41 protein-coding genes (1 of these 41 running past the window's edge) are annotated in these 57,671 nt (G+C 71.6%); 23 read left to right on the top strand and 18 right to left on the bottom strand.

Annotation, left to right across the window (positions count from 1 at the left end; genetic code table 11):
* Positions 1 to 754: the start of a TonB-dependent receptor gene (locus R3E98_19545; GenBank protein ID MEZ4425599.1), read on the bottom strand. The gene continues 1,289 nt to the left of window position 1, outside the view; only the first 754 of its 2,043 coding nucleotides appear in the window; its start codon is at positions 752 to 754; the stop codon falls past the left edge of the window.
* Between the two features lie 213 nt (positions 755 to 967).
* Here R3E98_19545 and R3E98_19540 point away from each other — a divergent pair, with 213 nt between their 5' ends.
* From R3E98_19540 to R3E98_19520, 5 genes are all read left to right on the top strand, one after another.
* Positions 968 to 2,470 carry a bifunctional metallophosphatase/5'-nucleotidase gene (locus R3E98_19540; GenBank protein ID MEZ4425598.1) on the top strand — a complete coding sequence of 501 codons (1,503 nt, stop codon included), beginning with the start codon at positions 968 to 970 and terminating at the stop codon, positions 2,468 to 2,470.
* Positions 2,471 to 2,609: 139 nt separating this feature from the next.
* Positions 2,610 to 3,731, top strand: coding sequence for a substrate-binding domain-containing protein (locus R3E98_19535; protein ID MEZ4425597.1), 1,122 nt, complete (start codon positions 2,610 to 2,612; stop codon positions 3,729 to 3,731).
* Positions 3,728 to 4,498 (top strand): molybdate ABC transporter substrate-binding protein, encoded by a 771-nt coding sequence (modA, locus tag R3E98_19530; GenBank protein MEZ4425596.1) that lies wholly within the window; start codon positions 3,728 to 3,730, stop codon positions 4,496 to 4,498. Before R3E98_19535 ends, modA begins: the two co-directional genes overlap by 4 nt.
* Positions 4,495 to 5,352, top strand: coding sequence for an ABC transporter permease (locus tag R3E98_19525; protein ID MEZ4425595.1), 858 nt, complete (start codon positions 4,495 to 4,497; stop codon positions 5,350 to 5,352). Before modA ends, R3E98_19525 begins: the two co-directional genes overlap by 4 nt.
* Positions 5,349 to 6,113, top strand: a complete 765-nt coding sequence (locus tag R3E98_19520) for an ATP-binding cassette domain-containing protein (protein ID MEZ4425594.1) — start codon at positions 5,349 to 5,351, stop codon at positions 6,111 to 6,113. Before R3E98_19525 ends, R3E98_19520 begins: the two co-directional genes overlap by 4 nt.
* Before the next feature lie 68 nt (positions 6,114 to 6,181).
* Here R3E98_19520 and R3E98_19515 read toward each other — a convergent pair whose 3' ends face one another.
* From R3E98_19515 to R3E98_19500, 4 genes are all read right to left on the bottom strand, one after another.
* Complete coding sequence (locus R3E98_19515; protein MEZ4425593.1) at positions 6,182 to 7,222, bottom strand: SCO family protein; 1,041 nt, start codon at positions 7,220 to 7,222, stop codon at positions 6,182 to 6,184.
* Between the two features lie 45 nt (positions 7,223 to 7,267).
* The gene (locus R3E98_19510) at positions 7,268 to 8,530 is read right to left on the bottom strand and encodes an aminotransferase class V-fold PLP-dependent enzyme (protein ID MEZ4425592.1); all 1,263 of its coding nucleotides are present in this window, start codon (positions 8,528 to 8,530) and stop codon (positions 7,268 to 7,270) included.
* A 109-nt stretch (positions 8,531 to 8,639) separates the two neighbouring features.
* The gene (locus R3E98_19505; GenBank protein MEZ4425591.1) at positions 8,640 to 9,047 is read right to left on the bottom strand and encodes a secondary thiamine-phosphate synthase enzyme YjbQ; all 408 of its coding nucleotides are present in this window, start codon (positions 9,045 to 9,047) and stop codon (positions 8,640 to 8,642) included.
* A 112-nt stretch (positions 9,048 to 9,159) separates the two neighbouring features.
* Positions 9,160 to 10,617: a M48 family metalloprotease gene (locus tag R3E98_19500; protein MEZ4425590.1), complete on the bottom strand. Its 1,458-nt coding sequence runs from the start codon at positions 10,615 to 10,617 to the stop codon at positions 9,160 to 9,162.
* Positions 10,618 to 10,950: 333 nt separating this feature from the next.
* Here R3E98_19500 and R3E98_19495 point away from each other — a divergent pair, with 333 nt between their 5' ends.
* A complete protein-coding gene (locus R3E98_19495; protein ID MEZ4425589.1) occupies positions 10,951 to 12,714 on the top strand; it encodes a hypothetical protein in 1,764 nt (587 codons plus the stop codon).
* Between the two features lie 23 nt (positions 12,715 to 12,737).
* The gene (locus tag R3E98_19490) at positions 12,738 to 14,423 is read left to right on the top strand and encodes a M28 family metallopeptidase (protein ID MEZ4425588.1); all 1,686 of its coding nucleotides are present in this window, start codon (positions 12,738 to 12,740) and stop codon (positions 14,421 to 14,423) included.
* A 22-nt stretch (positions 14,424 to 14,445) separates the two neighbouring features.
* Here the strand turns inward: R3E98_19490 and R3E98_19485 are convergent, their stop codons facing one another.
* The 4 genes from R3E98_19485 to R3E98_19470 all read right to left on the bottom strand — a co-directional run bounded on the left by R3E98_19485 (position 14,446) and on the right by R3E98_19470 (position 21,513).
* Positions 14,446 to 17,136: a serine/threonine-protein kinase gene (locus R3E98_19485; protein MEZ4425587.1), complete on the bottom strand. Its 2,691-nt coding sequence runs from the start codon at positions 17,134 to 17,136 to the stop codon at positions 14,446 to 14,448.
* Positions 17,133 to 17,765, bottom strand: a complete 633-nt coding sequence (locus R3E98_19480; GenBank protein MEZ4425586.1) for a sigma-70 family RNA polymerase sigma factor — start codon at positions 17,763 to 17,765, stop codon at positions 17,133 to 17,135. The genes R3E98_19485 and R3E98_19480 overlap by 4 nt, the downstream gene beginning before the upstream one ends.
* A 124-nt stretch (positions 17,766 to 17,889) precedes the next feature.
* Positions 17,890 to 20,457, bottom strand: coding sequence for a TonB-dependent receptor plug domain-containing protein (locus R3E98_19475; GenBank protein MEZ4425585.1), 2,568 nt, complete (start codon positions 20,455 to 20,457; stop codon positions 17,890 to 17,892).
* 123 nt (positions 20,458 to 20,580) lie between these two features.
* Entirely contained in the window at positions 20,581 to 21,513 is a 933-nt protein-coding gene (locus R3E98_19470) for a hypothetical protein (GenBank protein MEZ4425584.1), read from the bottom strand.
* Between the two features lie 274 nt (positions 21,514 to 21,787).
* Here R3E98_19470 and R3E98_19465 point away from each other — a divergent pair, with 274 nt between their 5' ends.
* From R3E98_19465 to R3E98_19430, 8 genes are all read left to right on the top strand, one after another.
* Positions 21,788 to 23,122 carry a serine/threonine-protein kinase gene (locus R3E98_19465; GenBank protein MEZ4425583.1) on the top strand — a complete coding sequence of 445 codons (1,335 nt, stop codon included), beginning with the start codon at positions 21,788 to 21,790 and terminating at the stop codon, positions 23,120 to 23,122.
* A complete protein-coding gene (locus R3E98_19460; protein MEZ4425582.1) occupies positions 23,119 to 23,970 on the top strand; it encodes a protein phosphatase 2C domain-containing protein in 852 nt (283 codons plus the stop codon). Before R3E98_19465 ends, R3E98_19460 begins: the two co-directional genes overlap by 4 nt.
* Positions 23,971 to 24,097: 127 nt before the next feature.
* A complete protein-coding gene (locus tag R3E98_19455) occupies positions 24,098 to 24,970 on the top strand; it encodes a phosphate ABC transporter substrate-binding protein (GenBank protein ID MEZ4425581.1) in 873 nt (290 codons plus the stop codon).
* An 82-nt stretch (positions 24,971 to 25,052) separates the two neighbouring features.
* Positions 25,053 to 26,141: a PhoU domain-containing protein gene (locus R3E98_19450; GenBank protein ID MEZ4425580.1), complete on the top strand. Its 1,089-nt coding sequence runs from the start codon at positions 25,053 to 25,055 to the stop codon at positions 26,139 to 26,141.
* A complete protein-coding gene (gene pstC / locus R3E98_19445; GenBank protein MEZ4425579.1) occupies positions 26,138 to 27,067 on the top strand; it encodes a phosphate ABC transporter permease subunit PstC in 930 nt (309 codons plus the stop codon). Before R3E98_19450 ends, pstC begins: the two co-directional genes overlap by 4 nt.
* Before the next feature lie 6 nt (positions 27,068 to 27,073).
* Positions 27,074 to 27,943 (top strand): phosphate ABC transporter permease PstA, encoded by an 870-nt coding sequence (gene pstA / locus R3E98_19440; protein MEZ4425578.1) that lies wholly within the window; start codon positions 27,074 to 27,076, stop codon positions 27,941 to 27,943.
* Positions 27,940 to 28,713 carry a phosphate ABC transporter ATP-binding protein gene (locus R3E98_19435; protein ID MEZ4425577.1) on the top strand — a complete coding sequence of 258 codons (774 nt, stop codon included), beginning with the start codon at positions 27,940 to 27,942 and terminating at the stop codon, positions 28,711 to 28,713. Before pstA ends, R3E98_19435 begins: the two co-directional genes overlap by 4 nt.
* Positions 28,706 to 29,512, top strand: a complete 807-nt coding sequence (locus R3E98_19430) for a phosphate ABC transporter ATP-binding protein (GenBank protein ID MEZ4425576.1) — start codon at positions 28,706 to 28,708, stop codon at positions 29,510 to 29,512. The genes R3E98_19435 and R3E98_19430 overlap by 8 nt, the downstream gene beginning before the upstream one ends.
* An 81-nt stretch (positions 29,513 to 29,593) precedes the next feature.
* On the opposite strand, the gene R3E98_19425 is transcribed toward R3E98_19430, so the two are convergent.
* The 6 genes from R3E98_19425 to R3E98_19400 all read right to left on the bottom strand — a co-directional run bounded on the left by R3E98_19425 (position 29,594) and on the right by R3E98_19400 (position 37,262).
* A complete protein-coding gene (locus R3E98_19425) occupies positions 29,594 to 31,066 on the bottom strand; it encodes a carboxypeptidase regulatory-like domain-containing protein (protein ID MEZ4425575.1) in 1,473 nt (490 codons plus the stop codon).
* A 244-nt stretch (positions 31,067 to 31,310) separates the two neighbouring features.
* Positions 31,311 to 31,712: a hypothetical protein gene (locus R3E98_19420; GenBank protein MEZ4425574.1), complete on the bottom strand. Its 402-nt coding sequence runs from the start codon at positions 31,710 to 31,712 to the stop codon at positions 31,311 to 31,313.
* Positions 31,709 to 32,419: an SDR family NAD(P)-dependent oxidoreductase gene (locus R3E98_19415; protein MEZ4425573.1), complete on the bottom strand. Its 711-nt coding sequence runs from the start codon at positions 32,417 to 32,419 to the stop codon at positions 31,709 to 31,711. The genes R3E98_19420 and R3E98_19415 overlap by 4 nt, the downstream gene beginning before the upstream one ends.
* Positions 32,420 to 32,555: 136 nt before the next feature.
* A complete protein-coding gene (locus tag R3E98_19410) occupies positions 32,556 to 34,724 on the bottom strand; it encodes a TonB-dependent receptor (GenBank protein ID MEZ4425572.1) in 2,169 nt (722 codons plus the stop codon).
* 115 nt (positions 34,725 to 34,839) lie between these two features.
* Positions 34,840 to 35,529 (bottom strand): response regulator transcription factor, encoded by a 690-nt coding sequence (locus R3E98_19405; protein ID MEZ4425571.1) that lies wholly within the window; start codon positions 35,527 to 35,529, stop codon positions 34,840 to 34,842.
* Complete coding sequence (locus tag R3E98_19400) at positions 35,526 to 37,262, bottom strand: histidine kinase (protein MEZ4425570.1); 1,737 nt, start codon at positions 37,260 to 37,262, stop codon at positions 35,526 to 35,528. The genes R3E98_19405 and R3E98_19400 overlap by 4 nt, the downstream gene beginning before the upstream one ends.
* An 88-nt stretch (positions 37,263 to 37,350) precedes the next feature.
* Here R3E98_19400 and R3E98_19395 point away from each other — a divergent pair, with 88 nt between their 5' ends.
* Both R3E98_19395 and R3E98_19390 read left to right on the top strand, forming a co-directional pair.
* A complete protein-coding gene (locus R3E98_19395; protein ID MEZ4425569.1) occupies positions 37,351 to 38,451 on the top strand; it encodes a hypothetical protein in 1,101 nt (366 codons plus the stop codon).
* Complete coding sequence (locus R3E98_19390; GenBank protein MEZ4425568.1) at positions 38,448 to 39,062, top strand: GNAT family protein; 615 nt, start codon at positions 38,448 to 38,450, stop codon at positions 39,060 to 39,062. The genes R3E98_19395 and R3E98_19390 overlap by 4 nt, the downstream gene beginning before the upstream one ends.
* Here the strand turns inward: R3E98_19390 and R3E98_19385 are convergent.
* Positions 39,045 to 40,241, bottom strand: a complete 1,197-nt coding sequence (locus R3E98_19385; protein ID MEZ4425567.1) for an aminotransferase class V-fold PLP-dependent enzyme — start codon at positions 40,239 to 40,241, stop codon at positions 39,045 to 39,047. The two genes, R3E98_19390 and R3E98_19385, sit on opposite strands and share 18 nt — an antisense overlap.
* A 25-nt stretch (positions 40,242 to 40,266) precedes the next feature.
* Positions 40,267 to 41,991 carry a hypothetical protein gene (locus tag R3E98_19380; protein ID MEZ4425566.1) on the bottom strand — a complete coding sequence of 575 codons (1,725 nt, stop codon included), beginning with the start codon at positions 41,989 to 41,991 and terminating at the stop codon, positions 40,267 to 40,269.
* A 251-nt stretch (positions 41,992 to 42,242) separates the two neighbouring features.
* On the opposite strand from R3E98_19380, the gene R3E98_19375 reads away from it, so the two are divergent.
* From R3E98_19375 to R3E98_19355, 5 genes are all read left to right on the top strand, one after another.
* Positions 42,243 to 42,992, top strand: coding sequence for a methyltransferase domain-containing protein (locus R3E98_19375; GenBank protein ID MEZ4425565.1), 750 nt, complete (start codon positions 42,243 to 42,245; stop codon positions 42,990 to 42,992).
* A gap of 352 nt (positions 42,993 to 43,344) precedes the next feature.
* Entirely contained in the window at positions 43,345 to 44,730 is a 1,386-nt protein-coding gene (locus R3E98_19370; protein ID MEZ4425564.1) for an O-antigen ligase family protein, read from the top strand.
* Positions 44,727 to 45,851 (top strand): glycosyltransferase, encoded by a 1,125-nt coding sequence (locus R3E98_19365; protein ID MEZ4425563.1) that lies wholly within the window; start codon positions 44,727 to 44,729, stop codon positions 45,849 to 45,851. Before R3E98_19370 ends, R3E98_19365 begins: the two co-directional genes overlap by 4 nt.
* A complete protein-coding gene (gene asnB, locus R3E98_19360) occupies positions 45,851 to 47,728 on the top strand; it encodes an asparagine synthase (glutamine-hydrolyzing) (GenBank protein ID MEZ4425562.1) in 1,878 nt (625 codons plus the stop codon). Before R3E98_19365 ends, asnB begins: the two co-directional genes overlap by 1 nt.
* Before the next feature lie 347 nt (positions 47,729 to 48,075).
* Positions 48,076 to 51,948: an Ig-like domain-containing protein gene (locus R3E98_19355; protein MEZ4425561.1), complete on the top strand. Its 3,873-nt coding sequence runs from the start codon at positions 48,076 to 48,078 to the stop codon at positions 51,946 to 51,948.
* A 118-nt stretch (positions 51,949 to 52,066) separates the two neighbouring features.
* Here R3E98_19355 and R3E98_19350 read toward each other — a convergent pair whose 3' ends face one another.
* The gene (locus R3E98_19350) at positions 52,067 to 53,101 is read right to left on the bottom strand and encodes a polysaccharide deacetylase family protein (GenBank protein MEZ4425560.1); all 1,035 of its coding nucleotides are present in this window, start codon (positions 53,099 to 53,101) and stop codon (positions 52,067 to 52,069) included.
* Between the two features lie 529 nt (positions 53,102 to 53,630).
* On the opposite strand from R3E98_19350, the gene R3E98_19345 reads away from it, so the two are divergent.
* The gene (locus tag R3E98_19345; protein MEZ4425559.1) at positions 53,631 to 57,530 is read left to right on the top strand and encodes an Ig-like domain-containing protein; all 3,900 of its coding nucleotides are present in this window, start codon (positions 53,631 to 53,633) and stop codon (positions 57,528 to 57,530) included.
* Positions 57,531 to 57,671 lie beyond the last annotated feature (141 nt).

Genomic DNA, 57,671 nt, shown 5'->3' with positions numbered 1-57,671 from the left:
CCCCGTCTCCCTGGAAGCGCAGCGCGGCGAAGCCGCTCAGCTCGTTCACGTCGGTGTTCAGGCGGAGCGCGTCATTCGTGGATACGGGCTCGCTCACGCCGTCCGGGAGGGTGGCGCCCGGTGTGTCGCGCAGCCCCCCGCCCGCGCGGAACAGCCACTGCCCGCCGTCCGTCTCGAAGGGCTTGCTGCCATGGACGGACGTGCCGTATCCGCCCACCTCGTCGACGCCCGCGCTGAACTCGAGCGAGGAGCGGGTGGGGAAGCGGCTGCCCCGAGCCACGTTCATCTGCACCACGCCGCCCAGCACGTTGGGGCCGTAGAGCATGGAGGAGAGGCCGCGGATGAAGCTGATCTCCTGTGTGGCGCCCGCGGGCAGCACCGACACGTCCGTGCGTGCGTCCCAGCTCAGCGTGAGCGGGACGCCGTCCAGCAGCACCGCCACCTGCCGGGACTCCGAGCCCCGGACCGAGATCTCCGCTTCGCCCCGGGAGTTCGTGCGCACGTGCACGCTCGGCAGCTCGCGCAGCACGTCCTCCACCGTGGGCGCCACGGCCAGCGACATGGAATCCATCTCGATCTCGTAGGCGCTGGCCCCCCCGACCGTCGTGACCGGGCGCGTGGCGACCACGCGCAGCTCCCCCAGACGGTAGACCGTGGTGTCCGCCCGGGTGCTGTCGGGCCGGGCCTGGGCCGTCAGCACTGTGGGCCCGAACACGAGGGCCGCGGCGAGGAGCACGGGGCTGGAGCGGAGCAAGAGGACCTCCGGGAGCGGGTGCGGCGGGCAGCACTGACGATACACGGGCCCCCGCGGAGGGTGCCAGGGAGGCCCGAGGGAGCGCGGCGGTGCCCGAGCGCGGGCGGCTTCGGGCCCGCCGCCCCACCCCCGGGCCCCGCCGCCCGGGGGCGTGCGCCCCGGAGCGCGAGACGGCACCTTCCCCTCCGCACACGACCGGAACGCGGAGGAGCGATGGGTCGGAGCCGAGGGGGGTGGGCCGGCCTGCTGCGAACGGGGCTGGCCATGCTGGCGACCGGATGCGCCACGGCGCCGCCCGCTGCCGTGGCGCCTCGCGACGGGCGGGTGGACATCGTCTTCCTGCACCTGAACGACGTCTACGAGATCACACCGGTCGAAGGAGGACGCGCGGGAGGCCTGGGCCGGGTCGCCACGTTGCGCGAGAGATGGGCGGCCCAGGAGCCGGTGCTGGTCACCACCTTCGGCGGCGACCTGCTGAGCCCCTCCGCGATGGGGACGGCGCGGGTGGACGGGGAGCGGCTGGCCGGGGCCCAGATGGTGGCCGTGATGAACGCGGTGGGGCTCGACCTCGCGGTCCTCGGCAACCACGAGTTCGACGTGCCGGAGACGTCCTTCCGGGCCCGGCTCGCCGAGTCCCGCTTCCAGTGGCTCGCCGCCAACGTGACCGACTCGCTGGGGCGGCCGTTTCCCGGCGTCCGGCCCTGGGTGGTCCGCACGGTCGGGGACGCGCAGGGCGACACCGTGCGGATCGCGTTCGTGGGCGCGGTCCTCCCGGACGGGGCGCCGGATTGGGTGCGGGTGGGCCCGGCCCGGTCCACCCTGGAGGCCGCCGCGGCGCTGCTGGCCGACTCCGCCGACGCGGTCGTGGCGCTCACCCACCAGACCGTGGCCGAGGATCGGGCGCTCCTCGCCGCCGTGCCCGGCATCGCGCTGGTGCTGGGAGGGCACGACCACCATGCCATGCACGTCCAGGTGGACGGTCGGTCCGTGGTGAAGGCGGACGCCAACGCGGTCACCGTGGCGAGGGTGCCCTTCGCGGTGGGCCGGAGCGGGAGCCGGACCGGGCCCGTGGAGCACGTGCCGGTGACGGACGCCATCCCGGAGCAGCCGACCACCGCCGGGGTGGTCGGCGATTGGGTGGAGCGCGCGTTCGCCGGCTTCCGCGTCGCCGGCTTCGAGCCCGAGCGCCGGGTGGCGAGCGTGGCGGAGGACCTCGACGGCCTGGAGGCGTCCGTCCGGACGGGACCGACCGCGCTCACGGTGCTGATCGGAGAGGCGATGCGCGCCCAGGATCCGGACGCGGACGTGGCCCTCTACAATGCCGGGTCCATCCGCTTCGACGACGTCCTGCGCGCCGGGCCGGTGACCGAATACGACGTGATCCGCGTGCTGCCCTACGGGGGAACCACGTTCAGCGTGCGGATGCGCGGGGACGTCCTGCGGCGGACGCTGGAGCAGGGGGAGCGCAACCGGGCCACGCCGGCCTTCCTGCAGGGGGTGGGCGTGGCGCGCGCCGGCGAGGGATGGACCGTCGGAGGCGCGGCGCTGGCGGAGGACCGGTGGTACCGGGTGGTGCTGCCGGACTTCCTCCTGACCGGGCGCGAGCGCGGTCTCGCGTTCCTGCGGTCGGGCTCGGAGGGTCTGGAGGTCCTCGAGGAGCACGCGGACATCCGCCGGGCCGTGATCGCGGAGCTGGAACGGCGCCCGGAGCGCTGAACGTCGCTGTCCGCCACGCGCGATCGCTGGGCAGACGCTGTCACTTCTGCTTGTCTCGATGTAAAGTCAGGGTTACATGTTCGCGCCTCCCCACCGGGACCGCGACGAGCGCGCCCTTCGCCTCCCTCTCCGTCGCCCGATGACCGACGATCCCCTCCTCCAGGCCGACGTCCGCCGCCACCGGGAGGCGAGCGGCCTGTCGCAACAGGCCCTGGCCGAGCGGGCCGGGATCAGCCGTCAGGCCCTGGGCGCCATCGAGGCGGGCCGGCAGGTGCCGTCCACCGCCGTGGCCCTGCGATTGGCCCATGTCCTGGGGTGCGGGGTCGAGGACCTCTTCCGTCTGGCCGGAGCGGCCGGGCTGGTGGCGCGGCTGGCCGCCGGCCTGGCCCCCGAGCCCCGGCGGGTGACCCTCGGCCGCGTCGCGGACCGGTGGGTGGCCCACGCGCTCGAGCCCGACGGGGCCCGCGCGGCCGACGGCCTCGCCGTGGGCGCGCCCTCGCCGGACGGCACGCTCCGCGTCGAGCCGCTGATCGATCCGGAACGGGCTGCGGCCACCGTCCTGGTGGCGGGGTGCGCCCCCGTGCTGGGCGCACTGGCGGGCCGGGTCCAGGATCGCTACCCCGACACCCGCGTGGCGTGGATCCCCGCGAACAGCGAGCAGGCCCTGGCCCTGTTGCAGGACGACCTGGTGCACGTGGCGGGGGTGCACCTGGCCTCGGAGCCCGGGGCCGAGCACGCGGCGCTGGTGCGGGCCCGCTTCCCGGGCCGGGCGCTGCGCCTGGTGACGCTGGCCGAGTGGCGCCTGGGTCTCGTCGTCCCTCCGGGGAATCCGGAGCGGCTGCACGCCGTCGCGGATCTGCTCCGACCCGGTGTGCGTGTCGCGGTGCGGGAGCCGGGGGCCGGGGCGGCCCATCTGCTCGAGCGGGGCCTCGCCCGTACGGGCACCGCGGCCCGGCCGACCGCGTCCGTCCCGGCGGGCAGCCACGCCGACGTGGCGCAGGCGGTCGCGTCCGGGGCGGCCCACGCCGGGATCGCCATCGAGGCGGTGGCGCGGGCGCGCGGGCTCGGCTTCGTGCCCCTCCTGGAGGAGCGCTTCGACCTCGCCGTCCCCGCCGCGCTGGCCGCGGAAGGGCCGGTGGCGCGGTTCCTGGACGTGCTGACGGACCGCGCCTTCCGGCGGGAGCTGGAGGCGCTGGAGGGATACTCGTCCGCGCGCACGGGCGAGAGCGTGCTCGTGGCGCCGGAGGGGAGCGCCTGGTGAGCGGCCGGGCGCTGTTCGTGGCGGCGCTGCTGCTGGCGGCAGCCGGCTGCGGTCCCGGGGCCGAGGGGCCGCGGCGCACGCTCGTGGTCTTCGCGGCCTCCTCGCTCACCGAGGCGTTCAGCGATCTCGAGCACCGCTTCGAGGCTGCGCACCCCGGGGTGGACGTCGTGCCGAGCTTCGCCGGCAGCCAGGTCCTGCGCCTCCAGATCGAGCAGGGCGCTCCGGCGGATGTCTATGCGTCCGCGGATCCGGCCCACATGGAGGCCCTCGCGGCCGCGGGGCTCGTCCACGAGGCGCGCACCTTCGCGCGCAACCGGCTGGTCGTGGTCGTGCCCGTGGCGAATCCCGCGGGCATCGAGCGCTTCGAGGCGCTGCCGCGGGCGCGGAGGCTCGTCGTGGGCACGGCCGAGGTCCCGGTGGGGCGCTACACGCGCGCGCTCCTGGAGGACGCGGCGGTGCGCTTCGGGCGTGCGTTCGCCGACTCCGTGCGCGCGGCGGTGGTCTCGGAGGAGACGAACGTGCGTCTGGTGCTGGCGAAGGTGGTGCTGGGCGAGGCCGACGCCGCCTTCGTCTACGCCACGGACGCCGCTGCGTCCGGCGCGGTGCGCATCGTGCCCGTGCCCGAGGGGCTGGGTCCGCGGGCGGAGTACCGCATCGCGACGGTGACCGGAAGCGCCCAGCCCGACCTCGCCCGCGCCTTCCGCGCGCTGCTGGACTCCGACGAGGGCCGGCGCGTCCTGTCCGCCCACGGATTCGAGCCCCGGTGAGCGCGAGCCCGCGCACGCCCCGCGACGTCCGGTTCGGCAGGATCGGCGGCTCGGGCGGTCCGGTCGCGCATCTCCTCGCGGTCGCCCTGCTCGGGTGTCTGATCCTGCCCGTGGTGGCGCTCGTGCTGGCGGGCTCACCGGCCGCGCTCGGCGCCGGCTTGCGCGATCCGGCGCTGGGCGCGGCCCTGCTCCTGTCCCTGCGCACCACCCTCTTCAGCCTCACGGTGGTGCTCGTGACCGGCACGCCGCTGGCGTGGTGGCTGGCCCGTTCGTCGTCGCGCGCGCGGCGCCTGCTGGAGCCGTGGGTCGAGCTGCCCATCGTGCTGCCGCCTGCGGTGCTGGGTGTGGCGCTGCTCGACGCCTTCGGGCGGGGCGGCCTCTTCGGGCCCGCGCTCTCCGCCGCCGGCGTGCAGATCCCCTTCACCACGGCCGCGGTGGTGCTCGCCCAGGTGGTGGTGGCCGCGCCGTTCTACGTGCAGTCCGCGGCTGCGGCCTTCCGCGAGGTGGACGACGACCTGCTGATGGTGGCGCGCACCCTGGGCGCCTCTCCCGCGCGCGCGTTCCGCAGTGTGGCCGTGCCGGCCGCGCTGCCGGGGCTGGTGTCGGGCGCCGCGCTGTGCTGGGCGCGCGCCGTGGGGGAGTTCGGCGCCACGCTGCTGTTCGCGGGGAGCCTGCCCGGGCGCACGCGCACGCTGCCGCTCGCCATCTACACCGCCCTGGAGACCGACCTGGACGCCGCCCGCGCCACCGCGGTCGTGCTGGCCCTCGTCGCGGTCGGGGTGCTCCTGCTGCTGCGGCTGTCCATCCGGGTGTGGTCACGGCGGTTGGGGCGGGGGGGAGGGGCGGCGTCGTGAGCACGCGTGACCCCGGTGCGGACGGCGTGGAGGGACCCTCCGGGCCGGGCTGGGATCTTCGGCTGCACGGCCGGATCGGTTCGCTGACGCTGGACGTGGAGATGGTGCTGGGGTCGGCGCCCACGGCGCTGGTCGGCCCCAACGGCGCGGGGAAGACGACCCTGCTCCGGATCCTCTCCGGCGCCCGCATCCCCGTGTCGGGGCACGTGCGGGTCGGTGGGCATCCGCTGTTCGACTCCGCCGCCGGCATCGATCTGCCGCCCGAGCGGCGTCGCCTCGGCTACGTCCCGCAGGGCTACGCCCTGTTCCCCCACCTGTCGGCGTTGGACAACGTCGCGTTCGGTCTGCACGGCCTCGCGCGCTCCGAGCGGCGGATCCGCGCGCGCGCCGTGCTCGCGGAGCTCGACGCGGCCCACCTCGCGGAGCGGGCACCGGCGACGCTGTCGGGAGGGGAGCGCCAGCGGGTCGCGCTCGCGCGTGCGCTGGCGACCGCGCCCGACGCGCTGCTGCTGGACGAGCCGCTCTCCGCGCTCGACGCGCGCTCGCGCCGGGAGACGCGGCGCTTCCTGGCGGACTACCTGGCCGCCCGGGCCCGGCCGGCGCTCGTGGTCACGCACGACCTGCGCGATGTCGTGGCCCTCGGCGGTCCCGTCGTGGTGCTCCTCGACGGGCGGGTGGCACAGGCGGGGACCGTGGCCGAGCTGGCGGCGCGTCCCGCGGACGACTTCGTCGCGGAGTTCTTCCAGGCGCCTGTGATGTGAGATGGGCGGACGCCTCGGCGCTCCGGGGCGACGGCGCTGCCGACGCGGGGTGCTTCTGCAGTGACCGGCTAGTGCCCGCCGTGCGGGCCCTGCCCGTCTTCCGATCGACCGCGCGCGACATCGGCCGGGTGCAGGACCGGCACGCGCACCACCACCTCTCCCGCCCGCGCGAGTCGGAAGGAGACGTCCAGCGTGTCGCCTGCGATCGGGGGTGCGGACACGCCTTCGAGCATGCCGTGGAGCGCCCCCGGCGCGAGCGTGAGCCGGCCCCCTGCCGGGATCACCAGGGAGGGCACGGCCTGCATGCGCATCACACCCCCCTCGTGCACCATCTCGTGCAGGCTGCCCGCCCGGGCTCCAGGGGCCGAGAGCCCGAGTAGCGTATCCGCCACGGTGCCGCCGTTGACCAGCGTGGCGTACACGGACACCTGGGCCTGCCCGAGCGGATCGGCTGCGGCCGCGCCCTGCACGTCCACACCGGTCCGGGAGCGCCACTCCAGGTTGAGCAGGGCGCGGACGCCGGTGGCGATCACGTCGGCATCGAGCGCGTCGGGGGGGTAGCCGTAGCGTCCCAGGCGGTCGGGCGTGAAGACGAACAGCAGGCCCGGGTGCGCGACCTCGTAGGGCCCCTCCTCCGGGTACTCCTGCGGGGGGCGGCGGAAACCGAGCTGCGCGAGGATGGCGTCCAGCTCCTCGAACGTGGGGCTCAGCCCCACGAAGCTCGGGTCCAGGTTGGCCAGCCAGGGCGCCAGCACCTCCGGCGTGTCGCGCGGTGGGTCCATGCCCACGAAGACGGTGCGCACCTGCTCCCGCTCCGCGGGCTCCAGGCGCTCGAGCGCCCGGGCCAGCGTCGCCATGGTGATGGGGCAGATGTCCGGGCAGTGGACGTAGCCGAAGTACAGGAAGGTGATGTGGCCCCGCGCTTCGGTCCGGAGATCGAAGGGACGGCCGTGCTGGTCGGCCATCTGGACGCTGGGAAGCCGGTAGGGCTGCACGAACACCTCGCCTCCCAGCGAGTCGAGGAGGCGGGGGAGCGGGTCGCCCTCGGGCGCACCGCAGCCGAGGGCCACGAGCGCGAGCAGGGACAGGGAGCGGGCCGGAGTACGCATGATGCGCCGCCTACCCCCGACGGCCGGGTGGGCTCCCTCCGCCGGTCAGAGCCCCTGGCGGACGTGACGGCGGATGGCCTCCGCGGCGCGTTCCACGTCCTCCATGGAGTTGTAGAAGTGCGGCGAGAAGCGGATCCCGGGCCGGTCGGCGCCCGTCCGGTTCGCGCACACGATGCCCTCCGCCTCCAGCGCGTCCGTGAGGCGCCGTGGGTCGAGCCCGGCCGGCTCGAAGGTGAGCACCGCGGCCCGCCGATCGGCGTGCGGTGACGTCCACATGCGCACGCCGTCGATCGCAACGAGGGCATCGTGGAGCGCGGTCGCCAGCTCCCGGCTGCGCGCTTCGATCCGGGCCTGGCCGATCCCGGACAGGAACTCCATCTGCTCGCCGAACGCCTGCAGCGCCGGCTCGTCCCGTTGACCGAGCCCTTCGTGCGTGCGCGAGAGGCCGGTCTCGCCGGTGTAGGCGCTGTAGACGCTGGGCCAGAAGCGCTCCTGCACGCGCGGGTTGACGTAGAGGACCCCGGTCTCCTTCGGGCCGCACGGCCATTTGTGCGCGCTGCCGGAGTAGAAGTCGGGATCCAACGTCGACAGATCGACGTCCAGCAACCCGAAGGACTGTGCACCGTCCACCAGGCTCAGCACGCCGCGCTCGCGGGCCAGCGCGCACAGCTCGGCAGCGGGCATCAGGTCGCCGGCCGTATTGGTGAGATGCGTGAACGCCAGGACGCGCGTGCGCGGCCCCAGCGCGCGCGCGAAGGCTTCCACGTAGCGATCGGTGCCGGGGTGCGGATGGATCGGGTCCACGATGGTGACGGTGTAGCCGAAGCGCCGCGCCTTCTCGGTCCACGCCTGGTGGTTGCTGGGGTGGTTGTCCCCGAAGAGGACGACCTCGTCCCCCGGTCCCAGGTCCAGTCCGGTCGAGACCCAGTTGTTGGCCTCACTCGTGTTGCGGGTGAGGAGGACGCTCTCCGGCGCGACACGCAGGTGCGCCGCGACCCGGCGTCGCGTCTCGGCCTTCACGCCGTGCATCTCGGCGCGGAAGCTCGGCAGGGGTTCCCGGTCCAGCCGCTCCGTCAGCGCGTGCACGCGCTCGAGCGTCGAGCGCGGGGAGGGGCAGAGGTTGGCGGCGTTCAGCACCGTCAGATCGGGTGGCATCAGGAAGCGGGCGCGCACGTCCTCCCACAGGCCTGCTCCCGACGTCCGGACGGGCAGGGCGGCGTGCGCCAGGCCAGGGTGCCCGAGGAACGCGGCCGAGCCGCCGAGGGCGAAGAGACGGGCGAACTGCCGACGATCGAGCGAAGCGGTCATGGGGCCTCCGGGGCGGAGGGAGTGGAAGCGCCCAACATGCGCGGGAGCGCGCAGCGACGACAGGGGTGGCAGCGAGGATGCCGCGGGTGCCGCGCGGTCCCGCGGGCTGCTACGGCCCCACGTGCACGACCAACCGCCGTGCCGAGCCGCGACGCCGATGCTCCCAGACGTAGATCCCTTGCCAGGTGCCCAGCGCCAGCCGGCCGCCCAGGACCGGGATGGACAGGGTGGTGGACGTGAGGGCCGCGCGGATGTGGGAAGGCATGTCGTCCGGCCCCTCGGACGTGTGCGTGAACCACGCCTGTCCCTCCGGCACCATGCGCTCCATCCAGCGCTCCAGGTCGTGCCGCGCGGACGGATCCGCGTTCTCCTGGATCGTGAGGCTGGCCGAGGTGTGCCGGATGAGGACGGTGCAGAGGCCATCCGTGCAGCCGGCGTCGGTCACCACGCGCTGGATCGCAGGGGTGACCTCGTGCAGTCCCTGACCCGTCGTGCGGACCGAGATCTCTTCCACCATGGGTGGGAGCGTAACCCCCGACACGTGCAGGGGGCCATACGATGGCGTCGTGCCGCAGGCCGCCCGCCATCATCCGGATCGCCCGCGGGCCAGGGTGCGGAATGCGCGTCGCTCAGTTGCCGAAGCGCGCGTCGCCCACGATCCGCTTCCAGGTACCGGGTTCCAGCGTGCCGTCCGCGGGAACCCCGTTGATGAGCGAGAGCGTCTCCACGTCGGCGCCCGGGCTGTGCTGACGGGCAAAGGCCTGGAGATCCAGCGCCGTGCCGATCCGGACCAGGTCCAGGCGACGAGGCTCGACGTCCAGGGTGGAGGCGTCGCGTACCGCACCGAAGCTCCCCATCGTCTCGCGGAACGTCCCTTCCCAGCTCGCGAAGGCCGAAGCGCCCGTGTATCCGAGGATCTGGTAGACCCGACCCTCGTACTCGATGGCGGCGACGAGGCCCCGGAGCGTGCCCTGCTCCGCGTCGGCCTCGAAGCCGCCGACCGCCGCCGGGAGGCCGTCGATGCGGGTGGTGGAGGCCTGGCCCAGGCGAACGCCGTCCTGCCCACCGAACGCCTGCACGGCCGCGGAGGCGGAGGAGCCCTCCACCAGCGTCAGCTGCAGCGCCGCCTGCTGATCCGGGCTGGAGCCCACGACGGCCTGCGGCAGGTTGCGCGTCTGCCAGCCCTGTGGGAACTGGAGCCGGAACGCCAGCTCGGGGTGCAGGAAGACCTGATCGCGGAAGAAGCCGTTGCGCGGGTCCTGCCCGTAGACGAGACCGTCCACCTGCTGCAGGTAGGCTGCGCGCTCCACCACCGGATCGGCGAGGTCCACCGTGTCCTGGTCGATGCGCTCGGCGATCCGCTCCAGCCGGTCCGCGGGCGCGGGGTGGGTGGACAGCCACCCGGGTGTTCCGGATCCTCCCGCGCTCTCACCCACACGCTGGAGCGTGCGGAACACATCCAGCATCTCGCGCGGAGCGTAGCGCTCGCGCGTCATGTAGCGCAGTCCCAACTCGTCGGCCTCCCGCTCGTCGTCCCGGCTGTACTTGAGGAACAGCAGGTTCAAACCGGTTCCCAGGAGTCCCTGCGTGGTGGAGCCGAGATCGAAGACGGCGGCGCCGAGCCCGGCCAGCCCCCCGAGCACCTGTTGTTGGCTCAACTGATTGACGCTGTGGCGCGCGGTCACGTGCCCGATCTCGTGTCCGAGGACGGCCGCCAGCTCCGCTTCGGACATGAAGGTCGCCAGGATCCCGCGCGTGACGTAGATGAAGCCACCCGGGAGCGCGAAGGCGTTGACGCCTGGATCGTCCACCACCTGGAAGCTCCACGGCAGGTCGGGCCGTTCCGACTCGGCCGCGAGGGACTGCCCGATCCGGGAGACGTACTCCTGCAGCTCCGGATCCTCCACCAGCCCAATGGATGTCTCCACCTGTTGGGCGGCCTGCTGCCCCATCTGGATCTCCTGCTCCTCGGAGATGAGGGAGAGCTGCGTGTCGCCTGTCGCGGGATTGGTGGCGCAGCCGGCGGCCGCGAGGCCGAGCGACAGGCCGAGCAGCGCGGTCGGGACGAAGGAAGGCTCGATGCGCATCGTGTGTGGCTCCGGGGGGGACGAGGGTTCGGTGCTGCCCTCGAGGATTCCACATCCGTGCCTGGCGAGAGCCTACGGGATCGGGCGGACGGGCCCCGGATTCCACCGGGAGTTCGTGCACGGTGACGCGGACCGAAACACGCTCCACGTGCTGCGGGAGCAACCGGATCTCGTGTCCCCTCGCGTAGAGCGGTGGGTCCTTCGACCGGGATCGGCGGCGCTGGTCGGGACCGTCGCAGGGGATGCCGCGCGGTTCGCCGCACGCTAGGATCCATCCGGCCCGGCGCCCTCATGCTCGACGCTGGGCTGCGTCCCCTGAAGGAGTCGTCGACGATGTCCGCCCCGCGTCGGTTTCCGGCCCTGGCCGCCCGCCTGGTCCTCCTGCTTCCGCTCCTGGGCCCGCTCGCCTGCGGTGGGGGAGGGGGGCCGCCGGCCGCCGCGCCGCTGTCGTTCGACGTGCTGCTCCCCGAGGGCGCGGCGGAGGGCGCGGTGGACGGGCGGCTCCTCCTGCTCATCTCCGCGGATACCACCGGCGAGCCCCGCTTCCAGGTCAACGACAACGTCACCAGCGCACAGGTGTTCGGCGTGGACGTGGAGGGGTGGGCGCCGGGCACGACCCGCACGGTGGATGGCAGCGCGTTCGGCTATCCGGTTCCAGCGCTCGGGGGGCTCCCGGCCGGACCCTATCGCGTGCAGGCGCTGCTGAACCGCTACGAGACCTTCCGACGTTCGGACGGACACGTGGTGAAGCTGCCGCCGGACCGCGGCGAGGGGCAGGTGTGGAGTCGCAAACCCGGCAACCTGCATTCGGTGGCGGCGGCCCTCCAGGTGGACCCGGGCTCACGGACACCGCTGCGCCTGGAGCTCACCGAGACCATCCCCGCGATCCCCGATCCGCCGGAGACCCCGTTCGTGAAGCACGTCCGGATCCGGAGTGAACGGCTGTCCGAGTTCTGGGGAACGGACATGTACCTGGGCGCGCACGTCCTGCTGCCCGCCGGATTCGACACGCACCCGCAGGCGCGCTACCCGCTCGCCGTCTTCCACGGCCACTTCCCGTACGACTTCGGCGGCTGGCGCGAGACGCCGCCCGACCTCGACACGCCCTGCGAGTACAGCGCGCGCTTCGATCTGGACTGCTACAACCATGTGCAGGATTCCGCCGCCTGGGCCCTGCACCAGGAGTGGACGGGTCCGGACTTCCCCCGGATGCTGGTCATCGAGATCCAGCATGCCAACCCGTACTACGACGACTCCTATGCCGTGAACTCCGCCAACCTGGGGCCCTACGGCGATGCCATCACGTACGAGCTGATCCCCGAGATCGAGCGGCGCTTCCGCGGGCTGGGGGAGGGATGGGCGCGCTTCCTGTACGGCGGATCGACGGGCGGGTGGGAGGCCATGGCCGCCCAGGTGTTCTATCCCGACGAGTACAACGGCGCCTTCATCGCCTGTCCCGATCCCATCGACTTCCGGGCCTACACGGTCGTGAACCTGTACGAGGACCGGAACGCCTACTACACGGAGGGGCCGTTCCGCCGCACCCCGCGCCCGGGATTCCGGAACTACAAGGGGCACCTGACCGCCACGCTCGAGCAGATGAACCACCGCGAGATGGCGATCGCCAGCCGCGGGCGCTCCGGCGACCAGTGGGACATCTGGCAGGCGGTGTATTCGCCGGTCGGCGAGGACGGGTATCCCAAGCCCATCTGGGACAAGCGCACGGGGGAGATCGACCCCTCGGTGGCCGCCTACTGGCGGGACAACTACGACCTCACGCACATCCTGCAGCGGGACTGGACGACGCTGGGGCCGCGCGTGGCGGGCAAGCTGCACATCTACGTGGGCGACATGGACAACTACTACCTCAACAACGCCGTCTACCTGGCGGAGGAGTTCCTGGAGTCCACGACCGATCCCTACTACGCCGGAGAGGTCGACTACGGCGACCGTGCCGAGCATTGCTGGAACGGGGATCACACGCGCGGGAACGGGTACTCCCGGCTGCGCTACATCCAGATGTTCGCACCTCGCATCGTGGACCGGATCGAGCGCAGCGCACCGCGCGGCGCCGACCTCACGAGTTGGCGGTACTGACCCTCCCGACCCTGGAGATCCCGATGCCCCGTTCAAGATCGCGCCGCGTCCCGCGGGTCCCCGCCGCGCTCGTCGTCCTCACGGCCTGCGCGCCCGCGGACGACGGTCCGACCTCGGACGTCGCGCTCGATTCGCCCGCGGTGGACGCGGCGCTGGCCGCGGTGCGCCCCGCGGCGGTGGAAGGCCACATCCGCGCGCTGGCGGCCGACAGCCTGCTCGGGCGGGCGCCGGGTACGCCCGGCTACGAAGGGGCCTCGCGCTACGTGGAGACGCAGCTCCGGGACCTGGGACTGGCGCCGGCGGGGGAGGACGGGGGCTTCCGCCAGGCCGTGACGCTGCGTGAGAGCCTGGTGGACGCGTCCGCCAGCCGCATGACGCTGGAGCGCGAGGGCCGCTCGCTCCCGCTGGAGTATGGCACGGACTACTACCTGTCGCCCGACCCCAACCGCGAAGACGCCACCGTGACAGCGCCCGTCGTCTTCGCGGGCTATGGGGTCAGCGCCCCCGGGTTCGGCTATGACGACTACGAAGGGCTGGACGTGGAGGGGAGGATCGTCGCGGTCCTGAGCGGAGCGCCGCCGTCCCTGCCCTCGAATCCGCGCGCCTACTATTCCTCCGGCGGCGTCAAGCGGGACGAAGCCGCCGCACGCGGGGCCGTGGGGTTGATCTCGTTCAACGCGCCCGACGATCCGCGCTTCCGCTGGGACGTCAGCGTGGCTCGCGCACAGCGCGGAGGGTTCGCCTGGACCCGGGGCGAGGAGACCAGCGCCGGCGAGAGCCCCATCCAGGGATCCGCGACCCTGAACAGCGGCGCCGTGGAGGTGCTCTTCGCCGGTTCGCCCGTGCCCCTGGATTCCGTGCTGGCGCGCGCCAGTGCGAGCGTCCCGCAGCGGATGGAGCTCCCGGTCACGGCGACACTGACCACCCGGACGCGCCACCGCAGCGTCGAGAGCCACAACCTGGTGGCGCGCCTGGAAGGGTCCGATCCCGACCTGCGCGACGAGCACGTGGTCTACGTCGCGCACATCGACCATTTCGGCGTCGGGGTCGCCGTCGACGGGGACTCCATCTACAACGGCGCTCACGACAACGCGTCCGGGTCGGCCATCGTGTTGGAGATCGCACGCGCCTTCACCGCGCTGCCCGCAGCGCCGCGCCGCTCCGTCGTCTTCCTCTTCGTCACCGCCGAGGAATGGGGGCTGCTCGGCTCCGACTATTGGGTGCGGCATCCGACGGTCCCACAGGAGAGCATCGTCGCCAACTTCTCGTTGGACATGCCCTTCCTGTTCCATCCTCTGCGCGACATCGTCCCCTACGGTGCCGATCACTCCACGTTGGACGACGACGTCCGCGCTGCGGCGGCGCGGATGGGATTGGCGATCGGACCCGATCCCATCCCGGAGCAGGTGCTCTTCATCCGCAGCGACCACTTCAGCTTCATCCGCCAGGGGATCCCGGCGCTCTTCATCAAGAGCGGGTTCGAGACGGGTGATGAGCGCGACGGCTCCGCCATCAACGCCGCCTGGCGCCGGGACGTGTATCACACGCCGCGGGACGAGGCCGATCAGGGGTTCGACTTCGCGGCGGGGGTGAGCCACGCGCAGGTGAACTTCCTGACGGGGTACCATGTGGCCATGCGGCGCGCACGGCCCACCTGGAAGGCGGGCGACTTCTTCGGTCGGATCTTCGGGACGCCGCCCGCATCCTGAGCGGCGCGCGGGTCGGACGCGTTCAGCGCGCCGCGCGGATGCGTCGGCCCAGGGCGTCGAGGACGTCCGCGAGCGTGTCGGCGTCGGGAAGCGCCTCGGCCTCCAGCTGTGCGTACAGGGTGGCGGCGTCCGCCCACGCGTTCGCGTCGGCGTAGGCCAGGGCCAGCTCCGCGCGGGTCGCGCGTACCCAGGCGGCATCGGGTGCTGCAGCCGTTTCGAACAGGCCGAGCGCCGTACGCAGCTCGCGGGTCGCCTCCGCGGGCTGTCCGCTCCGCCGGAGGTAGCCGCCCAGGCGGAAGCGGGCACCGGCCGCCTGCGGGGAGTCCGCGCCCGCCCGGGCGCTGATCGCGGCGAGCGCCTCCCGGCGCAACGACTCGGCCTCCGAGGCGGTGCCGAGCCGCTCCAGCTCGAGCGCCAGCGCCTCCAGCAGGGCGGCGGGGACCGCCGCGCGCCCGTCCAGCCGCTCGCGCACCGCGATCGCCTCCCGGAAGTGCCGCGCCGCCTCGGCGTGGTCGTCCCGCAGCGACAGCACCTGCGCCAGGTTGGCCATCGTGGATGCGACCAGCGGGTGGTCGCCTCCGTAGGCGTCACGCTGGAGCGCGAGGCTCCGCTCCAGGAGGGCGCGCGCCTCCTCCATCTCGCCGGCCTGGCGGAGCGCCGCCGCCAGGTGGCCCATCGTCAACGCCACGTCCACGTGCGAAGGCCCCAGCACGCGCGTACGACGGGCCAGCAGGTCCCGATACAGGTCGATGGCGCCGTCGAAGTCGCCCTGAGCCACCCGGAAGGCGGCGAGGTTGGTCTCGACGATCAGGGTGCGCTGATGGTCGGGGCCACTGACCCGCCGGAAGGTCTCCACCGCGCGCGTCGCGGTGCCGATCGCTTCCGGGAGGCGTCCCAGTCGATACTGGACGACCGCGAGATTGCTCTCCGTCACCGCAACCCCGCGGTCGTCTTCGCCGAGGGCGGCGCGCCGCATCTCCATCGATTCCCGGTACAGGCGCTCCGCCTCCTCGTAGTCGCGCGCGGCTTCACGCACGACGCCGAGGTCGTTGAGCGAGCGCGCCAGTTGCTCGTGTCCCTCCGGATGGAGCGTCCGCCGCAGCGCCACCGCCGTGCGCAGGAGGGAGTCCGCCTCTTCGAGGCGCCCACGCTGGTGGAGGATCCAGCCCAGGGTGTTGAGCGACGTGGCGACGTCCCCGTGCTGCGGGCCGAAGAGGTCGGTGCGCAGCCGCAGCCCCGCGCGTGCGTGCCGCTCGGCCTCCTCGAAGAGCCCGAGCTTCTCGTAGCCCTCCGCCAGCACGTCCAGGAATTCTCCCCGCAGCTCCGGGTCGCCGACCTCCTCCAGCGTGCGAGCGCGCGCATCGAGAAGGGCGCGGGCCGTGGCGTTGCCGCCCAGCGGCAGATCGGGCCCCGTGGCTCCAAACGTCTCCAGCAGGAACGTGCGGACCTGGAAGGCCTTGTCACGTTCGTGCGCGACGCGTTGCGATTCCTCCTGGATCCGGTGCGCCTGCGCGCGCGCGACCGTCGTGGAGGCGAGCAGCGTGACGGCGAGCAGGCTGCCGATGCCCACCGGGAGCCGATGGCGTCGCACGAACTTGCCGGTGCGGTACCCGAGCGTGGTGGGTCGGGCCAGCACCGGCAGCCCGTCCAGGTGACGTTGCAGGTCCTCGGCGAGCGCGGCGGCCGACGTGTAGCGCCGATACGGCTCCTTGCGCATCGCCTTGAGCACGATGGTGTCGAGGTCGCCGGTCAGGGCACGTCCGCGTGCGCGCACCTGTGCGTCCGGGTCGCGCAGGAGCGCCGCGCTGGGTGGCGGTGGCTCCCGCTCCAGGATGCGGTCTTCCAGCGCGCGCCCGCTGAGCCCTCCATCCCCGAACGGCCGCCGACCGCCGAGGAGCTCGTGGAGCAACACGCCCAGGGAGTAGATGTCGGTCGCCGTGGTGATGGCCTCCCCGCGGATCTGCTCCGGCGACGCGTACTCGGGGGTCAGCGCGCGATGCTCCGTGCGCGTCAGTCCCACCGTTCCCGCATCCGCGTCCAGGATCTTGCCGATCCCGAAGTCGAGCAGCTTGGGCGTCCCGTCCTCGGTGACGAGGACGTTGGCGGGCTTGATGTCCCGATGGACGATGAGGCTCTGGTGCGCGTGCTGCACCGCCGAGCAGAGCGTCTGGAAGAGGCGGATGCGGGCGGGGATGTCGAGGCGTTCCGCATCGGCGTGCTGGTCCACGGGCACACCGGGCACGTACTCCATCACCACGTAGGGACGCCCGGCCCGATCAGTGCCGACGTCGAGCAGGCGTGCGATGTTGGGATGGCTCAGGGCCGCGAGGATCCGACCCTCGTTGCGGAAGCGGCGATCCGCCTCCGGACCTCCCAGCTCGCCCCGCACGCGCTTGACCGCGACGAGTTGGTAGGGATCGTCGCGCACCGCGAGATAGACATCGCCCATCCCCCCGCCGCCGAGCGGGCGGACGATGCGGTAGGGACCCAGCCGCTCCTCCGCGTCGTCCGCCGGGCTTCCCCGGATGTGCAGCACCGGGGTCTGGAGGAATGCGGGGTCCGCGTCCAGCTCGTCGAGGAGGCTCATGATCTCGGCGGCCAGCGTGGTGTCCCCCGCCGTCACCTCCGCGAGGAACGCCGCGCGCTCGTGCGGGGGCCGCTGGGAAGCCGCATGCAGCAGCTCCTCCAGCCGGCGCCAGTCGGCCGGGCTCACCGCGCTCCGTCCTCGGCGCCGTCCACCGGGCCGGCCCAGCCGGGAAGGTCCTCGCGGAGCGCCCGGCGCAACCAGGCACGCGCGGCATCCCAGCTCCGACGCGCCGTGATGGGGGCGATCCCCATGGCCTCGGCGATCTCGTCGAAGGTCAATCCGCCGAAGAAGCGATATGTCACCACGTGCGCACCGCGCGGATTGACGCGCTCCAGGTCGGCGAGCGCCCGTTCCAGCGCCACGAGCTCGGCCACCTGAGCCTCCGTGAGCAGGTCGGCGACCTCGTCGAGCGGGACGTGCGCGGCGCCTCCACCACGCTTCGCCGCCTGACGCGCCTCCGCGTGGTTGATGAGGATGCGGCGCATGGCCTGCGACGCGACGGCGAGGAAATGCGCGCGGCTCTGCCATTCCACGCGCGACTGATCCACCAGCTTGAGGTACGCCTCGTGCACCAGCGCGGTCGCACCCAACGTGTGCCCGGGTCGTTCGTGGCGCAGCCGCTGCGCCGCCAGGATGCGCAGCTCCTCGTAGAGCAGGGGCAGCAGATGGTCCACGGCCCGCTCGTCCCCTCCGCGGAGGTCGAGCAGGAGGCGCGTGACGGCGCCGGACGACGGGGGATCGGGGCTCGGGAGCATGGGCGCGGGGGGCTTCGGTCCGGCCTCCGCGACAGGGCGGAGCCTGCCCCAACCTGCGCCCGGGGGCGCACGGTGAACAAGCCGGCCCGGCCCAGGCACCGGACCGGCTCGTCCACCAGGCGCATCAGAAGCGGAAGTCGAGGCTCAGCGCGACCTTTCCGCTCAGCAGCCCGTTCCCGTCCGCATCCACGCCCACGGCGGCCAGCCAGTACTGCTGGCCGGAGCGGAGCGGGAGCGTGCTGAAATCCACCGTCTCCCGGAAGTAGTGCTGGAACCACGACCCATTGTCCTGCACGGAGACGGTGCTGCCGGTGCCCAGCGGCATCCACACGTCGCCCGCGCCGTCCAGGCCGGCGGTGCCGATCAGGAACCGGGCACCGACCACGGGGAGGCTGGCCCCCGCCGGAATGCGGGCTTCGACCTCGAGCGCCGCGCTGGTGGGCGATGCCCCGCAGCCTCCTCCCTTGTCCACGCAGACGGTCGGAGCCGACTTGATCTGCCACCAATCCATCCCGCCCACCGGCCCGAAGGTGCCGGGGCGCGGGCTCAACGTGCCGCCCAGCGCCAGCTCCGTGGTGGTGGTGTTGCCCCCGGCATCGCGGATCAGGGCGCGGAGGCGCTCCAGGCCCCGGATGGTGCCGCTGGGTCGGGGGAACGACGCGCTCTGCACCGTCTCCAGGCTGCCGTACGGTCGCAGCGTCGCCGCGAGCGTATGCGACTGCTCATAGATGTCGTCGAACCGCAGCGAGATCCGACCCGGCAGCGTTCCGATCCGGATGGTCCCGTACTCCAGCCACATCTGCTCCTTGTACAGATCGAAGTCGTCGCTCGCATCGACCGCGAAGGATTCGTCCTGGCCCGCGGCCAGCGTCCCGTCCCAGGAGACGGTGGGGGAGAGCGTGGGCGCGACCTCGTCGCGCACGTACCGCAACGCCGTCGAGAGGCCGAGGTTGCCCGCCTTGTCGCCCGCGCCGATCTGGAGCGAGTACCACCCCGGGTTCGGGGAGATCGACCAGGCGTCGTAGCGGAGCGGTGTGGACAGCTGCACCTGCACGGGCTCGCACGTGCCGCCGCTCGCGTCCCCCGTGATGCAGGCATCCGCCGGCGTGAGACCCGGAGCGTAGCGTTCGAGCCGGGCCCAGGTCTCCGGGGAGAGACCACTCGCGGCGTCGCTCGCGGTCCAGGCCGCCAGCGAACCCGCCGGATTCGTGGCGCGGTCCGCCAGGAATCCGCTGCCCGTGCTCCACGAGATCTGCGGGCCGGTGAGGTCCACCCCGATGCGGTAGTCGACATTGCCCGCGCGGAAGCGATGCTCCGCCGTGTTGTCCATCGCGTCGCGGCAGAGGGCGGCCAGGTACCGGCTGAGGCCGGTGGTCTCCGCCATGCCGTCCGTCGACGTGAACGGGGTGAGCGAGGCGTAGGAGTCGCCGATCCGCATCTCGCACCCGGTGAGGCCTGCCCCGAGGTCCACGACGGTGGGGGACGGATCCGACCACCGGAAGCCGGTCACGGCCGCGATCTCCTCCGCCGTGAACCCTGCACCATACCAGCGCTCACCGACCGGCGGGAACGTGAACGCGCCGTCGAAGGTGGGGCCGACGTAGTCCAGACCGAGCTCGTACGGCGCCGCCAGGCGGAGCGAGCCGTCGATCACGACGTCGAACACGGGCTCGCGCACCCGCGATCCGTCGCTCCGACGGGCCCAGATGGAGTCGAAGCGGAAGGTGCCCTCCACCCCCGCCAGCCCCGCCGGATGGGTCTGCGAGGAGGGGAGGACGAGGTTGACCACGCCGCCCACGGCATTTCCGCCGTAGAGCGTGCCCTGCGGACCGCGGAGCACCTCGACCAGCTCGAGGTCGGCCGCGGTCAGGTCCAGGCCGTCCAGGCCCACCCGGCGGATCTCCACGTCCAGGCCGCCCGGCATGTAGAGCGTGCCGTTCAGCGCGACGGACGAGCCTCCCAATCCGCGGAGGCGGAGCGTCGCGCCCGATGGGTTCTGCGCGTTGATGGTGCCGCCCTGCGCAACGGTGCCGACGGGGACGCCCTGCAGGGTGGCCAACGCCGCGGTGACGGAGGTGGTTCCGTTCTGCAGCAGGTCGCCGCTGATCGCCGAGACCGGCATGGGCACGTCCACCGTCGCCTGCCCGCGCACGAAGGCCGCCGCGGCCGCCCCACCGCCCCCACCCGCGCCCCCCGAGACGGGCGCGCGGCCGAAGGGGACGTCGTCGAGAAGGATGGTGACGGTCCCCTCGAACGTGTTGGGCAGCCCGTCCCATTCGACGGAGACCTGGAAGGTCCCGGCCAGGGGGGCGCTGCCGACCGGCTGCCCCCCCTGGGTGATGGCTCCGACGGACAGGGTCGGCGCGGCGGCGCTCACCTGGACGGACACGTCCGCGCTCGCCGCGCCGGCCGTGGCCGTCAGGGTGGCCGTCCCGGCCGAGAGGGCCTGCACCCGGCCCTGGGCGTCCACGGACGCCACGGACTGGGCCGACGAGGTCCAGACCACGGACGCCGATCCTCCCGAGACGGTCGCCGAGACCGTGGCGGTGTCTCCGACCAGGAGGGCCAGGGAGGTGGGGGTGGCGCTCACCGTGACGGCGGGCGGATCGGTGCCGTCCGAACCGCTGTCGCAGGCGGCCAGGGCGGCGAAGACCAGCACGGTACAGAGTCGGAGCAGGGCGGGCGATCGCATGGGACCTCACGGCGTACGGGACCCGCCGGCGGGGGCCGGCATCTGTCCCCTACGCAGGAAATCCCGTCGCCAGCGCTCATCGACCTGGCCCGGGGGGGCGGCGTCCGCGCTGCGGTGCTCTCCCTAGATGCGGGCGTGGGCCCGCGGCTGGCGGGCCTCGGTCCCGCGCTGGAAGGTCCACAGGAAGTTCGTGAATCCCTCCCAGTAGTCGCTGAGCCCGTTCTGCCCCGTCAGACGCATGCGCGCGTCGTAGAGCTGACGCAGCGCGTCGGAGACGCCGCTGCGGGTGCCTTCCGGCAGCACCGCCAGGAAGGAGGAGGCGAGCTCGGGCCGCAGGCCGGACCGCTCGACCAGGCGCCGGTGCTCGGCGAGGTCCTCCCTGGCGAGCGTCTGCACGTTGCGGTTCAAGCGCTCGGCGAGCGTCGATTGCACGAGCACCGGATCCCCGGACGTCGCCAGGGCCAGGTGGGCGAGCACCTGCGCGTGCAGCTCCTTGAAGTACCCCCTGCGGTGCACGAGCTCGTGGGCCAGGATGTGCCCCTCGAACACCCCGGTGTCGCGGAAGATGGCGATGTCGCCCGAGACGATGTCGCAGGCGCCATGCGCGAACGGCAGCAGCACACCGGCCAGCGTCATTCCCCGGATCTCCGAGCTCGTCTCCACCACCTGCCCGGTGAGCGTGGCGAGATAGTCGGTGAGCCGCCGGTTCGCCCGACGGGCCAGCTCCGCGCGCGGCACCCGCTCGTCCGTGTAGCCGTCGTTGAGTCGCTCCACCAGCGCGGTGACCTCCCGCTGGCGCACCTCCCGCGGCATCGGGTCCAGGCGATGCACGTCGGCGCCGAACTCGCGCTCGAAGTCCACGCGCCGCACGCCCATGCGGACGGCCCAGTCCAGCAATGCGCTGCCCGCGTAGCCCATGAAGGCCGCCGCCTGTACGGCGCGTCCCAGCGGCGTGGCCCCGAGCACGAGACGCGCCGCCAGCGGCGCTCCCACCATCACGTCGGAGAGCGAGAAGGGGCTGTAGGTCGCCAGATTGGGAATCTCGATGCGTTCCATGATCCTCGGTGGCCTTCGCCAACGGCCGTGGGCTGCGGGTGATGCGCGAGGTGGGTCCTCGTGGACCGGATCCGGGCTGCGACCGCGCTGGGCTGCGGGGGATCCAAGACCGGATCCGTGGCGGCCTCGGGCCCCGTGCTTCCCGGAACCTGCTCCCCAGCCCATACTCGAAGCGCGGCCCGTGAGGTTCCCCGCGACGCGCGGAGACCCCGACCTGCAGGGTGGGGTAGCACGGCCGTACGACGGTCGCCGTGAGACACCGGACAGGTGGAAGTTGACGTCCCACAAGGAAGCCAGACCCCTGCGCGGGGGACAGCGGCTGGGCAAGTACCGCCTCGAGAAGCGCCTGGCGCGCGGTGGCTTCGCCAATGTCTTCCTGGCGATGGACACCGTGGAAGGCGTGCGCGTCGCGCTCAAGGTGCCGCACGCGCGCCTGCTGTCGGACCGGCTCCTCAAGGTCTTCCGCCAGGAGGCGCGGCTGGTCGCGTCGCTCGACCATCCCAACATCCTGCCCATCAAGAACGCCCAGATCATCGACGGGCACTTCGTCATCGCCACTCCGCTGGGCGAGGAGACCCTGCACGATCGGCTCAAGACCCGCCTGGCCACCAAGACGGCCCTCGCCTACGCCGAGCAGCTCCTGGACGGACTGGCGTATGCGCATCGGCGCCGCATCGTGCACTGCGACGTCAAGCCGGAGAACCTCATCCTCTTCCCGCGCAACCGCCTGCGTCTGACGGACTTCGGGATCGCGAAGGTGGTGCAGCGCACGGTGCGGGGCTCGGGATCCGGGACCGTGGGCTATATCGCTCCGGAGCAGGCGATGGGCCGGCCCTCGTTGCGGTCCGACGTCTTCTCCGCCGGCCTGGTCCTCTACCGGATGTTCTCCGGCCATCTGCCCGAGTGGCCCTTCGAGCGGCCCCTTCCCGGAGAGCGCCGTCTGAAGGAGCGGCTGCATCCGGAGATGGTCGAGCTCATCCTGCGCGCCATCGAGGTGGACGGCCGCAAGCGCTATCAGACGGCCGACCAGATGTACACGGCCTTCCAACGCCTCAAGCCCCGGGCGCTGGCGCATGTGACGCGCAAGAAGACGCGGCGCCTGCGCCGCAGCTCGAACGGGAGTCGCTGGCAGGACGTGCGGTTCCGGGAGTTCAAGCGGGAGCACGGGCGTGCGGTCGAAGCCGTGCACGGCTGCCCCCACTGCGGCGGCCCCGTCAGCGAAGCGATGTCGTGGTGTCCATGGTGTCGCCAGGAGCTCGAGCAGATCGTCGGCGAGAGCCGCTTCCCCGCCACGTGTCCGCGGTGTCAGCGGGGGGTCAAGAAGGACTGGAAGTACTGCGCCTGGTGCTATGGACCGTCGATCGGCGACGGGTCCGGTCGCGCGTACCCGGACCGGCGCTACAGCGCCACCTGCCGCAACCCTTCCTGCACGCGAAAGGACCTCATGCCGTTCATGCGCTACTGCCCCTGGTGCCGCACGAAGGTGCGGCGCGCGTGGCCGGTGCCCGACTCCACACAGCGCTGTGGCCGGTGCCACAACGGCATCTACGGCGCGTTCTGGAGCTGGTGCCCCTGGTGCGCCCACGGGCTCGGACCGCACGCGGGATGAACGCCACTCCCCGCAGCTATCGCGACACCGGGGCCGGCGTCGTCGACACCCTGGACGGTCCCTGGGGCCGGATCGGCGTGCTGTGCCGCGCGCACCCCCAACACGCTGGCGTCAGTGAGGACGCGGCCGCGGTCATCCCCATCGAGGACGATGGGATCGTCCTGGCCGTGGCCGACGGGGTCGGTGGGGCCCGAAGCGGCGAACTGGCCTCGCACCTCGCCATCGAACACCTGACCCGCGTCGCCGAACGCCCGGACGTGCCGCTCCGCGAGCGCGTCATGCGGGCGTTCGAGGAGGCGAACGCCGCCATCCTGGACCTGGGTCTGGGGGCCGCGACGACCCTGGCCGTCGTCACGGTGGTCGGAGGCGTGGCTCGCTCCTACCATGCCGGTGATTCCGAGATGTGGCTCGTCGGCAGCCGCGGGCGGATCAAGTATCGGACCGTGTCGCACTCGCCGGTGGGGTATGCGGTGGCGTCGGGCGTGCTCGACGGCGATTCGGCGCTGTTCCACGAGGAGCGCCATGTGATCTCCAACCACGTCGGGAACCGGGAGATGCGGATCGACGTCAGCCCCCCGCTCCGGTTGGCGCCGCTCGATACCCTCCTCCTCGCCACGGACGGTCTCTTCGACAACCTGCTCGAGAGCGAGATCGTGGCGGGGATCCGCAAGGGACCGCTCCGGGGCGCCCTCGACGGCCTGTCCGGCCAGGTCGTGTCGCGGATGGCGGAGGAGCGGGACGGACAGCCGTCCAAGGAGGACGACGTCACCCTCATCCTCTTCCGGGGACCTCGGAGGGCGTCGACCCCGGGCAACGGCTCCGTGGGGGCGGGGCCACCGGGACCCTGACCGCGCGGCCGCGGGTCGTTGTCACCGTTCCGTTACCGAATTGCCCTTGAATGGTGATTCTGGCGCCGGGATCTTTGCCACGTCCTCCGAGCGCCGGCGGACGTCCCGCAAAACCCCTGGGAACGCCATGAAGAAGGCCATTGTTCTCGTCCCGCTCCTCGCCCTGGCCTGTGGTCCGGGCCGCGAGGGGGGCAGCGACCGCGTCGTGATCCAGAACAAAGGTTCTGATACGCTGGTCAACGTGGCCCAGGCCTGGGCCGAGGCCTACCGGGAGGTGAATCCCAACGTGGCCGTGGCGGTGACCGGGGGCGGATCGGGGACGGGCATCTCCGCCATGATCAACGGCACGGTGGACATCGCCAATGCCAGCCGCCGCATGAGCGAGGAGGAGATCGCCGCGGCCACCGCCAACGGCCACGAGCCGGTCGAGTACATCGTCGGCTTCGACGCCCTCGCGATCTTCCTGCACCCGGACAACCCCATCACGCAGATGTCGCGCGAGCAGCTGCGGCAGATCTACGGAGACGGCGGGACGTTCACCCGCTGGTCCGACCTGGGCGTGACGGTCCCCGGCTGTCCGTCCGACGAGATCGTCGTGGTCAGCCGCCAGAACAACTCGGGCACGTACGTCTACTTCCGCGACGAGGTGCTCGGCGAGGAAGGCGATTTCCGCCTCGGGACCCGCGACATGCACGGCTCCAAGGACGTGGTGGACCTGGTCGAGAACACGCCCTGCGCGATCGGCTACAGCGGGTTGGCCTACGCCAACGAGCACGTGACGATGCCCTGCATCGAGAGCGGGGACGGCGGATGCGTGGCGCCGACCGTCCAGACGGCGCTCGATGGCAGCTATCCCATCGCCCGCCCGCTGATCATGTACACGTCGGGCCAGCCGACCGGCGCCGTGAAGGCGTACATCGACTGGATCGAGAGCCCCGACGGGCAGTGCATCATCAAGGAGCAGGGGTACGCGCCGGTCCACGACATCACCTGCGCCTGACGCCCTGACACCGTAGGATACCCGGGCGCCCCCCGCATGGGCGGGGGGCGCCCGCACCCTTCCAGGCAGGACCCGCGACCGCATGTCCCATTACGAGCAGAGGTTGGAGCAGGACGCCCAGGCCTTGCGGAGCGGCGTCGCCAAGGTGGGGAAGTGGGTGTCGGAGAACGTGGCCGACGCCGTGCGGGCGTTGACGACCAACGACAAGGTGCTCGCCAACCGTACCATCCTGCGTGACCGGGCGGTCAACCGTCAGATCGACGATCTGGACCATCTCTGTCACGTCTTCGTGATCCGCCACCTGCCGAGCGCGGGCCATCTTCGTCTGGTGTCCTCCGTCCTGCGGGTCAACGTGGCGCTCGAACGCATCGGCGACTATGCCGTGACGGCGTGTCGGGAGCTGCTGCAGCTCTCGGCTCCCCTTCCCGAAGGTGTCGCCGCCGACATCGCCATCCTGGGCGATCAGGCCGGGGCGGCCCTGCGGAACGCGGTGGAGGCCTTCGTCACCGGAGACCTCTCCAAGGCCGCCCAGGCCGAGGGGATGGCCAAGCAGGTGGACCCCACGTTCCTGAAGACCTACCGGGATCTCACCCAGGCCGGCGACCGGGATGAGCGCCAGACCCGCGACCTGTTCAGCACGTTGCTGGCGGCACGCGTCATCAAGCGGGTGGCCGATCAGGCGGAGAACCTCTGCGAACAGACGCAGTTCCAGGTCACCGGAGAGAGCAAAGGCCACAAGACCTACCGCATCCTGTTCTTCGACGAGCGGGGAGCGCTGCTCAGCCGCATGGCCCAGAGCTTCGCCGAGGAGGCATATCCGGACACCGGCCGGTTCCGCAGCGCGGGATACGCGCCGGCCGACCACTTCGATCCGGGCCTGCTGGCGTTCCTGCAACAGCGCGGCGTGCACGTCGAGGGTGCGCCCGTGGCGCTGGCCAAGGCCCTGGACGTGCCCAAGCACTACCACGTGATCGTGGGGATCGGGGCCAAGGCGTCCAATCACATCAAGGACATCCCGTTCCGCACGGTGACCCTGACGTGGGATCTGGGAACCGCCCTCCAGGAGGCGGAGCGTGTGCCGGAGACGGAGCGCTACTCCGCCCTGTACCGCGCCGTCGCCGACCACGTCACGGCGCTCATGGAGACCCTGGGGGTCGAGAGCCACCGGTGAGCGCAGCGCCCCCACCCCCCGACGCCACGCTCCAGGACTTCGATCGCCGCACCGCGGAGTGGTACGTCGATCGGATCATGCAGGCCGTCGTGTTCATCGGCGGCATCAGCGGCATCGTCTTCGTCATCGGCATCTTCGTCTTCGTCGCGAAGGAAGGCCTGCCCTTCCTGACCGGCCGCTTCAGCTTCAGCGAATTCTTCGGCTCCCCCGCCTGGCGGCCCACCTCCCGCAACCCCACCTACGGCGCCCTGGCGCTGATCGCGGGCACGGCCAGCGTCACCGGGCTGGCCATGCTGGTGTCGGTGCCGTTCTCGCTGGGCGCCGCGGTCTACATCGCCGAGTTCGCGCGCGGTCGCACACGCGAGTGGCTCAAGATCCTGGTGGAGATGCTGGCCGCCATCCCGTCGGTGGTCTGGGGCTTCATCGGGCTCGCCATCATGAACCCGCTGATCATCGACCTGTTCGATCAGCCGGTGGGGCTGAACGTCCTCAACGCCGGGATCATCCTGGGGTTGATGGCCGCGCCCATCATGACCACCATCGCCGAGGACGCCCTCAAGGCCGTGCCCGACCACTACCGCGAAGCCGCCGAGGCCATGGGGGCCACGCGCTGGCAGGTCGTGTGGCGGGTGGTGTTGCCGGCGGCCAAGAACGGGCTGGTGGGCGCGGTGCTGCTGGGAGTCGGCCGGGGCTTCGGGGAGACCCTGGCGGTGCTGATGGCCAGCGGACACTCGATCAACATCCCCACCAGTCCCTTCGACTCGGTGCGGGCGCTGACCGCCACCATCGCAGCGGAGCTGGGCGAGGCGCCGCAGGGTTCCGAGCACTACCGGGCCCTGTTCACGCTCGGGATCCTGCTCTTCGCGGTGACGTTCACCATCAACCTGCTCGCGGACCTGGTGGTGCGCGGCGTGCGCCGGAAGTAGTCGGACATGTTCGAGGCCACCGCGCTCAACGCACGCGACAAGCAGGTCGAGGGTCTGGTCCGGATCCTCTTCCTCCTGATGACCCTCATCCTGGTGGTGCCGGTCCTGCTGATCCTGGGCGTGCTGATCGTCCGGGGCGGGCCCGCCATCTCCTGGGAGTTCCTCACCGCCGAGCCCACCAACCAGATGCGGGAGGGCGGGATCTTCCCGGCGCTCGTGGGCACCATCTGGCTCGTCGGGGTGGCGCTCGCCGTGTCCGTCCCCATCGGCGTGGCCGCCGCCATCTACCTGTCCGAGTACGCAACCGACAACTGGCTGACCCGCGCCATCAACCTGGCCATCATCAACCTGGCCGGTGTGCCCTCCATCGTGCACGCGCTGTTCGGTGTGGGCGCCTTCGTGCTGTTCTTCGGGTTGGGCACCAGCATCCTGGCGGCGAGCCTCACGCTCGCCGTGATGACCCTCCCGGTGGTCATCGTGGCCACGAGGGAGTCGTTGCAGGCGGTACCCATGGCGTTCCGCGAAGCCTGCTGGAACATGGGTGCCACGCGCTGGCAGACCATCCGCAAGGTGGTGCTCCCGAACGCCATCAGCGGGATCCTGACCGGCATCATCCTGGAGGTGTCGCGCACCACCGGTGAGACGGTGCCCGTGATGTTCACGGGTGCGGCCTTCTTCGTGCCGTTCCTGCCCGAAAGCGTCTTCGATCAGACGATGGCGCTGTCGCTGCACCTGTTCGCCGTGTCCACGCAGGTGCCGGGCGTACCCGAAGAGCTGCCCTACGGCGTCGCCTTGGTGCTGATCTCGCTCGTGCTGGCCATGAACGCCCTGTCCATCGCGTTCCGGATGTACCTGCGCAACCGCAAGAAGTGGTGACGTCCCCCGCGGCGGCTCCCGCCAAGCTGGAGGTCCGGGACCTCACGATCCGCTACGGGCCCGACGCCGTGCTGCGGAACGTCAGCCTGGATGTCCGCGAGCACGAGATCTTCGGGATCATCGGTCCCGCGGGCTCGGGCAAGACCTCGTTCCTGCGGGCCCTGAACCGCATGGACGAGTTCAACCCCGAGATGCGGGTGGACGGCCGGATCTCCTTCAACGGGAAGGAGGTCCGCCACTGGCGCAACGTCTTCGCGCTGCGGAGGCGGGTGGGCGTGGTGTTCCCGCTGCCCGTCGGTCTGCCCCTTTCCGTCTACGACAACGTGGCCTTCTCTCCGCGCCTGCGCGGTGTGAAGGCGAAGGCGGAGCTGGACGCGATCGTCGAGCGCTGCCTGCGTCGGGCCGCGCTCTGGGACGAGGTGAAGGATCGCCTGGGCGCCCTCGGCAGCCTGCTCTCCGGCGGTCAGCAGCAGCGGCTCACCATCGCGCGTGCGCTGTCGCAGGAGCCGGAGCTCCTCCTGCTGGACGAGTTCTCCATCGCGGTCGACCCCGTCACCACCATGCGTATCGAGGACGTGCTGAAGGAGCTCAAGCAGGAGCTGACGATCGTCCTCGTCACCAACCTGGTGCAGCAGGCGCGGCGTCTGGCGGACCGCACGGCGTTCTTCCTGATGGGCGACCTGGTCGAGGTGGGCGAAACGGAGGCCCTCTTCGAGGGGCGGGTGCAGGACCGGCGGACCGCGGAGTACCTGGAGGGCCGCTTTGGTTGAGACCCGGAGTCTCGCGCCGCCCGACGGCGACCAGGTGCGCTACGCCATCGAGACGCGCGACCTGAACCTGTGGTACGGCGACTTCCAGGCCCTCTTCGACGTGAGCCTGCGGATCCGGCGCGGGATGATCACGTCGCTGATCGGGCCTTCCGGGTGCGGGAAGTCCACCTTGCTCCGGAGCTGCAACCGGATCGTGGAGCGGCTCGGGTACGTCCGCACCACGGGGCGGATCGAAGTCCTCGGTCACGATGTGTACGGGCCGGCGGTGGAGCTGGTGCAGGTGCGCAAGCAGGTGGGCATGGTCTTCCAGCGGCCCAACCCGCTTCCTCTCTCCATCCGGGACAACGTCCTGTTCGGATACCGGCTGCACGAGCGCGGGCGTTCGATCTCGTCGTCGGAGGAGGCGGCGATCGTCGAGGATGCGCTGCGTCAGGTCCTGCTCTGGGACGAGGTCAAGGACCGGCTGGATCGCAGGGCCACGGAACTCTCCCTCGAGGCGCAGCAGAAGCTGTGCATCGCGCGGCTGCTTCCGGTCAAGCCCACCGTCCTGCTGATGGACGAGCCCTGCTCGGCCCTCGATCCCAAGGGAACGGCGGCCGTGGAGGAGCTGATCTGGACGCTCCGCGGCACCTACACCATCCTCATCGTCACGCACAACATGGCGCAGGCGCGGCGCGCGTCGGAGGAGTGCGTGTTCATGCTGTTGGGGAAGGTGATCGAGCACGGCGTCACCGAGGAGATGTTCCTCGCGCCGGACGACCAGCGCACGGCCGACTACATCGAAGGCCGCTACGGCTGAGCGTCTCCGGGACGGCGGTCCGCCCGGGTCCCACCGGACCCGCAGCCACCGAGGCCGAACGGGCCGCGGTGGCGGGTCGGGTCAGCCTCCCGCGCGCAGGACCAGACCCACCTCCAACGTACGCCGTCCGGAGCGATTGCGGGTGTCGGGCAGGCTCAGGAGGTCCTCCCCCGCCGCGGCCTGCGCCACCGTGATCTCCGCGTCGGGCTCGCCCAGCGTGAGCGCACGCCAACGGCCGCCTACCAGTACGCTCGCCCGGGGGTGCACCTCCCACTCCAGATCCGCGCCGATGACGCCGCCGGTGCTGGACCAGGAGCGGCTCATGTGGGCTCCGAGGCGCGCGCCGAGCAGCGGGCTGCGCTGGAAGGTGCCGACCTGCGTCACCTGCACGCGCTCCCACGAGAAGACCGGCCCCCCGAGGATGCTCAGGTCCCAGCGCGCGCCGCGGGTCAGCGTGAAGCGCGCGGTGACGTCCAGACCGAGCGTGCGCAGGTCATGGTGCTCCCGCACACCGGGCCCGCCGGCCTCGAACCACAGCCCGTCCGAGGCGCCGTCCACCCAGAAGCCCGACACCTCGACCTCGGGGAACGAGGAGAAGGGGCGGGCCCGCAGCCCGAGCCGCACACCAGGGCGCCACGAAGTCGTCTCGACGTAGCGGATGTTGTTGATCGCCTGATCGAACGTGAAGACGGCCACACCGTCGTAGATGTCGGCGGGCGAGGCGCCGATGCCCGACACCAGGAAGGTGACGGGATAGGCATCCCGCCCGAAGGAGGGCAGGCGGCGCTCGACGACGCCCGAGCCTGCGTGCGTCTCCACCAGGATGACGCCCCAGCGACCGGCGTCACCGTACAGCGCGGCGGCGTCGAGCGGGGAGAGGATCTCGAAACGCTCGACGCTCTCGGGCGGGAGATCCGCGAGGGCGAACTGCGGATCGAGCGAGAGGCGTCCGTCGATGTAGACGTTCATCTGCAGGCAGGAGCCCTGTCCGAAGCGGCCGCTGCGGGCGCGCGGATGCTCCACACAGATGCGGCCGGACTCACCGGGCAGCGCGAGGTCACGGACGGTGAGGCCGGGCACGTTGGCGCTCTGGATGAGGTCGCCCAGGTTGCTCACGCGCGGCAGGGCGCGCTCGATCTCGCTACGCGTCATGCCGGGGTGCATGCCGGTCAGGCCCGCCCCCAGGGTGCCGCGCCGGGCCACCACGTTGAGGGGTTCCAGCTCGATGGCCTCGGCGCTCACCGTCAGCCGGACCTCGACCCGTTCCCCGGGGGCCAGGCCTACCGTGTCCGTCCGCTCCCGGTATCCCGGGTGTGTGGTATGCAGGACCACGAACCCCGGGGGAACCTCGTCGAAGCGGAACTCCCCGAGCGCGGAGCTGAGGACGCGACGCCGGAGCCCGACCAGCGTGATCTCCGCCCCTTCCACCGTCGTGCGGCCGCCGGCCTCGAGGATCACGCCCGAGATGCTCGCCGGCGCCGCCTGACCCCGGGTGGGAGCGGGCAGGAGCAGGCCCAGGAGCAGCGGAACGGCGGTCAGGATGCGGCAGCGCACGGTACGGCCTCCGGAGAGGGGAACGTCTCTGGGTAGGGTCGGGCGGCGACTGCCGCGCCCCGGGCGGCGCCCCACCCGGGGGTGCGGCGCGACACACGACCCATCCGCCAACGTACGACGGAACGCCCGTCCCGCTACGGACGCCGGCCGGTCGCGAGCGCAGGTCGCCGGCGTCCGTGCCCCTGGGCTGCACGAGGGGTCGGCGCGATCGCGTCCCGGGGCGTCGGCACCCGGACCTCGCCGCTCAGCGGCAGCGGTAGTAGGCGCCGAGGTTCTCGTGCAGCTCGAGGTAGATGACGTCGCCGGGGTCCACATCGATGGACTCGGTGAAGCAGCGCTGACCCGCCAGCAGATCGATCTCCACCTGGAGCGGCATGGAGAAGTCCCAGGGGATGGTGAACGTCGCCTCCTGCTTGCCGCGCGCGATGCCGAGCCGGACCCGCTGGCCACCGCGCAGGGCCCACAACGTCGCGTCCGCGAAGTTCAGGTTGAGCACGTCGACCTGCACGGTCGCGGCGTTGCCCTCGCGGAACACGTCGTCCCGGCCGCGCGGGTTCCCGCTGGCGCAGGCGGTCGTGAGGAGCAGCAGGACGGCGAGGAGCGGTGCGCGACGCGGGGCGGCGCGGAGGCGGGGGAAGGCGCTCATGCGGGAGGGAGCACGCGCAGCTCGTCCAGGGCGCCGCGCGCGCCGCGGTCGGCCACGTGCAGGATGGTGGCGGCGATCTCGGCGGGATCGATGAACGTCCGCGGGTCCGTGTCGGGCATGGAGCGGCGGTTCTGCGGGGTGTCGAAGGCGCCCAGCGGATGGACGATGGACACCCGCACGCTCCGGGGCGCCAGCTCGCGACGCAGCGAACGCAGCCAGGCGATGAGCGCCCCCTTGCCGGCGGCGTAGGAGGCCATGCCCGGTCCACCCTCGAGCCCGGGCGCGGCGCCGATCCCGATCACGAAGCCGTCCCCCCGCGCCAGCAGGTGGGGCAGGACGGCGCGTACGGCATGCACGGCCGTGCGCAGGTTCAACGTGAGCATCCGCTCCAGCTCGTCGCCGTCGCTCTCGGTGGCCGGGCTCATCGCGAAGCCGCCCACCAGGTGGATCAGCCCGTCCACGCCCCCCAGGTCGTCGACGAGGCCGGTCAGACCGGAGCGGGCCGCTTCCGCTTCGTGCAGGGCGACGGTCCGCACCACGGCCTCAGGGTGCGTGCGGGTCAGCTCGGCGTGCTCGCGCTCGTCGTAGGCGGCGAGGCCCAGCCGCCAGCCTGCGTGCGCGAACGCCTCGCACACGTGCCCACCGAGGGCACCCCCCGCGCCGGTGACCAGGACGGCGCGGCGGTTCTGGGCAGCGGACGGCTCCACGGACGCTCCGGGGTGGAAGGGACGCTCGGCAACGTAGGGCGGACGGCCCCGCGGAGGACAGGTCCCGGGTCCTCGATGCGCGACGGGCCCTCCCCGGAGGGAGGGCCCGCGTATCAGAGGAGCCCCCGCTCGACGCTCAGAACACCGACTCGAGCGAGATCGTGAAGTTCCGTCCGGGCTCGGGACGGAAGAAGCTCGCGTTCGACGACTCGGCGTACAGCCGGTCGCCGAGGTTGGCCACGCCCAGCGTGATCCGCTGCTCGGTGCGGTCGCCCAGGCGCAGCCGGGCCCCGAGCCGTGCGTCCTGCACCGTGAAGGCGGGCAGGACCTCGCCCAACGGGTTCTGGCCGAGGTCCACGTCCTTCTGCTCGCCGTTGTGCCGCACGTCGTAGGCGGCAAAGAAGCGGCCGTCGGGTGAATCCCAGCGCAGGGTGCCCGTCACGCGGTTGGAGAACGTCTCCCCGGTGGGGCTGTCCGGCCGCAACGCGTCCTCGGAGGAGAGGTGGGTGTACGTCCCGGCCAGGGTGAAGCCGGCAGCGACGCGGGCCTCTGCGGAGGCCTCCACACCGCGATAGATCAGCTCGTCGATGTTGGTGGGCTGGAAGGCGGCCAGTCCCTGGATGGTGTCGCCGGTCACCTCGGTGCGGATGCCGTCGAAGAGCTTGTTGCGGAAGGCGAACACCTCGAACGCCGCCCGGCCTCCCTGGTAGCGCAGCCCGGCGTCGAGGCTCAGGCTGGTCTCGGCCGTGAGATCCGGGTTGCGGACCTGATACGCTCCCGCCTCCGGCACGGGCCCTTCGAAGAACCACTCGATGAGGTTGGGCGAACGGAAGCCCCGGCCCACCGAGCCCACCAGGCTCCACCGCTCCGCCACCGGGACGATGGCGTTGAGCGACGCCACCACGGCGGCATCGGTGCGCTCGACCGGCCCGAGGTTCAGGGCCGGTGCCGCGTCCGCGCTCGCCTTGAGCGTCTGGGCGCGCACGCCGCCGATCAGCGTGACCGCGCGGGGGAGGTTCCACTCCGCCTGCGCGAAGGCGCCCAGGGAGCGATAGCTGGAGTTGGGCACGTTGGAGAGGTCGCTCTCCTCGACCTGGGGCGGACCGAACCCCGCCACGGTGGTCACGGTGCGGTCCGTGTTCTCCGAGTCGTCGTGGAACCCGTCCGCTCCATAGGTGAGCAGCACCGATCCCATGAGCTTCTTGGCTTCCAGTCGACCCCCGAATGTGCGCAGGTCGGTGTAGTTGTCCGTGTCGATGGTGATGCCGGCGCCGGGGAAGCCGAAGCTCTGGAAGAAGTCGAAGGCGAGCGTGCGCTCGTTGTCCTGCGCGTAGGTCGTGAGGTCGAAGCGATCGGCGAGCCCCCATCCCACCTGCGCCGAGTAGCCGGCCGTCACCTTCGTGAAGCGCTGCTCCGGGTATGTGATGTCGATCCGCGGCGTGCCGGGTGCGTACAGCTCGGGGTCGACCAGACCGAAGCCGGCGTCGTCGGCGCGGTAGTGCTCGGCCCGGACGTAGAGCTCATGGCCCGCGGCCGGGTGGAACGCCAGCCGGCCATCGAGGCTGAGGTCGTCCACGCCCGTGCCGGTCACCGAGGCGTCGTCCGCCAGCGTGATGTCCCCGAAGGCTCCCGAGGGTGCCTCGTACGCGCCCGCGGTGCGCCAGGAGCCGCCGAGCGAGAAATCCACCCGGTCCTCACGGCCGCTGAGACGGGCGCTGGTGCGATGCAGCTCGGAGGCGGAGCCGAAGCGATATCCGACAAGGCCGTGCACGCCTTCCCGGTCGGGCCGGCGCGTGATGACGTTGACGACACCGCCGATCGCGTCGGTGCCGTAGAGGACGGAGGCGGCCCCGCGCACGACCTCGACGCGCTCCACGGTCGCAACGTCGCTCAGCGCGGGGACCTCTCCGAAGTCCTGCTGCCGCCGGGCGTTGTTGAGCCGGATCCCGTCCTGCAGGAGCAGGATGCGCTGGCCGCGCAGCCCGCGGATCACCGGCCGCGGCTGCTGCACGCCCACGCCTGTCACGTCGAGCCCGGGAAGGGTCCGGAACAGGTCGGTCACGGTCTCGGCGCTGCGATCCTGCAGCGTCGCGGCGGTGACCACGCTGACGGGGGCGGGGGTGAGGAAGACCTCGCGCGCCGTGCGCGTCGCGGTCACTTCGATGGGCTTCAGCAGATAGACCAGCGTATCTCCGCGCAGGCTGTCACTGCGGATGCGGAGCTGGGCGTCGAGCGGGGTTCGGGTGGACAGGGCGAGGAGGAGGAAAAGCGGGAGGGAGCGAGACGCCGCTCGGAGGATGCGCACGACAATCGGTCCTGGAGAAGACGGGGGACGGGCTTTCCGCCCCGGTGGCTGGAAAATAGGAGGGCGCCACCCCGGTCCGTCATTCGGTGGAGTACGGACGCCTCCTTCCGTACATCTACGGACGGGGCGGAGCGTCTCCCGAGCCGTCGAGACCCGCTTCGATCACGAGGCGGGTGAGGCCGGCCACGGTGCGCACCTCCAGCTTGTTCATCAGGCTCTCGCGGTGCGTCTCCACGGTGCGGGGGCTGATCCCGAACGCTTCGGCGATCTCGCGGTTGGTCTGTCCCGCGGCGATGCCGAGCAGCACGTCCATCTCCCGGGGCGTGAGCTGTCCCAGCCGGTGCCGCATCTCGGCCTGCTCGGCCTCGCTCTCCAGGGCCTGGCCCAGCGTCCCGGCCACGGAGGTGGGGAAGTACTCGCGACCGGCCGCGACGGCGCGCACGGCTTCGCGGAGCTGCTGCGGCGGGGTGTCCTTGAGCACGTAGCCGTGGGCCCCGGCCCGCACCGCTTCCAGGACGTACTGGGGCCGCTCGTGCATGCTGAGGATGAGGATCCCGAGCGTGCGGCCGTCGTCCCGGAGCGTGCGCGTCACATCCAGCCCCGTCCCTCCGGGCATGGTGACGTCGAGGATGAGCACGTCGGGATCCAGCGAGCCCACCAGCTCGATCGCCTCGGCCCCGGAGGCCGCCTCGCCCACCACGCGCAGGTCGGGCGCCTGCCCCAGCACGCGCCGGATGCCTTCGCGCACCACGGCGTGGTCGTCCGCGATGACGATGCGGATCCCGGTGTCGGCGTCGCCGCTCATGCTGTCTCCACGGGAAGGGTGACCCGCAACACCGATCCCTCGGCCGCGGGGGAGAAGTGCAGGTGGCCTCCGATGGAGCCCACGCGCTCGCTCAGGCCGGCGAGTCCGGCGCCGCCGGGGCCATCCGGGCCGCCTTCGGGGCGGGCACCGCCCGCGTCGGCCACCTCGAGGATCACCTTCCGGCCGTTGCGCGTCAGGACGACGCGGGCCTCGGCGCGCGCCGTATGGCGCGCGACGTTGGACAGCGCCTCCTGCAACGAACGGAAGAGTGCCAGCTCGGCCTCGGGCTTGAGCGGCGGCAGCTCGGCCGGCAGGTCGGCGGTGACGCGCAACCCGCCCCGGCGCCGGAAATCGTCCATGAGCGCCCCGAGCGCCGGCAGCAGCCCCAGATCGTCCAGCAGCGCGGGACGTAGCTGCTCGGCCACGGACCGGATGGACGTGATGGCGCTCCCCACCAGGCCCAGCGCCGTGCCGATCCCCTCGGCGATGTCCGCCGGGGCCCGCTCGCGCAGGGCGCCCAGCTCCAGGCTGAGCGCGGCGAAGACCTGCGCGGTCTCGTCGTGCAGCTCGCGGGAGAGCCGTTTGCGCTCCTCCTCATGCTGGCGGACGGTGCCCGCCGAGAGGCGCTCGAGGGCCGCCGTGCGCTCGCGCAGGCGTCGGTGCAGCGCCGCGCTCTCCAGCGCCGCACCCATCTGCTGACCGAGCGCTTCGAGGAAGCGATCGTCCAGCGCGGTGAAGGGATCGCGCGCCGCGCTGGCGATCACCAGCGCTCCGGTGGTGCGGCCCCCGGCGACGATCGGCAGCACGGAGACGAACTCGTCGCCGCTGTCGGCGTGGCCGACGCGCAGCCGTTCCGGCGCCCCGTGCTCGAGCACCCGGTGGGTGGCGGCCAGGACGGCGCCCAGTCCCGACGCGTCCGTCCACCGCGCGCACACGCCCGCGGCGCTGTGGAAGCGGGTCTGCTCCTCGGCGAGCAGCAGGGCCGTGCCGCGCACGGCCGGCAGCGTCAGCGGTCGCTCCACGAGCACGCCGCGCACGTCGCCGCCCGCCGATGCGCCCTGCAGGTCGCCCGACAGGGCCGACAGGGTCTCGAGGCCGCGCGTGAGATCCTCCTGGACGAGCAGCAGGATGCCGAGGCCCACACTGAGCTCGAAGACGATGTCCAGGTAGTAGCCCCAGGGCGTCCACGCCCCCTGGGCCCGCAGGAGCGGGTAGTCCAGGTGGTGGAGCGCCCACAGCGCGAAGGCGAGCGCCAGCCAGCGCGCCGCCTGGGAGCCCACCCGGCGGGAATGCACGAAGAACACGGCGCCCGTCCAGAGCGTGGCGATGCTGAGGAAGAGCACGGCGGGCAGGGCCGCCCACAGGAAGTGGTCGAGCCGGTAGATGGCGATGTACGACCACAGCGGGGGGAAGAGCGCGAAGAGGAAGTAGCTGGCCCGCCACTCCGGACGCCGCGAGAACTGGAGTGCCGCCCACAGCAGCGTGAGCGCCGTCCACCCGGTGATCACCTGGTGCCAGTAGAGCCAGATGGGATGCTCGTTCAGCAGGAACGAGAGGATGGCCACCAGCCGGAGCGCGTACAGCCCCCACGCGACGGCCCACCAGCGGAACCAGGGTTTGCGGTAGCGGACGTACAGCCCCAGGCAGAGCAGACCCAGCCCGGTCGTGACCGTCAACTGCAGCAGGGCCGCGCTCAGTTCGGTGAGCGCGCCGTCGGGGACGTGCCAGTTCATGCGGCCAATGGTATCCAGGCGCCGGCGCGGCCGTCCACCCGGGTGGTCGGGTGGCGGCGGGCGCGTGGGTGCCCGAGCTTCTCCCGCGATGCGCGTTCCCGGAAGCGAGGAATGGATCCGAGCAGGAGTCGCAGCGGCGCTGCTGGGCACGCTGGGCCTCGGCGTGTGGCTGCGTTGGGCGCTCGCGGGAGGGTTGGCGCTCCCACTCGACTTCGCCCACCTGCGCCACGCGCACTCGCACCTCGGCTACTACGGCATCCTCCTGCCGCTCGCGTGGCGGGCCTGGCGCAGGGCGGGAGCGCCGGTGCCGAGCGGGCGCACCGGTGTGCTGTACGCGGTTGCCACGTCCGTCGCCGTCGTGGGGTTCCTGCGCGCGGGGTACGGGCCGGAGGCGATCGCCGGGAGCACAGTGGTGGGTGCGGTGTGGCTGACGTCGGCAGCGCGCCTGCGCGCGCGCACCTGGGCCGCGCGCGACCTCCTGGCGCCCGTCCTCCCCGCGGTCGTCGCGGCGCTGGCCTGCGTCCCCATGATCGCGCTGCGGCTGGATTCCGATCCCGCGACCGCCTACGCCTTCGTCGCCACCTTCCTCGCCATCCTGCTGCTCGGGGTGGCCGTCCCCTCCGCGCTCCTCGCGCAGGGCGCAACCGTCCGCCATGCGCCGGCCTGGGGCGTCACGGCCCTCCTCGGGGCCGCCGCGCTCGGGGCCTGGCCGGCGGCTCCGGCGCGCGCGGCCCTGCTGGCGTACGGCCTGGGTCTGGCCGCCGCCGCGCGCACCGCGTCCGGCGAGGCCTGGCTGCGCGCCGCGTGGTTCCTGGTGGCGGCCGGCCTGTCCGGCATGGCGCTGGGCGTGCTGCCCGACACCCATCCGGTGGTGATCGGGGCGATCCACTTCCTGGTGCTGGGCCCCGTTCTGGGCGGGCTGGCGCTGTCCGGTCGCGGGGTGCCGGGCTCCCGCGGGGGCTGGCTCTACCTCGGTGCGGTGGGGGTCCTCACGCTTCCGCTGGTCCTGCAGGGGCTGGGGGCCGGCGCCTGGACCCGAACGGTGTCCGCGTGGGGCGGGACCCTCGTCCTCGCCTCCTGGACCGCGATGCTCCTGGTGCCGGGGGGGCCGCTGACCCGAGACTCCAGCGACCCCGCGTCCACTGCGCGGGCCGCTCGTCCAGACCTGCTTCCGGAGTCCGACCCGTGATCGCGCTGGAACCGGTGACCCTCGAGGCGGGCGGTGTCCGCCTGGAGCCGCTCACGCTGGAGCACGTGTCCGCGCTGGAGGCGGCGGCCGCGGACGGAGAGCTGTGGACGCTGCGGTATACGTCCGTGCCGGCGCCGGGCGAGACGACGGGGTACGTGCGCGCCGCGCTGGAGGGGCAGGAGGCGGGCCACATGCTCCCCTGGGTCGTGCGCGAGCTCGACACCGGATCGGTGATCGGGTCGACGCGCTACCACGACGTCGTGGCGTCGATCGACCGCGTGGAGATCGGCTACACCTGGTACGGTCGGCGCTGGCAGGGGACGCACGTCAATCCGGCCTGCAAGCGGTTGCTGCTGGCGCACGCCTTCGAGCGGATCGGGTGCGCCGTGGTGGGGCTGCGCACGGACATCCTGAACGCGCGCTCGCAACGGGCGATCGCCGCGCTCGGGGCCCGACGGGACGGTGTGCTGCGCCACCACCAGCCCCGGCGCGACGGCAGCGTGCGCGATACGGTCATGTTCAGCATCCTGGCCGACGAGTGGCCGGACGTGCGCGCGCGGCTGGATCACCGGCTGCGCGAAGGACCGTCGGGCTCAGCCGAGCGCGGTTGAATCCACCCCGTGCGGTGCGGTGTCGGCCAAGAGCGCCAGGGCCGCCTGCGCTCCGCCGGGGCGATGGGGAATCCCGGCCACCCGCAGCCCCAGCTCCACGCCCCCGAGCGTGCCCAGCAGCATGACATCGTTGAAGTCGCCGAGGTGTCCGATGCGGATCACCCGATCGGCGAGCCGCCCCAGCCCCCCGCCGATGGACATGTCGCAGCGCTCCAGGATCACGCTCCGCAGGGCATCGGCGCTGTGCCCCGCGGGCAGCAGCACCGTGGTCGCCGCCACGGAGCGCTCGTGCGCGCGCTCGGCGAAGCACTCCAGATCCCAGGCCTCGACCGCGGCCCGGGCGGCGGCGGCGTGGCGCGCGTGGCGGGCGAAGACCGCCGGCAGCCCCTCCTGCGCGAGCAAGGTGAGCGCCTCGTCCAGGCCGAAGAGCAGCCCGGTGGCGGGCGTGTACGGGAAGAAGCCCTCGTCGTTGAAGCGCGTCTGCTCGCTCCAGCTCCAGTAGGAGCGCGGGGCGGTGGCCGACGCCGCGGCGGCCAGCGCGCGCGGTCCGGCGGCGACGAAGGCGAGCCCGGGCGGCAGCATGAGCGCCTTCTGGGAGCCGCTCACGCACACGTCGATGCCCCAGGCGTCGTGACGGTAGTCACAGGCAGCCAACGAGGACACCGTATCCGCCATCAGGAGGGCCGGGTGCGCGAGGGCGTCCAGCACCGGACGCAGCGCCGCCAGGTCCGTGGTCACCCCGGTGGAGGTCTCGTTGTGGACCACCAGCACGGCGGCGATGCGCCGATCGGGATCGGTGGCGAGCGCGGCGTGCAGGTCATCCGCGGTGACGCCGCGGCGCCAGTCCCCAGGGACGGCCACCACGTCCAGGCCGAGCCGCGCGGCCACCCGCCCCCACTGCTCCGCGAAGAAGCCGCGCTCGAACACCAGCACGCGCGCGCCGGGAGAGAGCGTGTTGGCGAGCGCCGCCTCCCAGGCCCCCGTCGCCGACGAGGGATAGAGAAAGACGCGCCCCTCCGTGCCGAACAGGTGGCGCAAGCCTTCGAGCACCCGCAGCCCCAACGCCTGGAACTCCGGGCCGCGGTGGTCGATGGTGTTGCGGTGCATGGCGGCCAGCACGCGGTCGGGGACGTTGCTGGGCCCGGGGAGCTGCAGGAAGTGGCGGCCGGCGCGTCGCATCAGGGGGGTCCGGGTGGGAGGGTGGTCAGCCGCGTTGCATGGGATCGACGAGCGCGATGCCGTCGATGACCTCCCAGCGCGCGCTGTGGGAGTACGTGTGGGTGCCGACCAGGGAATCGCCCCACTCCGCGCCGCGCGTCCCCACGAGATGCTCGCGGTATTCCGTGGCCGTGAGGCGTTCGATGGCGTGGAAGTGGGTCTGACGTCCGTACCACAACGTCGTGTCCTGGCTGGGCCGCACCCAGGTCCCTTCCTGTTGGAACAGCGCGCCCGCATTGCGCGCGTAGCGCGCGTCCCGGCTCAGAGGGCTGGCCGGGTGGAGCCGCCACGGCGCGTGCAGATCATCGGCGGTGAAGAGATACAGGTGGGCATGCGCGCCGGGGCGGTTGCGCAGGCTCGTGAAGAAATAGTGCCTGCCGTCCTCGCCCACGTGGAGGATCGTGTCGAGACCGGGTCGCTCGAACAGGACGTGGTCGAGCTCCCACCGGAACGGGAACGAGGTCGCTCGATAGAGCTCCACGCGTCCGGAGCGCAGGGCCTCCGGGATCATCCAGATCGAGCCGTCCTGCTGGAACACGAACGGGAACGACAGATGGTAGGGGCGGTCGAGCACCGTGCGGAACTCGCCCACGCGGCCGTCGGCCGCGATCTCGGCGCACGCGATGACACCGCGCTCGTCCGCGTACGGAAAGTCCTCGACGAAGAGCCACGCCCGGCCCTGGTGCTCGAACAGGAACGGATCCGCGTAGTAGTGTCCGCGCGGGGAGCGCAGCCAGCGGAAGTCGCGCCAGGTACCCTCCCACGGTGCGTGGCCGGCCCGAGGTCGCAGGGCCACCTGCCAGTGGCGCAGACGGGGGTCGCGGGCGAGTCGTCGCCGCACGGCCTCGCCCAGCTTTCCGCCGAGGAAGCCGACCATCTCGCGGTTGTCGGGCGTGCGGTAGAGCTTCTTGCGCCCCTGGAACGGCGCCGCCGGCACCGCCTCCGCCTGCACGGCCTGCCACCCGCGCTCGTGGAGCCGCTGCAGCTTCTCGATGACCATCGGCTCGGCGGCGCGATAGGCCGCGGGAAGATTGGCGGCGCGCGACATCCCGAGCTCCGTCGGCGCCAGCGTCTTCGCGAGGACCAGGCCCGCGTCGAGGGTCTCGTTCAGCACCTGCAGGATGGTTCCGGTCAGGGGTGCGTCCTCTGCCACCTCCCAGAACATCGGGGGGCCACCGCGATAGAAGTCGTTGTCGCCGTGATGGTAGGACCAGATGCCGTAGCGGGCGGCGTCGAGGATCTCGCCCTTGAGGATGTTGAAGCCGAAGCGCAGGATCACGTCGAGATCCCGGGAGCGGATCTCCGCGAGCGCATCCGCCGGGAATCGGTGGACGAAGCCCTTGCCCAGCGGAGTGACCGCGACCTCGGGCACGCCCTCGAACAGGTCCGAGCAGTCGACCAGGTCGAGGGTGGCGGCCGCTGCCGGATTCCGCGCGGCGTCCCACTGCAGGTAGCGGGAGTAGAGGAGCTGGCGACGACGCTTGGGGTCGGCCAGGGCCTTGGCCCAGCGGACCGGCCGCGAGCCCGTGAGGTCTCCTCCGACCGCGTGGGGGACATGACGGATCACGAGCGCCAGCTCCGCGAAGTCGGCGTCGCGGATGTGGCGGAGGACCTCGGCGAAGGGGTCGATCAGCTCGGAGCCGTCGATCATCACCCCGATCCGGAGCGGCGGGCCGGTGCCCGTCGAATGCAGGTGGAAGGACTCGATCATCGGGACGGGGACAGGCTCCGGCGGAAGGGCGTCGGACTCTAGAGCGGCCCCCGGGCGCGAGCAAGCCGTAGGCCGCGGTGGGGGCGGGGTGGCCTGCACGCGACCGGCGCCCATATTCCGGTCCGGCGCCGCCGGGCCCCGGTGAGCATGGAAGATGCAGACCAGGCCCCGGTCGGTTCCCGCCCGGTGGGCGGCGGACAGCAGGCAGCACGTGGCCCGACCCGGGCCGCGCGGTCTCAGCAGAGGATGGCGTGGGTCTCTACCAGCGGCTGTATCAGGTGTACTTCGCCATGGAGCGGAGGATCGTCCCGGGCCTGCGGCACACGCAGAGCCGGTACCACGACGCGCTCCGCGAGCTCGCCGCCGAGCGGCCGCGTTGGCTCGACCTGGGATGCGGATGGCACCTGCTGCGCGAGTGGCAGGAGGCGGAGGAGCGCGAGCTCGTCTCGTCCGTGCCGCTCCTCGTGGGTCTGGAGCTGGACGAGGCCGCGCTGCGCAAGCACCGCACGATCGGCCCCAAGGTGGTGGGGGACGTCTCGCGCCTGCCCTTCCAGGACGGCAGCTTCGACCTGGTCAGCGCCAACATGGTGGTCGAGCACCTGGAGGAGCCGGCGCTCCAGTTCTCGGAGATCCAGCGGGTCCTGAGGCCTGGTGGTTCCTTCGTCTTCCACACGCCGAACCTCCACGGCTACATCGCGCGGATCGCCGCAGCCCTCCCGGAGGGCCTGAAGGGGTCCTTGATCTCGGTCCTGGAGCGGCGTAAGAGCGAGGACGTCTATCCTACCTTCTATCGCGCCAACACCGCGGAGCAGGTGGAGGCGCTGGCCCAGCGGACCGGCTTCGAGGTGGTGCGGATCGCGCGGGTCACCACGACGGCGCAGACGGCCATCGTGCCCCCGCTGGCCTTGGCCGAGCTGCTCTGGCTCCGGATGCTCGAGCGCAATCCGGCGTTGGAGCGCTACCGCACCAACCTCATCGTCCAGCTGCGGAGAGCCGCGTAGCCGCCTCGTCCCGGCGCGTCCGTGTCCGCGGCGAGGGCCGGCCTGCGCCTGGGAACCGGGCGACGGACGTGGGGCGCGCGAGCCTCGAAGTGTGCCCCGGGGGCCACAGCGGACCGCCCGGGAGCGGGGGGCGCGGATGCGGGCGGGCGCGGTCCGGATCCTGCCGAGGGGGGTGCGGGCGGTCGGACCGCGCTGCCCCCGACGGGGTTGTCATAGCAGGCAACGCGGCGCCGGCACCCCACCCGGGGCCGACGCCGCTTGCGGGGGGGACCCCCGAGTGGATCTTCAACCCAGCCCGGGCCGCCGGACGGCGGCCGGTGGAGGACCGTAGGCGGACGTGTCGAGCGTATCCGTGAACCAAGGAGTCCGTGCCGGCTGGTCCGGCCCCGCGCGCCGTTCCCGGAAGCAGCGGTCCGCGGAGGACGTCGCCGAGAGCGACCTCTTCGGCTGGTTCAAGGGCGTCCGCTGGTCGATCTCCTACGCCGCCTTCCTCGTCTACATCATCTCGCTGGTCACGTCCCGGATCCCGCTCGGTACGGAGGCCATGGCGCTGGCCCTGCTCGGCCTCGCGGGCGAGAAGGGCAGGATCAAGGCGCCGCCGATCGTCTTCATCTTCGGCGGCTTCGTGCTGTGGGGCCTCGTCGGGTGGACCCTGTCGGCGGATCCCCTGTCGACCTGGAACACCGTCATCCAGCTGGCCAAGGTGGGCGCCATCATGTTCGTGGCGGTCAACGTCCTCACGGACGTGCCCCGCCTGCGCCTCTTCCTGCTCGTGTTCCTGGGCAGCTTCCTGGTCTATCCCGGCCGCGGCTCCATCCTCAACTGGGTGACCGGGGGCAACACCCTCTTCGGGCGCGCCATCTGGAACTACATCTACGAGAACCCGAACGATCTGGCCGCGCTGACCTTCTTCCCGCTCGGCATCGCCCTCTACATGATGCAGGAGAAGGGGCACCACCTGGCCCGTCTCGGTGCACTCGCGTCCGTCGGGGTGTGCGGCTTCGTGATCATCATCACGCAGTCGCGCGGCGCCATGCTGGCCCTCATCCCCATGGTGTTCCTGTCGGTGGCGGGCCACCACAAGAAGCTCCGGGCCATCAGCGGCCTCGTCTTCCTGGTCGGCGTGGTGGCCATGTTCACCCCGTCCGACATCCTGGACCGCTTCCTGGGCCTCAAGGCCGCCTCCAGCGGCGACCTGACGGCCCTGGACGACTCGAACTCCGCCGAGGGGCGCTTCGAGATCTGGAAGACCGCGGCCGGCATCTTCATGGACCGGCCGGTGACCGGGTGGGGCCTGGGCACGTACCGCATCAAGCACCGGCAGGCCACCCGCTTCGATGTCTCCATCACCATCTCCGCGCGGGGCGGGCGCGATGCCCACTCCACGTACCTGACCCTCGCGGCCGAGACCGGATTCATCGGCGTGGCTCTCTTCCTCGCGCTGATCGTTTCCGTGATGCGCCACGCCTCGCGTGCTCGACGGCGGCTCCGACGCTACGACCCCGGGTTGGCGATGCAGATCCGCTTCCTGCAGAACGCATTGATCGCGTTCCTGGTGGCCGGGATCTTCGGCTCCTTCGCGCTGCTGTCGTTCCTGTACGTGCACATCGCCACCATCTACGCGGCCGCCTCGCTCGGAGAGCGCCGCGCCGCGGAGTTCAAGGCGGCCCGGGCGGGCCTCGTTCCCCCGATGGGAGGGCGGCCCCTGCCCGCCTACGCATTCGCTACGCCGAGATGATCCCGGTCGTCTTCTGCGTCGACGGGTTCGAGGAGGCGGGGACGGAGCTCAACGCGGTCAGGACCGCAGAGCATCTGGATCGCTCGCGCTTCGATCTGCGCGTCGTGGCCCTCTCGGAACGCGGGACGCTACAGGCCCGATACCGGGCGGCCGGCATCCCCATCGAGACGTTCACGCTCGGATCGCTGGTCAAGCCCCCACCCGTCCGGCAGGCGCGGGCGCTGGCCGCGTACCTGCGGCGCGAGCGCATCCAGATCTTCCACGCCCAGGGCATCTACGAGAACGTCTTCGGCGTGCCGGTGGCGCGCTGGGCCGGCGTTCCAACCGTGCTCGCCAGCCGTCGCTGGTTCAAGACGCCCACGCAGGATCGCCTGGGGACATTGAATCGCCTGTCGTACCGCTTGGCCCATGGCGTGCTGGCCAACTCGCGCACCGTGGGGCGGATCGTCGCGGAGGAGGATCGGGTTCCGGGAGATCGCATCCACGTGATCCCGAACTTCCTCGAGGACGAGGCCCTGGCGCCGCCGCCCTCCGGATGGATCGCGGACCGCAAGGCGGAGCTGGCGCTGCCCGGGAATGCGCTGGTGGTGGGCTCGGTGGCGCGTCTCCGGCCGGAGAAGGACCTGGCCATGATGATCACGGCGTTCGCGCAGGTGGGTCGGCAGTGGCCGGACGCCTATCTGGTCCTCGTCGGGGACGGACCCGAGGAGCAGAGCCTGCGGGCGCTCGTCGAGCGGTTGGACCTGGGCGCGCGCGTACGCTTCGCCGGCCGGCGCGCCAGCCGCCCCAGCATGCACGCGGTCTTCGATGTCTCGCTCCTGAGCTCGGCCAGCGAAGGCTTTCCCAACACGCTGCTGGAAGCCATGGCCATGGGCCGCCCCGTCGTCACCACCGCGGTCGGCGGCGCGCCCGACGCCATCGAGCACGATGCCAACGGCTTCCTGGTCCCGGCCGGCGACGCGGATGGCTTCGCCCAGGCCATGTCGCGCTTGCTGGCGGACGCGGGATTGCGGGCCCGCATGGGGGCGGAAGGGCGACGCCGCGCGGAGGCGTACACGGTTCCGCGTACGGTGGGTGCCCTCGAACAGCTCTATGATCGCATGCTGGAGGGCAGGCACTGATGTGCGGGATCGCGGGGTGGGCCGGTTGGGAGGACGCGCCCCCGCAGGCGGCGCTGGAGCGGATGTGCGACGTGATCGTCCATCGGGGGCCGGACGACTGCGGTTATCACATGGGACCGCGGGTGGCGCTCGGCATGCGGCGGCTGAGCATCATCGACCTGGCGGGCGGGCATCAGCCGATCTCGTCGGAGGATGGGCGCTGCACCATCGTCTTCAACGGCGAGATCTACAACCATCCGGAGCTGCGGCGCGCGCTGGAGGCCTCCGGGCACACCTTCGCGACGCACTCGGACACCGAGGCCATCGTCCATCTCTACGAGGAGCGGGGCGTCGACGTCGTCCAGGGCCTGAACGGGATGTTCGCCTTCGCCATCTGGGACGATCGCACCGAACGGCTCCTGGTCGCGCGGGACCGCCTGGGCATCAAGCCGCTCTACTACTGGGAGACGGCGGGCGGTGTGGCATTCGCCTCCGAGCTCAAGTCCATCCGGGCGCTCGATCGTTTCCGACCCGAGCTGGACGAGGAGGCGCTGGCGCTCTACCTGATGCTCGGCTACGTCCCCGATCCGCTGACCATCTACCAGGGTGTGCGCAAGCTCCCGCCGGGTCACCGCCTCACGTGGAGCCGGAGCGAGGGCGTGCGCATCGAGCCGTGGTGGACCCCGTTACGGGACGAGGATCCCGGCCTGGACGAGGCCGAGGCGACCGCCGAGATCCAGCGCCTCATCGAGGATGCCGTGCGCATCCGCATGATCGCGGACGTGCCGCTCGGCGCGTTCCTGTCGGGAGGCATCGACTCGTCCACGGTCGTGGCCTACATGACGCGCCACTCGAGCCAGCCGGTGCGCACGTTCTCCATCGGTTTCGAGGAGCCCGAGTTCAACGAGGCCGACGACGCGCGGGCCGTCTCCGAAGCGCTCGGCACCGATCACACACAGCTCATCGTGCGTCCCGATGTCGACGCCCTGATCGAGCAGGTCGTCCTGGCGTTCGACGAACCTTTCGCCGATCCCTCGTCCATTCCGACGTTCCTGGTCAGCGAGCTGGCCCGTCGTCACGTGAAGGTCGCGTTGTCGGGGGATGGCGGGGACGAGCTGTTCGGCGGCTACGAGCGTTACGACGAGGTGCTCCGCACCCGGCGCGGGCCGCCCGACGCGCTGGCCCCGGCGCTGGGCGGTCTGGTGCGGCGCCTGCCCCAGGCGACGTTCGGGCGGAACCTGATGTTGGACTGGACCCGCGATGCCGAGGGGCGCTACGCGGGTCGGGTGGGCCGCTCCCTGGATCCGCGCGAGGGCGGCGTGGGCTCGGCCGCTCTGACGGCCCGTGCCAACCCGTTCGACCGGCTCCTCGATCCATGGTTCCGCCAGGTGCCGAACGGGTCGCTCGCGCACCGGATGATGAGCGTGGACCTGCTCACCTACCTCCCGGGCGACATCCTCACCAAGGTCGACCGCATGTCCATGGCGGTCTCCCTGGAGGCGCGCGTTCCACTCCTGGACTACCGCTTGGCCGAGCTGGCCATGCGCATCCCCTCCGGCCTGAAGATCCGGGGCGGGGTGGGCAAATGGATCCTGCGCGAGGCCGTGGGCCCGCTGCTCCCGCCGCGCGTGTTGGAGAAGCGGAAGCAGGGGTTCGGCGTCCCCCTGCGCGACTGGTTCCGGAAGGAGCTCAAGCACCGGGTCGACGCATTGGCCACCTCCGACGCCCTCGCGCCGTGGGTGGATGATGCGGCGCTGCAACGGGTCCTCCGCGAGCATCACGCGGGGCGCCGCGACCAGTCCGCGACGCTGTGGAGGCTGGTCGTCCTCGACCTGTGGTTGACGGCGGAGGGGGCGGCCCCGTCCCGGGACCTCGCGGCGCTGGTCGAGGGTCGCTGATCCGCGAGCGGGTGCGGCCCTTCGCAAACAAATGGCGTCAGATCGACGTTTTCGGGGCACGGCGTATCGCTTCGATGCATCGGACGCGCTGCTCGGCCCGGGCTCCGGTCTGAGGCTGCCGCGCCACGCTGCGCCCGCGCATCACCTCTAAGTTACTCCTCGTTCGCCACTTCTTGAGGCCGTTCCGATCGGCCGTCCGCAGGGCTCCGGCGCGGCCCGGGTGTTGCAGAGGCGCGTAGCGACTCAGCGACAGGTGTCGTGTGGCTGCCACACGTGGCGTCGTCAGCGCGCGTGGGCATCGCCCCTCGATGTCGAACCCAGACACCCACGCGGAATTGACAAGCCCCATGCGAATCCGGTTCAGCCCGGCGCGCCGTGCGCTGCGCGGCGCCCTCCCAGCGTGTGCCCTCGTCCTCGCTCTCTCCTCCTGCCGGTCCGATGCCCTCGGACCGACGTTCGACCTCGAACAGCCCGTCTCGGGCGACCTCGTCGTCCATCCTGAAGAGCTGGCGCTCGGCGACGGCGAGACGGGGTTCCTGCGGCCCGTGCTCCGCACCCTGACGGGTCAGGAGCTGGGGTCCTTCCCGAACGACAAGAACATCAAGTGGACGGTTGAGTACCCTGCCATCGCGTCGGTGAGCGCCGGTGGCGTGGTCAGCGCGAAGATCCCTGGCGAGACCCGGGTCTTCGCGGAGCTCAATGGACAGCAGGCGGTGGCGCTCGTCGCCGTCCGCCCCAAGCCCGACAAGCTGCGCCCGATGTTGGAGGTGGTGCATCAGGGCGTGATCGGCGCCACCCTCGCCGACAGCGTCGGGGTGTTCCTGATGGACGGTGGCGGGCTGCCGGTGGCCAACACCCAGGTCCGTTTCACGATCGAGGCGGGCGGGGGTGCAGTCTCGCCCCGGGTGGCCACCACGGATGCATCCGGCCGCGTCGCGTTCGCATGGCGACTGGGGAGCTCGGTGGGGCTGCAGGCGGTCCGCGTGGACGCGGACGGAGTCCCCTCGATCTACCTGCAGGCCGAAGCGGAGCGGACGTCGGACGGCCTGCGTCTGGAGATCGTCCGGGGGGACCAGCAGGAAGGCGAGGTCGACGCGCTGCTCCAGGAACCCCTGGTCGTGCGCGTCGTGGACGAGCAGGGCCGGGTGGTGGCCAACCAGCCGGTCACGTGGGAGTTCACCCAGGGCTCGGCCGGAAGCGCCGCTGCGGCCGCTTCTCCGGCGGGCGTCCCGTTGACCATGGCGCAGAACACGACGGCGGCCGGCACGTCCGAGGTCCAGTGGAAGCTCGGTGCCGCCGCCGGCGAGCAGCGCGCCGTGGCCCGCCTCGCCAACGGCAACACCGTGTGGTTCGATGCCAAGGCCCAGGCCGGCCTCATCGACCGCATCGTCACCACACCCCGCCAGCTGGAGGTCGACGTCGGTCGGACCATCCAGTTCCAGGCCAAGGCCTACGACGGCTTCGGCAACGTGATCCCGAACGCATCGCTCAACTGGAAGTCGTCGGATGAGAGCGTCGCGACCGTGAACGGGAACGGCGTAGCTACGGGCGTGTCCAGCGGGAAAGCCTGGATCGCCGCTTCCGCCGATTCCAAGTCCGGTGTGGCCACGCTGTTCGTGACGTCGACCGGTGCCGCGCAGCTCATCGCCGCCTCGGGCGGCGGTCAATCGGCGAGCGTCAACGCCACGCTGCCCCAGCCGCTCGTCGCGATCGTCCGCGACGGACAGGGCCGGGGCGTGCCCAACATGTCGGTCAATTGGGCCGTCACGTCGGGAGGCGGCAGCGTCTCCACCGACGTGACGACCACCGATTCGAACGGCCGCACCTCCGTGCAGTGGACGTTGGGCCCCAACTCCGGCACGCAGCGCGTGGCCGCCACGGCCGCGGGGCTGCAACCGGCCAATTTCGTGGCGTCCGCCTCCGCAGGCGGCGCCGCGCGCGTCCAGCTCACGCCCACGTCACTGGCGCTGCAGATCGGACAGATCCGGACCCTCAACGCCGTGCTCCTGGACGCCCAGGGCAACCCCGTCAAGGGCGCCAACTTCACCTGGACCACGTCCAACGCGTCGGTCGCAATCGTCGATGATGGACAGGTGCGCGGGGCCGGCACCGGTGTGGCGGTGATCACGGCCCGGTCGGGGTCCGTCTCCGGGACGGCCTCCGTCACGGTGGGCTCCAGCGTGAGCCGCGTGACGTTGAGCAGCCCCGTATCACAGGTCAGCGCGTTCGGTGAGGTCTTCGGGCTCTCCGCCTCCGCGTTCAACGCATCCGGTACGAAGATCTCGGGTGTCGCCTTCCAGTGGAGCTCGAGCAACAGCTCGGTCCTGAGCGTGAGCGGTGTGGGTCAAGCGACCTCGCGAGCCAACGGCCAGTCCTGGCTCAAGGCCTGCGCCGGGAACGCCTGCGACAGCGTCCAGGTCGGCGTGGCGCAGAAGCTGTCCAAGGTCCAGATCAGCCCGAGCTCGCCTTCCGTCGCGATGGGGGGGCAGCTGCAGCTGAACGCGCAGGCCCAGGACAAGAACGGCAACGCCGTGACCGGTGCGTCGCTGTCCTGGTCGTCGGGGACGCCGGCGGTCGCCAGCGTCAGCGGTTCCGGGATGGTTTCCGGTCTCAAGTCCGGGACCACCACCGTGACCGCCTCCGCCTCGCACGGATCGGCGGGCTCCGCGTCGGGCCAGGTGACGGTGAACGTGGCCGGTGGCAGCACGCCGCCGCCGCCGCCGCCGCCGCCCCCGAGCGGGAGCGTGCCGCAGCTTCCGCAAGCGTACGTGCAGACGTCCTATCAGGCGCCCAACGGTCGCCAGATCCGGGTGCGGCAGGGCGACGACCTGCAGGTCGCCATCAACCAGGCGCAACGGGGCGACATCCTGCTGCTGGATCCCGGCGCCACCTTCACGGGCAACTTCCGGTTGCCGGCGAAGTCGGGAAGCGGCTGGATCGTGATCACGACGAACACGTCGTTGCCGTCACAAGGCACGCGGGTCACGCCGTCGAGCGCGTCCAATTTCGCCCGGATCATGACGGACAATACGGCGCCCGCGCTCTGGGTGCTGGCTGGATCGTCGCAGTACCGCATCATGGGGGTGGAGATCGGCGTGTCCACGTCGGCGCCCTTCAACTACGGCATCGTCCGCCTGGGTGAGACCGGCTCGGCGCAGAACACGCTGTCGCGGGTCCCCTCCAACATCATCCTGGACCGCGTCTACGTGCACGGGGCCACCAACAAGCCCACGAAGCGTTGCGTGGAGATGAACGCCTCACCGGCCGCCGTCGTGGATTCCTGGCTGGCGGAGTGCCACTACAACGGTCAGGACGCGCAGGCCATCCTGGCCTGGAACGCCCCCGGTCCGTTCAAGATCGTGAACAACCACCTGGAAGGATCGGGAGAGACCGTGATGTTCGGCGGAGCCGATCCGTCCATCTCCGGTCTGATCCCGTCCGACATCGAGATCAAGCACAACCACTTCTTCCGGCCTCCGAGCTGGAGGGGGCAGTGGACGGTCAAGAACCACTTCGAGCTCAAGATGGCGCGCCGGGTGCTCTTCGAGGGCAACATCGTCGAGAACAACTGGAAGGACGCGCAGACCGGGTTCGTGGTGGTGATCAAGTCCGCCAACCAGGGCGGCGGTGCACCCTGGGCGGTCACGGAGCACGTGACCATGCGCTACAACGTCTTCCGCAACGTGGCCAACGGGATCAACATCTCCGCGGCTGCCTCGGGCAAGGCGTCCGGCACGACCAACAACGTGCTGATCGCGCACAACGTCCTGGAGAGGCTGGGGCCGAAGAGCTCCTTCGGTGGTGACGGCATCCTGTTCCAGGTGCTCGACCCGATGACCAACATCCGGATCGAGAACAACACCGGCTTCGCGGAACGCGCCGCGCTGATCTTTGCCGGCTCGACCGGGATCCCCGGCTTCCAGTTCAACAACAACATCGTGACCCGCGGCCAGTTCGGGATCTTCGGCAGCGGTCACGGCGAGGGCACATCCGCACTCAATGCCTACACGACCAGTCACTCCTTCTCAGGGAATGTCATCGTGGGTGCGCCCGCGGGCATGTATCCCTCGAGTTCCGGGAACGCGTATCCCGGGAACGTGTCGCAGGTGGGCTTCGTGAATGTCGGTGCCGGCGACTACCGGCTGAGCGGTTCCAGTCCCTACCAGGGAAGGGGCGCCGACATCGGCAGCGTGAACGGAGCGACGGCCGGAGCCAACTGACCGGCGCCCGAGTTCGAGGGCACACGATCCGCGGGGGAGCGCTTCGGCGCTCCCCCGCTTCGTTTCTGCGGGCAGTGGACGCGGCGCAGGACGGCAGAGGGTGGCGGGATCGCCGATCCTAGCTGGCCCAGCGCCTCCGGCGCGGAAGCAGGGACATGGTCCCGTCCAGCCACGCGCAGAAGACCTCGTCGGAGATCATCATCGTATCGATGAAGCGAGGAAGGAGGAGCGGGTCGCACCCGGGCGGCACCAGATCCGGGCGGCAGGTGGTCGCGCTCGCGATCCCGAGCTCCCGCAGCCAGGGCAGCTGCTCCAGCCCATAGCGGCCCGACGGGTAGCAGAAGTGCGTCAGCGGGCGGGAGGTCACGCCTGCGAGCAGGGCGCGGTTGTCTTCGATCTCCCGCCGCAGGGCCTCCCGCTCCAGGGGACTGCGGTGCCGGTGCGTGTGCAGCTGCACGTCGAAGCCGGCTCCGGCCACCTCGCCCAGCTCCTCCAACGTGAGGAGCGTGAAGAGTCGCTCCGAACGGATGGCCACCAGGTCCACGTCCAGGGCCGCGCAGAGCCGCTCCAGCACGGTGTCCTTGTCCTCCGCGCTGGCGTCCCGACGCTCGCAGTCGGCGAGGATCGCCTGCCAGGCCTCGCCGAAGCGTGCCCGCTCGAAGACGCTGCCGGTGCCCAGGATCTCGCTCAGGTCGATCCCGGGCACAGCGGATCTCCACAGGGCGTAGCGCCCGGCCACGTTGAAGACGGCCCGCTGATCCAGCGTGTGGTAGGTGGACGAATACAGCGTCGCGGGCATCTGGTAGGCGCGCAGCAGGGGCACGCCGGCCGCGAGGAAGTCGTACAGGCCGTCATCGAACGTCAGCACGACGGCGCGGGGCGGCAGGTCACCGCGCGCCAGTCGTTCGACGGCCTCGCCCAGGTCGAGGACTGCGCAGCCCCGGCGACGCAGCAGCTCCAGGCGGCGCTCCAGGAAGGCGGGCGAGACGAACAGCGTCGGATCCCACTCGTGCTCGTCGCGCAGGGAGATCCCGTGGTAGGCCAGGATGAGGAGCCGGCGCCGTCGCCAGGTACTGGAGCCGATCGCATGGGAGACACCGGTGCCCCGCAGGCTCTTGAGCGTGAGGACGCGGGCAGAGCTGAGGATTCCCATGGAGACGGGCGACTCCCTGTGATGGGCGGGTCGGGCGTGCGGTCCGAGGCAAAGAAGCGGCTGCCGCTCCCGGCAAGCAAGCCGTGGTCCACGAGCCCGGCGCGATTCGGCCGGCCCGTTGCGCCCTCGGGGCGGCCACGACGGCACCCACGGGACGCATCGACGACGGCCCCGACGTGTCGCGGCGACGCCGCGTGGAGGACACGCCCCACCTTCCAGGGGGGATCTCCCCCGCCTCTCGCGTAGCGGTCATCCCACGCCGCCTCGATGCCACGGCAGAAGGTGCGCGCGCGCGTCGACCCGCTGTTCCCGAAGTCGCGATCACGCAGCACGTGCCACCATGCGGACCATGTGGGATAGGTCCGTGAATCTGCGTCAGTTAGCGCACTCGCACGGCCGCAGGGCCCTCCGTTTGCTCTCCCGATGCCACGGTCGGAAGCCATTCGTGTTGCGCGATCGCGACGAGCGATGACCCTCCGCGCGGCGCGGCTTCACCGGATTCACGAGTTGCTTTGGGGGATCGTCAGCCGTGCGCTTCGCTTCTCGTCTCACCGCCTTGTCCCGCACCACGCCGCCCACGCCGTTCCGTCCGCTGCTCGCGCTCGCTACGGCCGTCCTCTCGACCGCCTGCGGATCGGACGCCCTCACTCCGCCGATGGACATCGAGATGCGCGTCGAGGGCGAACTGGTCCTGACGCCCTCCGTGCTCACGCTGGTCGACGGAGACGCGGGCGCGTTGCGACTGTCCCTGCGCACTCCGCAGGGCGCGGAGCTCACCTCGTTCCCGAACAGCGGGAACGTCTCCTGGAGGAGCAGCGCGCCGGCGAACGTGAGCGTGGCGGCGGGTGGGACTGTGACGGGGCGCCTCCCCGGGCAGTCCCGGATCAGCGCGACGCTGGGCACGAAGACCGTCAGCGCCCTCGTGATCGTCGATCCGAGACCCGGGACGCTGCGCCCCATGTCGGATGGTGTGGAGGAAGGGGTGGTCGGAGCCACGCTCGCGGACAGCGTCGGCATCCGGGTCGTCGACCGCGGAGGGCTGCCGGTGGCCGGTGTCACCGTGCGGTTCCGCGTCGAGTTGGGGGATGGGGAGGTCTCGCCCGCCGAAGCCGTGACCCGCGCCGACGGATCGGCGCGCTTCGCCTGGAAGCTGGGTGCGGAGCCGGGAGACAACGCCGTGGCCGCCGAGGTGGCGGGAGTTCCGACCGTCTACCTGCGCGCGACCGGCAAGGCGTCGAAGGACCGCCTGCGGTTGCGCCTGCTCAGCGGCGACGACCAGGTGGCGTCGGTGGACGAGGTGCTGACCTCCGAGCTGCGCGTGCAGGTCGAGGACGAGCATGGGAACCCGGTGCCCGGCGCGCCGGTGCGCTGGGAGTTCGTGAACGGGTCCGTGGGCGGCGCCAGCGTGGCGAGCGGCGGAGCCGCCGCGGTGGCGGCCAGCGCCAACGCGTCCGGCGTCTCCGGAGTGCGGTGGCGGCTCGGCCAGCAATCGGGCGATCAGCGGGCCGTGGCCCGCCTGGATGGAGGCTATGAGGTGTGGTTCAAGGCGCGCGCGAAGCCGTCCTCGCCCTACCTGGTGCAGATGGAGCCGCAGGCGCTCGACCTGGGCGTGAACGAGCGCGCGACGCTCGACGTCACCGTGCGGGACCGCTTCGGGAACGAGCTGACGTCCCCCGCGCTGACCTGGTCCACGTCGGACCGCGGGGTGGTCGCCGTGGATGACGGCATCGTCCGGGGCGTCGCCGCCGGCGCGGCGGTCGTCGAGGCGCATACGGTGGATGGAAACCGCATGGCGGCGACGTCGATCTCGGTCCTGTCCTCCGGAGGCCCGGCTTCGCTCCGGGCCGTGAGCGGGCAGGCACAGTCGGCGCCGGTGGGCCAGACCTTGCCCGAGCCCCTCGTGGTCGAGGTCCGGGACGCCGGCGGCCAGCCACTGGCGGGCATCTCGGTCAACTGGACGGTCGCGAGCGGGACCGGTATTGTGGACCATGGTGTGACCGCAACCGACGGTGCAGGACGGGCTTCCGTCCGCTGGACGTTGGGGAGCGTGGCGGGCTCGCAACAGGTGGTGGCCCGGGCCGGTGGGCTTCCGGCGACCACCTTTGTGGCCAGCGCCACGGCCGGCGCGGTCGCCGAGGTGCGGGTGACGCCGTCGACGGCCTCACTCAGCACCGGGGAATCGCGCAGCTTCGTGGCCACGGCGGTCGATGCCGCCGGGAACCCGGTCCCGGCTGCGGGTATGCAATGGAGTTCCTCGGCCTCCGCGGTCGCGACCGTGGATGCCAGCGGGCAGGTCCGGGCGGTGGCGCCGGGTGCGGCCACCATCCGGGCCAGCCTCAATGGAGTGACGGGCCAGGCCGCGGTGACGGTCGCGTCGTCGGTGAGCCGCGTGGCCATCACCCCGACGACACCGACCTTCAGCGCCCTCGGCCAGACGATCCAGCTGCAGGGCAAGGCGTACGACGCCCAGGGAGTGCAGATGCCGACGACCGGTCTCACCTGGACCTCGCGGGCAACCTCCATTGCGAGCGTGGACGCCCTCGGGCGTGTGGTCAGCAAGGCCCTGGGGCGCGCCACGGTGGTGGCCTGCCTCGTCAGCGCCTGCGACAGCGTCACGGTGGAAGTGAACCAGATGGTGGCGCAGGTCGCCGTCAGCCCCTCCACGCAGTCCATCCCGGTGGGCGGCAGCGTCCAGTTCAGCGCCACCGCCAAGGATCCGGGCGGTAGCCCCATCCCGGGTGTGTCCTTCGCCTGGACGTCGGCCAATCCCCAGGTGGTGGCGGTGGACGGGAGCGGCCGGGCCACGGGCCTGACGGCCGGGTCGAGCGCGATCCTGGCGGCTGCCCGCGTGAGCGGCCCGCATGTCCTGGCCGGTCCGGTGATGACCGGGCAGGGCGCCTTGACCGTCACCAGCAGCAGCACCCCCCCGCCCCCGCCTCCTCCCGCCGCGGGTGCGCCGGAGCTCCCGCGCACGTACGTGAACACCACGTATCAGGCGCCCACGGGCGGACGCACGATCCGGGTGCGGCAGGGGGACAACCTGCAGAGCGCCATCAACCAGGCGCAGCGCGGCGACATCCTCATGCTGGACGCCGGCGCCACCTTCAACGGCGACTTCGAGCTGCCCGCGAAGCCCGGCTCCGGCTGGATCGTGATCACCACCAATACCCCGCTGCCCGCGCAGGGCACGCGCGTCACGCCGACGTCCGCCGCCAGCTTCGCGAAGATCGTCGGGCAGAGCAGCGCGCCCGCCCTCTGGGTGCGGGCCGGTGCCTCGCAGTACCGGATCATGGGCGTGGAGATCGGGCTCAATCCATCGATCCCGCTCAACTACCACGTGGTGCGCGTGGGCGAGAGCGGCGGTGCGCAGAACACGCTCGCGAACGTTCCGAGCGACATCATCCTGGACCGCGTCTACATCCACGGCGCGCCGAACCAGGGCACCAAGCGGTGTGTGGAGCTCAACGCCTCGCCCTCCGCCGTGGTCGACTCCTGGCTGGGCGACTGCCACTTCAACGGCGCCGACGCGCAGGCCATCCTGGCCTGGAACGCCCCGGGCCCGTTCAAGATCGTCAACAACCACCTGGAAGGGTCCGGTGAGACGGTCATGTTCGGTGGCGCCGATCCGTCGATCGCCAACCTGGTTCCGTCCGACATCGAGATCCGCCACAACCACTTCTACCGGCCCCCGAGCTGGCAGGGGAAGTGGACGGTCAAGAACCACTTCGAGCTGAAGATGGCGCGCCGCGTGGTCTTCGAAGGGAACATCCTCGAGAACACGTGGAAGGATGCGCAGGTCGGGTTCGCCATCATCATCAAGACGGCCAACCAGAGCGGTGCCGCCACGTGGGCGGTCACCGAGCACATCACGATGCGCTACAACGTGATCCGCAACCACGCCCAGGGGATCAACATCTCCGAGCGGGTCTTCAGCAAGCCGTCCGGATCCACGAACAACATCCTGATCGCGCACAACGTCATCGATCAGCTCGGTGGTCAGAGCACGTTCGGAGGCGAAGGCATCCTCTTCCAGGTGCTCGATCACGTGGACAATCTGACCATCGAGAACAACACCGGGATCGCACAGCGCGCCACGATGATCATCGACGGCCAGAAGGGCATCCCCAACTTCACGTTCCGCAACAACATCGTGACCAAGGGTCAGTACGGTGTGTTCGGCAGTGGCGCGGGCGAGGGCAGTCAGGGGTTGAACACCTACATGGCGCCCGGCTACGTCTTCTCCGGCAACGTGATCGTGGGAGCCGATGCCTCCCGGTATCCCAGCGGGAACCACTTCCCGGCCAACCTCTCCCAGGTCGGCTTCGTGAACGCGTCCGGTCTCGACTACCGGCTCACGTCGGGCAGCCCCTACGCGGGGAAGGGCGCGGACTTCGGGCAGGTCAGCGCGCAGACGGCCGGAGTGAACTGACCACGACTCGCTGCGAACCCCCACAAAACGAAGCGCGCCGGTCCCGACGGGGCCGGCGCGCTTCTGCGTTCTCCAGGTGGAAGCCGATCAGGGCTTCGGATCGAGGCGTCGGAAGACGATCTCGTGGCAGCCGATGCCCTT

The organism is Gemmatimonadota bacterium (genome assembly GCA_041390125.1).
In the GTDB taxonomy this organism is placed as follows: domain Bacteria; phylum Gemmatimonadota; class Gemmatimonadetes; order Longimicrobiales; family Gaopeijiaceae; genus JAGQIF01.
This window is presented reverse-complemented; position numbering and strand designations above follow the sequence as displayed.

Coding starts and splice junctions, on each gene's coding strand:
- R3E98_19540 (MEZ4425598.1), top strand. CDS start 968: ATGGGTCGGAGCCGAGGGGGGTGGGCCGGCCTGCTGCGAACGGGGCTG.
- R3E98_19535 (MEZ4425597.1), top strand. CDS start 2,610: ATGACCGACGATCCCCTCCTCCAGGCCGACGTCCGCCGCCACCGGGAG.
- R3E98_19515 (MEZ4425593.1), bottom strand. CDS start 7,222: ATGCGTACTCCGGCCCGCTCCCTGTCCCTGCTCGCGCTCGTGGCCCTC.
- R3E98_19510 (MEZ4425592.1), bottom strand. CDS start 8,530: ATGACCGCTTCGCTCGATCGTCGGCAGTTCGCCCGTCTCTTCGCCCTC.
- R3E98_19505 (MEZ4425591.1), bottom strand. CDS start 9,047: ATGGTGGAAGAGATCTCGGTCCGCACGACGGGTCAGGGACTGCACGAG.
- R3E98_19500 (MEZ4425590.1), bottom strand. CDS start 10,617: ATGCGCATCGAGCCTTCCTTCGTCCCGACCGCGCTGCTCGGCCTGTCG.
- R3E98_19495 (MEZ4425589.1), top strand. CDS start 10,951: ATGTCCGCCCCGCGTCGGTTTCCGGCCCTGGCCGCCCGCCTGGTCCTC.
- R3E98_19490 (MEZ4425588.1), top strand. CDS start 12,738: ATGCCCCGTTCAAGATCGCGCCGCGTCCCGCGGGTCCCCGCCGCGCTC.
- R3E98_19480 (MEZ4425586.1), bottom strand. CDS start 17,765: ATGCTCCCGAGCCCCGATCCCCCGTCGTCCGGCGCCGTCACGCGCCTC.
- R3E98_19475 (MEZ4425585.1), bottom strand. CDS start 20,457: ATGCGATCGCCCGCCCTGCTCCGACTCTGTACCGTGCTGGTCTTCGCC.
- R3E98_19470 (MEZ4425584.1), bottom strand. CDS start 21,513: ATGGAACGCATCGAGATTCCCAATCTGGCGACCTACAGCCCCTTCTCG.
- R3E98_19460 (MEZ4425582.1), top strand. CDS start 23,119: ATGAACGCCACTCCCCGCAGCTATCGCGACACCGGGGCCGGCGTCGTC.
- R3E98_19455 (MEZ4425581.1), top strand. CDS start 24,098: ATGAAGAAGGCCATTGTTCTCGTCCCGCTCCTCGCCCTGGCCTGTGGT.
- R3E98_19450 (MEZ4425580.1), top strand. CDS start 25,053: ATGTCCCATTACGAGCAGAGGTTGGAGCAGGACGCCCAGGCCTTGCGG.
- pstA (MEZ4425578.1), top strand. CDS start 27,074: ATGTTCGAGGCCACCGCGCTCAACGCACGCGACAAGCAGGTCGAGGGT.
- R3E98_19420 (MEZ4425574.1), bottom strand. CDS start 31,712: ATGAGCGCCTTCCCCCGCCTCCGCGCCGCCCCGCGTCGCGCACCGCTC.
- R3E98_19405 (MEZ4425571.1), bottom strand. CDS start 35,529: ATGAGCGGCGACGCCGACACCGGGATCCGCATCGTCATCGCGGACGAC.
- R3E98_19400 (MEZ4425570.1), bottom strand. CDS start 37,262: ATGAACTGGCACGTCCCCGACGGCGCGCTCACCGAACTGAGCGCGGCC.
- R3E98_19395 (MEZ4425569.1), top strand. CDS start 37,351: ATGCGCGTTCCCGGAAGCGAGGAATGGATCCGAGCAGGAGTCGCAGCG.
- R3E98_19385 (MEZ4425567.1), bottom strand. CDS start 40,241: ATGCGACGCGCCGGCCGCCACTTCCTGCAGCTCCCCGGGCCCAGCAAC.
- R3E98_19380 (MEZ4425566.1), bottom strand. CDS start 41,991: ATGATCGAGTCCTTCCACCTGCATTCGACGGGCACCGGCCCGCCGCTC.
- R3E98_19365 (MEZ4425563.1), top strand. CDS start 44,727: ATGATCCCGGTCGTCTTCTGCGTCGACGGGTTCGAGGAGGCGGGGACG.
- asnB (MEZ4425562.1), top strand. CDS start 45,851: ATGTGCGGGATCGCGGGGTGGGCCGGTTGGGAGGACGCGCCCCCGCAG.
- R3E98_19355 (MEZ4425561.1), top strand. CDS start 48,076: ATGCGAATCCGGTTCAGCCCGGCGCGCCGTGCGCTGCGCGGCGCCCTC.
- R3E98_19350 (MEZ4425560.1), bottom strand. CDS start 53,101: ATGGGAATCCTCAGCTCTGCCCGCGTCCTCACGCTCAAGAGCCTGCGG.